Annotated in this window: 48 protein-coding genes and 3 pseudogenes (2 of these 51 running past the window's edge); 23 read left to right on the top strand and 28 right to left on the bottom strand. The window is 63.7% G+C overall.

The features are described from left to right. The 6 genes from IX761_RS07090 to IX761_RS07065 form a co-directional block, all read right to left on the bottom strand. Positions 1-2, bottom strand: a 2-nt sliver of a protein-coding gene (locus tag IX761_RS07090) for a flavin reductase family protein (protein WP_194788896.1). 484 nt of this gene lie to the left of the window's left edge; a 2-nt sliver of its 486-nt coding sequence is all that appears in the window; the start codon is cut by the window's left edge — 2 of its three bases fall inside, at positions 1-2; its stop codon lies beyond the left edge, outside the window. A gap of 12 nt (positions 3-14) precedes the next feature. Next, the gene (locus tag IX761_RS07085) at positions 15-1496 is read right to left on the bottom strand and encodes an aldehyde dehydrogenase (RefSeq protein WP_194788895.1); all 1482 of its coding nucleotides are present in this window, start codon (positions 1494-1496) and stop codon (positions 15-17) included. Continuing rightward, positions 1493-2326 (bottom strand): alpha/beta fold hydrolase, encoded by an 834-nt coding sequence (locus IX761_RS07080; RefSeq protein WP_194788894.1) that lies wholly within the window; start codon positions 2324-2326, stop codon positions 1493-1495. Before IX761_RS07080 ends, IX761_RS07085 begins: the two co-directional genes overlap by 4 nt. A gap of 68 nt (positions 2327-2394) precedes the next feature. Continuing rightward, positions 2395-2991, bottom strand: coding sequence for an amino acid synthesis family protein (locus IX761_RS07075; RefSeq protein ID WP_003256068.1), 597 nt, complete (start codon positions 2989-2991; stop codon positions 2395-2397). Between the two features lie 319 nt (positions 2992-3310). Continuing rightward, entirely contained in the window at positions 3311-4351 is a 1041-nt protein-coding gene (locus IX761_RS07070) for an LLM class flavin-dependent oxidoreductase (RefSeq protein WP_194788893.1), read from the bottom strand. Positions 4352-4494: 143 nt separating this feature from the next. Further along, positions 4495-4980, bottom strand: a complete 486-nt coding sequence (locus IX761_RS07065) for a flavin reductase family protein (RefSeq protein ID WP_194788892.1) — start codon at positions 4978-4980, stop codon at positions 4495-4497. Positions 4981-5297: 317 nt separating this feature from the next. Between IX761_RS07065 and IX761_RS07060 the strand changes: the two genes are divergently transcribed. After that, positions 5298-6701, top strand: a complete 1404-nt coding sequence (locus IX761_RS07060; RefSeq protein ID WP_194788891.1) for a purine-cytosine permease family protein — start codon at positions 5298-5300, stop codon at positions 6699-6701. Between the two features lie 119 nt (positions 6702-6820). Here the strand turns inward: IX761_RS07060 and IX761_RS27520 are convergent. Next, positions 6821-7828: pseudogene (locus tag IX761_RS27520) on the bottom strand (methyl-accepting chemotaxis protein); the annotation flags it as partial. Positions 7829-7957: 129 nt separating this feature from the next. Beyond that, positions 7958-8386 (bottom strand): annotated as a pseudogene (locus IX761_RS27515) (MCP four helix bundle domain-containing protein); the annotation flags it as partial. A 475-nt stretch (positions 8387-8861) separates the two neighbouring features. Here IX761_RS27515 and IX761_RS07050 point away from each other — a divergent pair. Further along, a complete protein-coding gene (locus tag IX761_RS07050) occupies positions 8862-9167 on the top strand; it encodes a hypothetical protein (protein WP_194788889.1) in 306 nt (101 codons plus the stop codon). Here IX761_RS07050 and IX761_RS07045 read toward each other — a convergent pair. From IX761_RS07045 to ampC, 4 genes are all read right to left on the bottom strand, one after another. Continuing rightward, entirely contained in the window at positions 9158-9580 is a 423-nt protein-coding gene (locus IX761_RS07045; RefSeq protein WP_194788888.1) for a group II truncated hemoglobin, read from the bottom strand. The two genes, IX761_RS07050 and IX761_RS07045, sit on opposite strands and share 10 nt — an antisense overlap. A gap of 242 nt (positions 9581-9822) precedes the next feature. Beyond that, positions 9823-10155, bottom strand: a complete 333-nt coding sequence (locus tag IX761_RS07040) for a hypothetical protein (protein ID WP_194788887.1) — start codon at positions 10153-10155, stop codon at positions 9823-9825. A gap of 309 nt (positions 10156-10464) precedes the next feature. Further along, entirely contained in the window at positions 10465-11088 is a 624-nt protein-coding gene (locus IX761_RS07035) for a glutathione S-transferase family protein (RefSeq protein WP_194788886.1), read from the bottom strand. Between the two features lie 2 nt (positions 11089-11090). After that, positions 11091-12230: a class C beta-lactamase gene (gene ampC / locus IX761_RS07030; RefSeq protein WP_194788885.1), complete on the bottom strand. Its 1140-nt coding sequence runs from the start codon at positions 12228-12230 to the stop codon at positions 11091-11093. A gap of 131 nt (positions 12231-12361) precedes the next feature. On the opposite strand from ampC, the gene IX761_RS07025 reads away from it, so the two are divergent. Then, positions 12362-13351: a bile acid:sodium symporter family protein gene (locus tag IX761_RS07025; RefSeq protein WP_194788884.1), complete on the top strand. Its 990-nt coding sequence runs from the start codon at positions 12362-12364 to the stop codon at positions 13349-13351. 43 nt (positions 13352-13394) lie between these two features. Here IX761_RS07025 and IX761_RS07020 read toward each other — a convergent pair whose 3' ends face one another. The 4 genes from IX761_RS07020 to IX761_RS07005 form a co-directional block, all read right to left on the bottom strand. Then, on the bottom strand, positions 13395-16271 hold the full coding sequence (locus IX761_RS07020; RefSeq protein ID WP_194788883.1) for a KAP family P-loop NTPase fold protein: 2877 nt from the start codon (positions 16269-16271) through the stop codon (positions 13395-13397). 375 nt (positions 16272-16646) lie between these two features. Beyond that, a complete protein-coding gene (locus tag IX761_RS07015) occupies positions 16647-17234 on the bottom strand; it encodes a TetR/AcrR family transcriptional regulator (RefSeq protein ID WP_194788882.1) in 588 nt (195 codons plus the stop codon). Positions 17235-17244: 10 nt separating this feature from the next. Beyond that, a complete protein-coding gene (locus IX761_RS07010) occupies positions 17245-18093 on the bottom strand; it encodes a 3-hydroxybutyryl-CoA dehydrogenase (RefSeq protein WP_194788881.1) in 849 nt (282 codons plus the stop codon). 12 nt (positions 18094-18105) lie between these two features. Continuing rightward, complete coding sequence (locus tag IX761_RS07005) at positions 18106-19290, bottom strand: acetyl-CoA C-acyltransferase family protein (protein WP_194788880.1); 1185 nt, start codon at positions 19288-19290, stop codon at positions 18106-18108. A gap of 309 nt (positions 19291-19599) precedes the next feature. On the opposite strand from IX761_RS07005, the gene IX761_RS07000 reads away from it, so the two are divergent. The 7 genes from IX761_RS07000 (at position 19600) to IX761_RS06970 (ending at position 23598) form a co-directional block, all read left to right on the top strand. Then, complete coding sequence (locus IX761_RS07000; protein WP_194788879.1) at positions 19600-20631, top strand: AraC family transcriptional regulator; 1032 nt, start codon at positions 19600-19602, stop codon at positions 20629-20631. A gap of 147 nt (positions 20632-20778) precedes the next feature. Next, entirely contained in the window at positions 20779-21264 is a 486-nt protein-coding gene (locus IX761_RS06995; protein ID WP_194788878.1) for an Hcp family type VI secretion system effector, read from the top strand. Next, positions 21261-21974 carry a DUF4225 domain-containing protein gene (locus tag IX761_RS06990; RefSeq protein WP_194788877.1) on the top strand — a complete coding sequence of 238 codons (714 nt, stop codon included), beginning with the start codon at positions 21261-21263 and terminating at the stop codon, positions 21972-21974. Before IX761_RS06995 ends, IX761_RS06990 begins: the two co-directional genes overlap by 4 nt. Then, the gene (locus IX761_RS06985) at positions 21971-22249 is read left to right on the top strand and encodes a hypothetical protein (RefSeq protein ID WP_194788876.1); all 279 of its coding nucleotides are present in this window, start codon (positions 21971-21973) and stop codon (positions 22247-22249) included. Before IX761_RS06990 ends, IX761_RS06985 begins: the two co-directional genes overlap by 4 nt. Further along, on the top strand, positions 22228-22689 hold the full coding sequence (locus IX761_RS06980) for a DUF4225 domain-containing protein (RefSeq protein ID WP_323744561.1): 462 nt from the start codon (positions 22228-22230) through the stop codon (positions 22687-22689). The genes IX761_RS06985 and IX761_RS06980 overlap by 22 nt, the downstream gene beginning before the upstream one ends. Beyond that, positions 22686-22973 carry a hypothetical protein gene (locus tag IX761_RS06975; protein WP_323744560.1) on the top strand — a complete coding sequence of 96 codons (288 nt, stop codon included), beginning with the start codon at positions 22686-22688 and terminating at the stop codon, positions 22971-22973. Before IX761_RS06980 ends, IX761_RS06975 begins: the two co-directional genes overlap by 4 nt. 334 nt (positions 22974-23307) lie before the next feature. Then, positions 23308-23598 carry a hypothetical protein gene (locus tag IX761_RS06970; RefSeq protein ID WP_323744559.1) on the top strand — a complete coding sequence of 97 codons (291 nt, stop codon included), beginning with the start codon at positions 23308-23310 and terminating at the stop codon, positions 23596-23598. Positions 23599-23728: 130 nt separating this feature from the next. Here IX761_RS06970 and IX761_RS06965 read toward each other — a convergent pair whose 3' ends face one another. From IX761_RS06965 to IX761_RS06935, 7 genes are all read right to left on the bottom strand, one after another. After that, positions 23729-25174, bottom strand: a complete 1446-nt coding sequence (locus IX761_RS06965) for a curlin (RefSeq protein ID WP_194788875.1) — start codon at positions 25172-25174, stop codon at positions 23729-23731. A gap of 28 nt (positions 25175-25202) precedes the next feature. Next, positions 25203-25673, bottom strand: a complete 471-nt coding sequence (locus IX761_RS06960; protein ID WP_194788874.1) for a curlin — start codon at positions 25671-25673, stop codon at positions 25203-25205. 15 nt (positions 25674-25688) lie between these two features. Beyond that, positions 25689-27929 (bottom strand): Ig-like domain-containing protein, encoded by a 2241-nt coding sequence (locus IX761_RS06955; RefSeq protein WP_194788873.1) that lies wholly within the window; start codon positions 27927-27929, stop codon positions 25689-25691. Positions 27930-27949: 20 nt separating this feature from the next. Further along, the gene (locus IX761_RS06950) at positions 27950-29299 is read right to left on the bottom strand and encodes a hypothetical protein (protein ID WP_194788872.1); all 1350 of its coding nucleotides are present in this window, start codon (positions 29297-29299) and stop codon (positions 27950-27952) included. A gap of 378 nt (positions 29300-29677) precedes the next feature. Continuing rightward, positions 29678-30871, bottom strand: coding sequence for a hypothetical protein (locus IX761_RS06945; RefSeq protein WP_194788871.1), 1194 nt, complete (start codon positions 30869-30871; stop codon positions 29678-29680). 87 nt (positions 30872-30958) lie between these two features. Further along, positions 30959-31426, bottom strand: coding sequence for a VOC family protein (locus IX761_RS06940; RefSeq protein WP_194788870.1), 468 nt, complete (start codon positions 31424-31426; stop codon positions 30959-30961). Between the two features lie 130 nt (positions 31427-31556). Next, positions 31557-33176 carry an NADP-dependent glyceraldehyde-3-phosphate dehydrogenase gene (locus tag IX761_RS06935; RefSeq protein ID WP_194788869.1) on the bottom strand — a complete coding sequence of 540 codons (1620 nt, stop codon included), beginning with the start codon at positions 33174-33176 and terminating at the stop codon, positions 31557-31559. A gap of 139 nt (positions 33177-33315) precedes the next feature. Here IX761_RS06935 and IX761_RS06930 point away from each other — a divergent pair, with 139 nt between their 5' ends. Then, positions 33316-35559 carry a putative bifunctional diguanylate cyclase/phosphodiesterase gene (locus IX761_RS06930; protein ID WP_194788868.1) on the top strand — a complete coding sequence of 748 codons (2244 nt, stop codon included), beginning with the start codon at positions 33316-33318 and terminating at the stop codon, positions 35557-35559. Between the two features lie 6 nt (positions 35560-35565). Here IX761_RS06930 and IX761_RS06925 read toward each other — a convergent pair whose 3' ends face one another. Further along, entirely contained in the window at positions 35566-39393 is a 3828-nt protein-coding gene (locus IX761_RS06925) for a dermonecrotic toxin domain-containing protein (RefSeq protein WP_194788867.1), read from the bottom strand. A 321-nt stretch (positions 39394-39714) separates the two neighbouring features. On the opposite strand from IX761_RS06925, the gene IX761_RS06920 reads away from it, so the two are divergent. The 3 genes from IX761_RS06920 to eppA all read left to right on the top strand — a co-directional run bounded on the left by IX761_RS06920 (position 39715) and on the right by eppA (position 42607). Then, positions 39715-40869 carry a hypothetical protein gene (locus tag IX761_RS06920; protein ID WP_194788866.1) on the top strand — a complete coding sequence of 385 codons (1155 nt, stop codon included), beginning with the start codon at positions 39715-39717 and terminating at the stop codon, positions 40867-40869. 63 nt (positions 40870-40932) lie between these two features. Then, the gene (locus IX761_RS06915; RefSeq protein ID WP_194788865.1) at positions 40933-42045 is read left to right on the top strand and encodes a glycosyltransferase 61 family protein; all 1113 of its coding nucleotides are present in this window, start codon (positions 40933-40935) and stop codon (positions 42043-42045) included. Positions 42046-42430: 385 nt separating this feature from the next. Next, entirely contained in the window at positions 42431-42607 is a 177-nt protein-coding gene (gene eppA / locus IX761_RS06910) for an EPS-associated small membrane protein EppA (RefSeq protein ID WP_194788864.1), read from the top strand. Positions 42608-42632: 25 nt separating this feature from the next. Here the strand turns inward: eppA and IX761_RS06905 are convergent, their stop codons facing one another. Further along, entirely contained in the window at positions 42633-42890 is a 258-nt protein-coding gene (locus IX761_RS06905) for a hypothetical protein (protein WP_194788863.1), read from the bottom strand. A 41-nt stretch (positions 42891-42931) separates the two neighbouring features. Here IX761_RS06905 and IX761_RS06900 point away from each other — a divergent pair, with 41 nt between their 5' ends. The 4 genes from IX761_RS06900 to IX761_RS06885 all read left to right on the top strand — a co-directional run bounded on the left by IX761_RS06900 (position 42932) and on the right by IX761_RS06885 (position 47016). After that, positions 42932-43477 (top strand): polysaccharide biosynthesis/export family protein, encoded by a 546-nt coding sequence (locus IX761_RS06900; protein WP_194788862.1) that lies wholly within the window; start codon positions 42932-42934, stop codon positions 43475-43477. A gap of 74 nt (positions 43478-43551) precedes the next feature. After that, positions 43552-44622, top strand: a complete 1071-nt coding sequence (locus tag IX761_RS06895; protein WP_228533318.1) for a hypothetical protein — start codon at positions 43552-43554, stop codon at positions 44620-44622. A 22-nt stretch (positions 44623-44644) separates the two neighbouring features. After that, positions 44645-46207, top strand: a complete 1563-nt coding sequence (locus IX761_RS06890) for a GumC family protein (RefSeq protein WP_194788860.1) — start codon at positions 44645-44647, stop codon at positions 46205-46207. 11 nt (positions 46208-46218) lie between these two features. Further along, entirely contained in the window at positions 46219-47016 is a 798-nt protein-coding gene (locus IX761_RS06885; RefSeq protein WP_194788859.1) for a CpsD/CapB family tyrosine-protein kinase, read from the top strand. A 27-nt stretch (positions 47017-47043) separates the two neighbouring features. Here the strand turns inward: IX761_RS06885 and galE are convergent, their stop codons facing one another. The 3 genes from galE to IX761_RS06870 all read right to left on the bottom strand — a co-directional run bounded on the left by galE (position 47044) and on the right by IX761_RS06870 (position 52201). After that, positions 47044-48006, bottom strand: coding sequence for a UDP-glucose 4-epimerase GalE (galE, locus tag IX761_RS06880; RefSeq protein WP_194788858.1), 963 nt, complete (start codon positions 48004-48006; stop codon positions 47044-47046). A gap of 76 nt (positions 48007-48082) precedes the next feature. Further along, positions 48083-50668 carry a cellulase family glycosylhydrolase gene (locus IX761_RS06875; protein WP_194788857.1) on the bottom strand — a complete coding sequence of 862 codons (2586 nt, stop codon included), beginning with the start codon at positions 50666-50668 and terminating at the stop codon, positions 48083-48085. Positions 50669-50674: 6 nt separating this feature from the next. Beyond that, positions 50675-52201 carry an O-antigen ligase family protein gene (locus IX761_RS06870; protein WP_194788856.1) on the bottom strand — a complete coding sequence of 509 codons (1527 nt, stop codon included), beginning with the start codon at positions 52199-52201 and terminating at the stop codon, positions 50675-50677. Between the two features lie 257 nt (positions 52202-52458). Between IX761_RS06870 and IX761_RS06865 the strand changes: the two are divergent. The 5 genes and pseudogenes from IX761_RS06865 to IX761_RS06845 all read left to right on the top strand — a co-directional run. Further along, positions 52459-53781, top strand: a pseudogene (locus IX761_RS06865) (oligosaccharide flippase family protein); the annotation flags it as partial. 91 nt (positions 53782-53872) lie between these two features. Continuing rightward, on the top strand, positions 53873-54022 hold the full coding sequence (locus IX761_RS06860; RefSeq protein WP_228533297.1) for a hypothetical protein: 150 nt from the start codon (positions 53873-53875) through the stop codon (positions 54020-54022). Beyond that, positions 54019-55485 (top strand): FAD-dependent oxidoreductase, encoded by a 1467-nt coding sequence (locus IX761_RS06855; RefSeq protein WP_194788853.1) that lies wholly within the window; start codon positions 54019-54021, stop codon positions 55483-55485. Before IX761_RS06860 ends, IX761_RS06855 begins: the two co-directional genes overlap by 4 nt. Before the next feature lie 117 nt (positions 55486-55602). Beyond that, a complete protein-coding gene (locus IX761_RS06850; RefSeq protein ID WP_194788852.1) occupies positions 55603-56217 on the top strand; it encodes an acyltransferase in 615 nt (204 codons plus the stop codon). After that, a protein-coding gene (locus IX761_RS06845; protein WP_194788851.1) for a glycosyltransferase family 2 protein crosses the window boundary here: on the top strand, positions 56210-56498 show its beginning. It continues 668 nt past the right edge of the window; 289 of the gene's 957 nt are visible here — the first part of the coding sequence; its start codon is at positions 56210-56212; the stop codon falls past the right edge of the window. The genes IX761_RS06850 and IX761_RS06845 overlap by 8 nt, the downstream gene beginning before the upstream one ends.

The following is a 56498-nucleotide window of genomic DNA, read 5'->3' as shown; positions in this document are numbered from 1 at the left end:
ATCTCGTGTTCCTCCTAGCGCATCACGAACGGGTCGGGCATGGGCGCGGTGGAGAGGTTGATCCACACCGTCTTCAGCTCGGTATAGGCGAGCACCGAATCGATGCCGCTCTCGCGGCCGTAGCCGCTGTTCTTGAAACCGCCGATGGGGGCCATGGCCGATACGGCGCGGTAGGTGTTGACCCAGATGATCCCCGAACGCACGTCACGGGCCAGGCGGTGGGCACGGCCAAGGTCACGGGTCCAGATGCCGGCGGCCAGGCCGAACTGCGAGTCGTTGGCCATCGCCAGGGCTTCTTCCTCGGTCTTGAAGCGGATCACCGCGGCAACCGGGCCGAACACTTCTTCCTGCATGATGGTCATCGAATTGCTGTCGCATTCGAACAGGGTCGGTTCGTAGAACCAGCCGTCACCTTCGACCTCGGCGCGCTTGCCGCCCATGCGCAGGGTGGCGCCTTCGGCCTTGGCCGCGGCCACCAGGCCTTCGATCACGGCCAACTGCTGGGCGGTGGCGATCGGGCCCATCTCGCTGCTGTCGTCCTGCGGGTTGCCGATGCGGATGCTCTTGGCGCGGGCGATCAGGCGCTCGACGAATTCGTCGAAGATCTCGTCCTGCACCAGCAGGCGCGAACCTGCCACGCAGCTCTGCCCGGAGGCGGCATAGATGCCGGCGACGGCGCCGTTGATGGCGCTGTCCAGGTCGGCGTCGGCGAAGATGATGTTCGGCGACTTACCGCCCAGCTCCAGCGACAGCTTGGCGAAGTTCTCGGCGCTGCTGCGCACCACGTGGCGAGCGGTGGCGGCGCCGCCGGTGAAGGCGATCTTGCGCACCAGCGGGTGGCGGGTGAGGGCGGCGCCGGTGCTTGGACCGAAGCCTGTGACCACGTTCACCACGCCCGCCGGGAAGCCCGCTTCGAGCGCCAGGCGGGCCAGTTCGAGCAGGGTTGCCGAGGCATGCTCGGACGGTTTGAGCACGATGGTGTTACCCGCGGCCAGGGCCGGGGCCAGCTTGATCGCGGTGAGGTACAGCGGGCTGTTCCACGGGATGATCCCGGCCACCACGCCGATCGGTTCGTGCACGGTGTAGGCGAACAGGTCGGGCTTGTCCAACGGCAGGGTGCCGCCTTCGAGCTTGTCGGCCAGGCCTGCGGTGTAGTGGAAGAACTCCGGCAGGTAGCCGACCTGGCCGCGGGTCTCGCGGATCAGCTTGCCGTTGTCGCGGCTCTCCAGCTGGGCCAGGTGCTCTTTGTTCTCGGCGATCAGGTCACCCAGGCGGCGCAGCAGCTTGCCTCGGGCGGTGGCGGTGAGGCCACGCCACGCCTTGCTTTCGAAGGCGCGCTGGGCTGCCTGCACGGCCAGCTCCACATCGGCTTCATCGGCGTCGGGCAGTTGCGCCCAGGCCTTGGCGGTGGCCGGGTCGAGGCTGTCGAAGGTCTTGCCGCTCTGGGCATCGCGCCACTGGCCGTCGATGCACATCTGGAAACGAACGAGGGTCATGCAACTATCCCCTTGGCGGATTCGGTGAGGGTGCGGGCCTGCCTGAGGAAGTCCAGCAGCATCTTGTTGACTTCGCGCGGTGCTTCCACCGGCATCATGTGCCGTTGATCGGCCAGCACCACGCTCTGCGCGCCGGGAATACGCGCGGCGAGCTGGCGGGTCATGGCCGGGGTGGAGCCGGCATCGAGTTCGCCGGTGGCGACCAGGGTGGGTACCTGGATGCTGCCCAGGTCAGCCTCGCGGTACATGTCCTGGGTGGCGAACAGTGCGTAAGTGGTGTGATAGCCCTGCGGGTCGTTGCTCGCCAGGATCTGGCGGATGGCGGCGACCTGCGCTGGGTTGGCGGCCTTGTATTCGCGGCTGAACCAGCGGTCGAGGGCGGCGTCGACGTTGGCGTCGGGGCCTTGTTCGAAGGCTTGCGCGGCACGGGCGATGACCCCGGCGCTTTGCTCGGGGGTGCGGTTGAACACGCTGTTGAGCACCACCAGCGCGGCCAGGCGCTGTGGGTAGTTGAGCGCGAAGGCGCGGGCCACCAGGCCACCCATGGAGAAGCCGATCACGGTGGCTTGAGGTATCTGCAGGTGGTCGAGCAGCTCGTTCAGTTGTTCGGCGTAGCCTTCCAGCGGGGTATTGGCGGCGGGCACGCGGCTCTGGCCATGGCCGAGCATGTCGTAGGTGATGACGCGGTAGTCGTTGGCCAGGCCCACGATCTGCCCGCCCCACATTTCCTTGTTCAGGCCCACGCCGTGGATCAGCACCACGGGTTGGCCCTGGCCTTGGACCAGGTAGCTGGTGCCGGCCGGTGTACGTTCAGCGACAGGCTGAATCATGGAGGGCGCTCCTTGAAGGTCGGGCGTGGCGGGTATGCTCGCCACGCCCAGGCCCGTCTTGGTTGTTGTTATTGAGCGTTGGCTTTTTCGGCAGCCAGTTCTTCCAGGTCGATGTAGCGGTTGCCGATGCGCGGGTGCAGGCGGCCGCCGTCGGCGGCGCCGAGTACCACGACGATCTCGTCGGCGCGGGGGGCGTCTTCGATCTGCATTTCCAGGGTGATGTAGTGCGAACGCAGGCCTTCGTCGTCCTTTTGCATCATCGGGATCTGGATCGAGGTGCCTGGGCCACCGCGCTTGTTGGTGAAGCTCAGGTAGCTCTTGGCCTGTACGGCTTCGCGGTAATGGTTGCCGAAGCGCAGGGTGTGGATGACGGCCGAGGCGTGCTCGATCTCGCCATCGGCACCGACCACGGCCGCTTTGCCGTAGGCCTCGATCTTGTCGGCACCGCCGATGGCGGCAGTCAGGCGCTCGACCATCAACGCGCCCAGCTCGGAGCAGTTGGCGCGGATTTCCGGCTTGAGGTCTTCAACGAAACCGCGACCGGCCCATGGGTTCTTGATCACCACGGCCAGGCCGACCATGGTCACCGGTTTGTCGGTGGCCTTGCCGCCTTCGATGCGGGTCTCTTCGGAGTAGGTGACGATCTTGCGGATTTCGAAACTCATGGGGGGCTCCTGGTTAGGGTTATCAGCTCTTGTTGTCTGATGGTATACCATAATATTTGATGTGCAAGAGGCGGCTTGAAATTTCTCTTGTGAGGGGACGAAAGGTGGCTTGATGCCTTGAGTTTTCTGGTGTCTATACTGGCCTCTTCGCGGGCAAGCCCGCTCCCACAGGTACGGCGCAGGCCTGAAGGCCATAGGGTCCTGTGGGAGCGGGCTTGCCCGCGAAGAGGCCGGTACAGGCTCAAAAAAAGCCCGCTCGCGCGGGCCGCTTGGGTCCACGGGAGCGGGCTGTTCCCGCAATCAATCAGGCAAAGGGAATTCAGGCGAAGGCCGGCACCACTTCGTTGATGAACAGCTCCAGCGACTTCTTTTTCTCTGCGTGGGGCAGGCTGTTGTCGCACCAGAAGCTGAACTCGTCGACACCCAGTTCCTGGTAGTACTTGATCCGCGCAATGATCTCTTCAGGGGTGCCGATCATGGTGTTCTTGCGGATGTTCTCCAGCTGGAAGGCCGGTACTTCGGCGAACTTCGACTCCGGGCTGGGCTCGAGGAAGCCGTTGACCGGGGTGGTCTTGTTGCCGAACCAGGCGTCGAAGGTGCGGTAGAAGCGCGAGATGGCCTGGGCGCCGACTTTCCAGCCCTCGGGCTCGGCCGGGCTGTGCACATGGGTGTGGCGCAGCACCATCAGTTGCGGGCGCGGCACGCCGGGGTTGTTGTCCAGGGCGGCCTGGAACTTGTTCTTCAGGTCCAACACTTCTTCATCACCCTTCATCAGCGGGGTGACCATCACGTTGCAGCCATTGGCCACGGCGAAGTTGTGCGAGTCCGGGTCGCGGGCGGCGATCCACATCGGCGGGGTGGCGTTGAACGGCTTCGGCACGCTGGTGGAGGTGGGGAACTTGTAGACCTCGCCTTCATGGGCGTAGTCGCCTTCCCACAGCTTGCGCACCACCGGCACCATCTCGCGCAGGGCCTTGCCGCCGTCGGTGGCCGGCATGCCATTGGCCATGCGGTCGAATTCGAACTGGTAGGCGCCGCGGGCCAGGCCCACTTCCATGCGGCCGTTGCTGATCACGTCGAGCAGGGCGCATTCGCCGGCCACTCGGATCGGGTTCCAGAACGGCGCGATGATGGTGCCGGCGCCCAGGCGGATCTTCTCGGTGCGCGCGGCGAGGTAGGCCAACAGCGGCATCGGGCTCGGCGAGATGGTGTACTCCATGGCGTGGTGTTCGCCGATCCACACGGTGCTGAACCCGCCGTCTTCGGCCATCAGGGTCAGCTCGGTCAGGTCTTCGAACAGCTGGCGGTGGCTGACCTGTTCATCCCAACGTTCCATGTGCACGAACAACGAAAATTTCATGGGGTTTTTCCTCGGAGCTTGTTGTTGTCGATGTGGGAGCGGGCTTGCCCCGCGATGCAGGCCGCGCGCTTGATGGCGCCGGCAACGATCGTTGATCGCGGGGCAAGCCCGCTCCCACAGGGTCTTGCGTCAGACTGTAGCTTTCAGGCAAACGCCGGCAGGCTGGCCATCTTGCCGCGGCAGTAGACCATCGGGCGGGGTGCCTCTTGCGGCACGATCAGGTTGTGCACCTTGCCGACCATGATCGCGTGGTCGCCACCTTCGTATTCGCGCCACAGTTCGCACTCGATGACGGCGGTGGCGCCGGCCAGGATCGGGTTGCCCAGTTCGCTCAAGGTCCACTCGATACCGGCGGCCTTGTCCTTGCCTTTCTTGGCGAAGGCATACGCCTCGGCCTGCTGCTCACCGGAGAGCAGGTGAATGGCGAAGCGCTTGTTGTTGATCAGTACGGGGTAGGAGTCGGAGCTGTAGTTGGGGCAGAACAGCACCAGCGGCGGGTCCATGGACAGGGAGGAGAAGGCGCTGGCGGTGAGGCCGACGATCGAGCCGTCGTCGTCCAGGGTGGTGATGACGGTAACGCCGGACGGGAAGGAGCCCAGGACGTGCTTGTAGACAGTTGCGTCGATCATCTCGTGTACCTCGGAAGGGCTGCGGTGGTCCGCGGTTTTTATCGTTGATGTGTCTGATGGTATACCGTAATACCTATTTTGCAAGCGGAATTTTCCGGCGCAGGCAGAACGCGATGAACGGTTAAAACCCCGTATTCATTGGGTTCCGCGCCAAACAGCGTGCGCCAGGGTGGGGCGTCAAGCAGCTCAGATGCGCCGAAAAAGCGCGGTGCAGTGTTGTCAAAAGTTTGGAATACCATAATATGGTCCGCAGCTGAGAGGCCGCCCCGAGCGGTTTCCATACAAAGATAAAAAACGACCTTTCGAGCTGAAAACCTATGTCCCAACCGTCGTCGCAACACCAGTTTGTCGAGAATCACACGGTCGATTACGTTCCACCTGCCGAGCGCCATGGGAAGGCGCGCGACCTGTTCACCCTCTGGTTCAGTACCAACATCGCGCCACTGCCCATCGTCACCGGGGCGATGGTGGTGCAGGTGTTCCACCTGAACCTGCTGTGGGGCCTGGTTGCCATCGTGCTGGGGCATCTGCTGGGGGGCGTGGTGATCGCCCTGGCCTCTGCGCAGGGACCGCAGCTGGGCATCCCGCAGATGGTGCAGAGCCGTGGCCAGTTCGGCCGCTACGGCGCGCTGCTGATCGTGTTCTTCACCGCGTTGATCTACGTCGGCTTCTTCATCTCCAACATCGTCCTGGCCGGCAAGTCGATCCACGGCATCGCCCCCAGCGTGCCGATGCCCAGCGCCATCGTCATCGGCGCCTTGAGCGCCACCGCCATCGGTGTGATCGGCTACCGCTTCATCCATACCCTGAACCGCATCGGCACCTGGGTGATGGGCTCTGCGTTGTTGGCCGGTTTCATCATGATGTTCGTCCAGGAGCTGCCGGCCGACTTCTACAGCCGTGGCGCGTTCAACCTGTCGGGCTTTGTCGCCACCGTGTCGCTGGGCACCATCTGGCAGATCAGCTTCTCGCCGTACACCTCCGACTACTCGCGCTACCTGCCCCGTGAAATCGGCATCGCCAAGCCGTTCTGGGCCACCTACTTCGGCGCTACCCTCGGCACCATCCTGTGCTTCAGCTTCGGTGCGGTGGCGGTGCTGTGCGTGCCGGAGGGCACCGACGCCATGGCTGCGGTCAAGCAGGCCACGGGCTGGCTGGGGCCGATCCTGATGGTGCTGTTCCTGCTCAACATCATCAGCCACAACGCCCTCAACCTGTACGGCGCGGTGCTGTCGATCGTCACCGCGATCCAGACCTTCGCCGCCCAGTGGACCCCCAGCATCAAGGTGCGCGTGGTGCTGGCCTCGATCATCCTGGTGGCGTGCGGCATGGTCGCGCTCAACGCCTCGGCCGACTTCATCGGCGAGTTCATCGGGTTGATCCTGGCGTTGCTGCTGGTGCTGGTGCCGTGGGCCTCGATCAACCTGGTGGACTTCTACCTGATCAAGAAGGGCGAGTACGACATCGCGTCGATCTTCAGCGCCGATGGCGGTATCTATGGGCGCTTCAACCACCACGCGATCATTGCTTACGCCTGCGGCATCCTGGTGCAGCTGCCATTTGCCAACACCTCGCTGTATGTCGGGCCGTACTCGAACATCGTCGAAGGGGCAGACCTGTCGTGGCTGTTCGGGCTGCTGGTGACCGTGCCGCTGTATTACTGCCTGGCGACGCGCAGCAAGCCGGTGAAGGCGGGGCGGGTGGTTGGGGTGAATGACTGACCTTTAGCCTTTACTCCAGCTGAAACCATCGCGGGGCAAGCCCGCTCCCACGCCCTTGAGTTCAGGTACGTGGGAGCGGGCTTGCCCCGCGATGCTTTTGCCAACGATCAGGCTTCAGATCAAACCTTGAACTGCGCCACCATGCCGTTCAGTTCCACCGCCAGGCGCGACAGGTCCTGGGCCGCCGCGCTGGTCTGGTTGGCGCCGGCGGACGTCTGCATCGCCAGGTCGCGGATGTTCACCAGGTTGCGGTCCACCTCGCGCGCCACCTGCGCCTGCTGTTCGGAGGCGCTGGCGATCACCAGGTTGCGCTGGTTGATCGACGCGATGGCCTCGGCAATCAGCTCCAGCGCCTGGCCGGCCGACTGGGCCACCTCGAGCGTACCGCTGGCGCGCCCCTGGCTGCTGTGCATGGCGCTGACGGCGCGCTCGGTGCCGGTCTGGATGCCGCCGATCATCTGCTCGATCTCGGCGGTGGACTGCTGGGTGCGGTGGGCCAGGGCGCGCACTTCGTCGGCGACCACGGCGAAACCACGGCCGGCCTCGCCGGCACGCGCCGCCTCGATGGCGGCGTTGAGTGCCAGCAGGTTGGTCTGCCCGGCGATCGCGCCGATCACGTCGAGCACCCGGCTGATTTCGTTGGCGTTGCTGGCCAGTTGTTCGATCTCTTGCGAAGTACCGGTGACATCGTCCACCAGGTGCTGGATCGAGTTGAGCGCCTGGTTGACCTGGTCGCGACCATCGCGGGTGGTCTGGTCGGCGCCCTTCGATGCATCGGCGGTGCTCACCGCGTTGTTGGCCACCTCTTCGACGGCAGCGGTCATCTGGTTGACCGCGGTGGCTGCCTGGTCGATTTCGGCGCTCTGCTGGTGCAGGCCACGGCTGGTGTCCTCGGTGACGGTGTGCAGCTCCTCGGACGCCGACGCCAGCTGGTCGGACGCCGCGGCGATCCGGCGCAATGTGTCACGCAGGCTCTGTTGCATGTCGGCCAGGGCACGCAACAGCTGGGCGGGCTCGTCACGGCCGCTGACCACGATGTCGCGGGTCAGGTCGCCGGTGGCGACGCGCTCGGCCACGGCCACGGCATCGGCCAGCGGCACGACGATGCTGCGGGTGAGCAGGGTGGCGATGGCGATCAGGGCGAGGAGGATGATCAACAGTGAGGCGATGATGACGCTGAAGGCTTCGTCGGCCACGTCGCTGCTGCGTTGCGAGGCGTCTTCGGCGCCTTTGCCGTTGTAGGCGATCAACGCACCCATGCCTTTCATCATGGTGTCGGCGTGTTGGGCGAGGGGGCCGGTGATCTGCTGCCTGGCTTCGTTGTCGCGGCCACCAGCGATGTCCCGCAGCACTTGCTGCTGCAGGTCGTGATAGTGCTGGTAGGCGCTGGTGAAGGTGGTGAACAGGGCACGGTCGTCGGCGGCGATGATGGTTGCCTCGTAGTCCTGCAACCCTTGCTGCAGCTCGGTGTTGATGCCCTTGAGCAAGGTGATGTTGCGTTCACGTTCGCCGCTGTCAGCGTCCAGGGTGGCGCGCAGGGTGATCGCGCGGACGCGGCCGAGGTTGGTGCTGATGTCGTTGAGGGCGATGACGGCTGGCATCCAGGTGATGCGGATTTCGTCGGTGGCGCGGTCCATCTGGCGGGTTTCGTAGAGCGCGAGCAGGCCCATGGCCAGGACCAGCATGCCCAGCAGCGCAAACACGCTGGCTGCGCGCAGGCCGATCTTCATATTCCGTAATTGCATCGAATGCTCCTTGACTGAGGCGTGCAGGCGTCAAGGGCATGGTCGGGAGGGCCGGTTCGGCGGTATCGCCAGGCTCTTGATGCGCTGCGGGTTAGTGTGTTCCTCACCTTCTCGATGTATTTTTGGCACCAATGATGTCACATGGCCATTATCATTGACCAGTCATTCAATGTAACGACATATGCTGTCAGTCCGTCATTATCTGACTAAATTGCCAGGTTTTGCTTGTTTGGCGGGGCATGGTCTCCACTAAACGCCGGGGCATTCAGTGCTCATTGGTTTATCTGCACTGCACCCGAACCCATTTCTCAGCATTCCTTGACCCTACGCATGGCATTGAAGAATCGCGCTCGCCGCTCGCCAGCAACTGTGCTTCCCTTGCGCGCACATTCCACTCAATGGAGCACCGCCCTCAATGCGTATCAGGGAAGAAACCTACTGGCAGTGGGCCGACGCACAATTGCACAGCCGCAGCCACGAAGAAGCGCTGAGCGACGGCACCCACTTCGACGTGCAGGTGCGCCTGTCGCGTCTTGGCGCGACGCAGCTGTTCCTCGGCCTGTATGCCCGCGATGGCCAGGCGCTGCTGGAGGAGTACTACCCCGCGCGCCCCGGCGAAACCATGACCCGCGCGCTGGTCTGGGGCGTGGACCGGGCCCGTGCCCTGGCCACCGGCGCCTTGCCGTTGCCAAGCCAGGCGCCGCAGCGGCTTCAGGCTTGAGGGTGACGGTTGCGGCTGGCCTGCACGATACGTTCGGCGGGCACTCGCAACTGGCGCAGCAGGTAGTCGGCAAAGTCCGCAGGCCAGGGTTGCAAGGCAATGGCCGCAGCCATGCAACCCAGCCATAGGGCGCTGTGGCTGTCATCAATCGGCCACTGTGCATGGAACGACGGGATGGCGATCGAACCGTAGCGCTCGCTGTACAGGCGTGGCCCACCCAACCAACCACTGAGAAAGCACGCCAGCTTGTCCCGTGACCCGCTCAGGTCGTCCGGGTGCATGCGCCGCAGGCTGGCAGCGGCGGGCGTCTCGTCCATCAGGCGGTAGAAGTCGTCGACCAGCCGGCGCAGGCCGTCGATGCCACCGGCGGCCTGGTAAGAGGCGTCGCCGGTGCCGTAGGTGGGGGCGTTCATCAGCTGCTCCAGGATCGAGGGGCGGGCATTCTAGTGTCCTGTTTCGGAAATACGTTCTCTTTTGGCGAGTGGCTTGGGAGTTCGGCCAAGGCGCCGCGACGAGTCATAGCAGGGCAACGCCGGCCGGGCGCCCAAGACGCCGCCAAAAGTGAACAGCTTATTTCCGAGACAGGACACTAGCTGGCATGAAAAAGCCCGGCCTTTGCGGGCCGGGCTGAACAAAGAGTAGATCGGCTGCCGTATCAGTTCAGCGTGTCGATCACCTTGATTGCCTGACGCTCGCGGGCGCCGGGCCATTCTTGTTGCAGGGTCTGCAGTACGCGGCCGACAAAACCGGTGTCGGCGGCGGCCTTCTTGCCAACGTAGCCCTGGCCACGGCGGTAGACCTTGAAGCGGGCGCGCATGCTGGGCATGTGCGATTCGAATTCATCTTCGACCGTGTTCGGCGGCAGGCGGTCCAGGCGGACCTCGCCGGACTGGCTGACCCACAGCAGGTGGTCGTCAAGGCTGTCCTTGCGCGCGGCGAACAGCTGGGCCAGTTGGTCGATGGTTGGATTGTTGTTCAAGTTCATCATAAAGCCCCCATTACTCTTATTCGTTGGTGAAGTTCGTTGTGAAGTTCACATTCGGCGCCACCAGATGTAGCGCACTAACCAAAGCTGCTACAGCAGCATCGCAACAGGGGCTTTCTCACGCTGCCTTCTGGGCAGTTTCCCTCTCCACGGACGGCCTGCGTTACCGCGCAGACCGTCTGGAACACCCTTGCCACCGCTCCCGATCGGGGAGACGGCCTCATCATGCCCAAGGCTTGGGAAGGGCGTCAATACATTTGTAGTGAAAATTTTTTAGCACTACATCTTGTCGGACAATCTTGCTTTAGATCGTCAGGCGATGCCGTTATCGCCGTGCGCCAGGAAGCCCGGCCGTAGGCTCAGGCGCGCGTGGTAGGCGTCCAGGGCCGGCATCGACGGGTGCTCCAGTGGTGTACGACGCCAGCGGTTGAGCGACAGGCCGATGACCACGTCGGCCAAGCTGAAAGCGCTACCTGCGACGAAAGCGCCGGTGCTTTGCAGGCGCTGTTCCAGCAGGCCCATCCTGGCGGTCCACAGCGCGCTGCTGGCGGCCAGCAGCGCCGGGTCCTGATGGGCAGGCGACTGGCGTACCAGCGACATGAACGGGTAGCGCCAGGCGTCGTTGAGGTCGGTGGCCTGCCAGTCCAGCCACTGGTCCACGGCGGCGCGGGCGCGGGGTGCCGCGGGGTAGAGGTGGCCGCCGTCGTACTGGTTGACCAGGTAGCGCAGGATGCTGTTGGACTCCCACAGCACGAAGTCGCCATCGACGATCACCGGGACCATGGCGTTGGGGTTCAAGGCCAGGAATGCGGGAGCGTCGGTGGCCTGGAAACCACTGCCCCAGTCCTCGCGCTGGTAGGGCAGGTTGAGTTCGGCACAGGTCCACAGCACCTTGCGCACATTGATCGACGAGGCCTTGCCGAGAATCTTCAACATGTTCACTGCTCCAGGCTGGAGAGGATGCGCTGCGCGGCGCGCACGCGTTCCTCGTTGGGGTAGTTGCGGTTGGCCAGTAGGACGATGCCCAGTTGCTGGGAGGGCACGAAGGCGACGTAGGCGCCAAAGCCACTGGTGGCGCCGGTCTTGTTGTACCAGGCGGCAGGCTGGGCGGGCAGCGCCGGCACCAGGGCGCGAGTGGCCTGGGGTTCGCGGATCATCTTGGCGCCGTTGCCGGCCAGCAAGGTGTCCAGGGTAGCCGGGTAAGGGTAGCGCTCCCAGCCCAGGCCCTGGGTCATCGCGCCCACCTGGAAGTAGCCGGACTGGGTAATGGCGATGGCCTCGCGCAGGGTGGGGTCCAGCTTGGCGGGTTGCACCTGCAACTGCACGAAGCGCAGCAAGTCACTGGCGCTGGTCTTGATGCCGTAGGCTTCATCGGCATAGGGGCCCGGGCTGACCCGCACGGGTTTGTCGGCGGCATCGTAGCCTTGGGCGTAAAGCCCGCGCGCCTTGGCAGGAACGTCCAGGTAGGTGTGCGTGAGGCCCATGCGCGGCAGCAGCTCCTGGGTCATCAGCTCGGCGAACGGGCGCTGCTGCGCGCGGGCGGCGAGGTCGCCGAACAGGCCCAGGCTCGGGTTCGAATAGCAGCGTTGCGTGCCATGCTCGGTGCGGCGTTGCCAGTGCTTGAACCAGGCCAGGGTCTGTTCGGGCGTTTGCACCTCATCTGGGAACTGCAAAGGCAGGCAATCGCCGCTGTAGGCCCCAAGCTCCAGCACGCTGGCGCTGCCGATCGAGGTGTTGGCCAGGGCCGGCTGGTAGCGGCTGGCGGGGGCATGCAGGTCGAGCTTGCCTTCGGCGCTGGCCAGGGCGGCGAGGGTGGCGGTGAAGGTCTTGCTCACCGAGCCGACCTCGAACAGGGTGTCGGGGGTGACGGCCTGACCGTTGGCCTTGTCCGCCACGCCATAGCTGAAGTAGTGCGACTGGCCATTGGCGTACACCGCCACGGCCATGCCGGGGATAGCGTGTTCGTGCATCAGCGGCTGGATGATGTCATCGACACGGGTTTGCAGGTCGTCGGCCAGCAGCGGCGGGGCCACGACTGCCAGGGTGGCGGCCAGCAGCAAGGGGTTGGGGCGAGTCATCGTGGGGGCATTCCTTGTCAGGGGCGGGAGGCGGTGTCCGTTGCGCGACACCGGGAGGGTTTCCAGCGTTAGCATCGCAAGGTTCGAGACCTTATCGTTCGGTCTTGCACAATGACAAGGCGAATTCCGTAATGAAGTATTTGCGCATGCTGTTCGACAACTTCACCCTGGCATTGCTGGCCGTGGTGTTCATTGCCACCGTGCTGCCGTGCTCCGGCGAGGGCGCCGTGCTGTTCGGCTGGCTGACCAACCTTGCCATCGGCCTGTTGTTCTTCTTGCATGGCGCCAAGCTGTCGCGCGAGGCGATCATCGCCGGTGCCGGGCACTGGCGCCTGCACCTGCTGGTGTTTTCCTGCACCTTCGTGCTGTTCCCGCTGCTGGGCATGGCGTTCAAGCCGCTGTTCGTGCCGCTGGTGGGCAACGAGCTGTACCTGGGCGTGCTGTACCTGTGCGCCTTGCCGGCCACCGTGCAGTCGGCCATCGCCTTCACCTCGCTGGCCCGTGGCAATGTGCCGGCTGCCATCTGCAGTGCGGCGGCGTCGAGCCTGCTGGGGATCTTCCTTACGCCGTTGCTAGTGATGATGCTGCTGGGCGCTTCCGGTGACACCGGTTCGGGGCTGGACGCGGTGTTGAAGATCACCCTGCAACTGCTGGTGCCGTTCGTGGCCGGGCAGGTTGCGCGTCGCTGGATCGGCGCCTGGGTCAAGCGCAATGCCCGTTGGTTGAAGCTGGTCGACCAGGGCTCGATTTTGCTGGTGGTGTATACCGCGTTCAGCGAGGCGGTGGTCACCGGGCTGTGGCACACCGTGTCGCCCCAGCACCTGGCCGGGTTGTTCGCCGTGTGTGGGATTTTGCTGGCGGTGGTGCTGTTGGGCACTCGGCTGCTCGGGCGGGTGCTGGGGTTCAGCGTGGAGGACCGCATCACCATCCTGTTCGCCGGCTCGAAGAAGAGCCTGGCCACCGGTGTGCCGATGGCCCAGGTGCTGTTCGTGGGCAGCGGTATCGGGGCGATGATCCTGCCGCTGATGCTGTTCCACCAGATCCAGCTGATGGTCTGCGCGGTGCTGGCGCAGCGCTTCGCGGCGCGGGATCGCGTAGCCGAGGTGGTGGCCGAGGGCTAGGCGGCTAAGCTGGCTTGCTTTTTGTGGGGGTGATGGGGCGAACCTACCAGAAGCCGCGGGATGCGGCATCTGAGAGGCGTTTGCCTTTATCCAGCTGTGCTTCGGCCTTGAAAAATTCGAATAGCTTGGGATCAAATCCCCAACTGCTGTCCGACTCAACCGTGATACCAAGGTCCAGGCTCAAGGCCTGCCGCCATGTCGCTGCAGTATTGAACTTGGCGGCATTGTTCTCCAGGGCGCGCAATCTGCGAACAACCAGCGCAGTACCAAGCTCCGCAGGGGGCCAATGCGCCTCATCCGCCCCCCATTGCAGCCAGCGAAGCATATCGGGCCATCGCAACGTCAATGCGACCCAGCGCGCATATTGCTCCTGACCTGGCGAGCGCCAGGCAGGGTCGCTTTTGCGTCGTGCGGTGCGCAATGACAGATAGAAGCGGACGAGGTTGACCATGCGTTTCATTTCCCGCGGGTTCCCTACAGCGTAAGCGGCAGTCAAGCGCACTATTGCGCCCACCTCACGGCTTTCAATGAATTCGATATTGGCCTTTGAACTCGCGGGTTCAGTCTTTACAGAAGCAACGGGTTGTTTTTCATTGCGGTTACTGGTGAGCGGGGCTTGCTCGCTTGGCGTAGATGTGGCGGACGCGTCACGGTTTACTGTAACGGCAGGCTCGGACGGCAAGGGGGTCATGAGATGCCCAATGTAACCATCAAATTGCCGGACCTCACAGGGAGGGATGGTGAACGGCAACTGGATGAATTTATCCATGAAGCGCCAGCCTAGTGGAACGGCACGTTCATACCTGGGTAGTTTCAGTCTCACGTCTTCGTGGGCCTTTTCCAGCGCTGCAGCAACCATTTGAGGGTCCATGCCAATGACGAACATACAGCGGTAGGTCTCACTGGCCAGCAACATACTGACGCCCTCGACGACACTGGCCACCTTATTCGGAGAGCAGCGGTCCAAATCGTCAATGAAGATCACCAGCGGCGAATGCTCTGTGTCGCTTTTCAGCTTGGGGACTATATTCAGCACGCGCTTGAGATCAGCATGAACCTGGTGTATATCACCGACGGACTTGGCATAGTCGGGTATCTGTATGTATTCAGCAAGACTGAATGTTGCAGGCTCGTTCAGTGTTTTTGATCGGCTGGTGAAATAGTTGGCAATCAGGTAAACACCGAGAAGAATCTGCGTGACCCCGGCTGCAGTATTGCCGAACTGACTTATCGCGTCCTGGAGCGGCTTGGGTAAAACGGGCGCCACTGCCTCGCTACCATAAAGAGAAAGAATCGCTGCAACGCCCGCCATTGTCCAGCCACGTACTTTGACCCACCACGCATTGATAACTCTGTCATAAAGGCGTTTTCGCACGATGCCATCGTCGATGCGCGCCATTTGCAGCCTAAACAGAAATTTCTCGCGTTCGATCAGCGGTAAACGCTCGGCCACCTGCGAAACGATCGCATCCACCAGCCCCGCCCAAACTTGCTCGGTAGTATCGTATTTCCACGCGTTGAACCAAATGGTCCATAAGCGTGTCGGTCCTTTGCCTCGCACCTGCGAATCTGGTGTGATCGTGAAATTATCTTTCTGCTCAAGGAATTGTAGGACATTACGAATGATCAACCTCGTAGCAGCTGTCGCGCCTGCTACAGAGGGGTTGGGTTGCTCTCTGTTGAGCCGTGGATCAAGTGCTTCACGTACCAACTGCATGAGCGAAGATTTGCCCCCACCCCAAGGTGCCTGAATGCTGATACTCAAGGGGGCTGGGGTCTTGGCGTTAGTTAGAAAATCGGCGATCGCAGAAGCGTAGGTCTGATATCCCAGCCGATCGGTATCAGCGGCAACATCATTGGTGAACCGGGTGTCCACTGTGCCTCGTCGTGCATCATTGAACTCTTTCAGCACGTTCAATGGCTCAATCGACATGGCTTCCAGGATTTTCAGCAGATTACCTTTTTTGCTGTGCAGGAGCGCGTGGACAAGATGACTGATCTGGACGGTGCCCTGTGTCATACCTTTAGCCAGACGGTGCGCTTCATCCAGAACAGCCTTTGCGTTGGCAGTGGCTTCGAGCTGTGCTGGGGGTTGACTGGAAACAGCAACACGCTGCGACGAACCGAAGTAGGCGGACCTTTGACTGGCATAGGAATCACCCGCCAACAGCTGCACGGCGGCGCTGAAAAGTTCGGCATCCATGTCCGCACGGAGCGCAGCTGGCGCTTCCTCGGATTGGCTCTCGGTGAGGGCAAAGAAGATCAACGTTGTAGAGAGTCGCTCCCTTGGCTTGACGGGGACGCGTGCCAACGCCATTGCATAGGCCAAAAGCTCGGTAACTGAGGTTGAGGTTGCTGCAGATTCATCAACTGGAACATAGAGTGAGGCGTGTGCCTGCACAGGTTTGCTGAGCTCACCTATTGCATCAGCGAGGGCGCCCTGTTGAGATTGCGGGATGTCAAGCGGGATGCTGATTACCGCGTTCAACGCGCCAGAGAGGCCAAGGTGACTCGACCTCAAGCAATCCACAGTGATACTCAGGCACATGGCAAGCGAGAGTCCAGCGTCAGCTGTCCACAGCAGTGGCAGCCAAAGCGAGCGCGCGCCTGCCAAGGTGCTATCGGCCAGCGCGTTGGTCAAATTGGCATTTAGTGTCGCCTCTGGACGGAGGCTCGACGCCGTTACAAGAAAACAAAGCAGGCATTGAGCTTCCATCTGAAAATGGTACCCCGACCTCAGCTCATGGGCGCGGGGGGGCTTGATTTGCAGATTGAGCCTGTCAAGGACGAGCTGGCTAAGCGGACTTTGATGGCCGTCACTGCTGATAGGGAGAAACACGACATCCGCTTCAGGAGGCGCCTCTATCTGCACCGAAATAGAGGGGTCGAGCGCGAAACTTTGCCACGTGTTCACCGGCATCTGCCTTCCCCCTGCCTCAGGCCAACTCAATCACTTTCGCACAGGCAGAAGCTTAGCCAGGTTTCTGTGGTTGGCTCACCGCGGGTGGCGGCCTTAAACAACGGCTTCAGGAAGGAGATGACTGTTGGATAAGTGCGATCAAGCTGCAGGTCCACGTATCCGTCAAAGCCTATCGGGTGGCATAAATGGCTGCTCGCTGATTTGAGACAACTTCTAGTGTCCTGTCTCGGAAATACGTTCTCTTTTGGCGAGTGGCTTGGGAGTTCGGCCAAGGCGCCGCGACGAGTCATAGCAGGGCTATGGCGAGGAGTGGCAACGCCGGCCGGGCGCCCAAGACGCCGCCAAAAGTGAACAGCTTATTTCCGAGACAGGGCACTAGCCCAAGGTGCGCTCGATCCCACCCTGCACCAGGCTCTCCATCAATGCCAGCCCCTGGGCTTCGTCTAGCTGGCGCGCGCGCAACAAGCCGGGCAGCTGGTTGAGCAGGGTCGCCAGCACATGCCCGGTGGCCGCCAATGCCGCACCCGCCAGCCGTGCCTGCGGCGCCACCAGGCGCAGCAGGCCAGCCTCATAGCGTTCGCGCAGCAGCGCCAGGCGCGCCTGCTGGGTGTCGCTCAGGCAGCACAGGTCACGCTCGGCCAGGCGGAACTGCAACGGCCGCTCGCCGTGCAACTGCCAATGCGCGGCGATCAGGCAGGCCAGTACCGGCTTGCCCTTGGCCAACGCCCTGCGGCCTTGGTCGAGGGTGGCCTGGAGTTCTTCGTAGAGCTCTTCGATCAGGTCGTAGAGCAAATCCTGCTTGCTCGGAAAGTGGTGGTACAGCGAGCCTGCGGTCAGGCCCACGTGCGCCGCCAACTCGCGCATGCTGACCTGGCCGAAGCCCTTTTCGGCGAACAGCGCCATGGCCCTGTCACGCCGCTCTTCGAAGTTGGCACAGCGCATTGCGGCATTGACCGGGGGCATGGCGCGCTCCTTAGTAAGTGAAGAAGCCGCGGCCGCTCTTGCGCCCCAGGTAGCCGGCGGCAACCATCTCCTTGAGCAGCGGGGCAGGGCGGTACTTGCTGTCGTTGAAGCCCTCGTGGAAGGCCTCCATGATCGCCAGCAGGGTGTCCAGGCCCACCAGGTCGGCCAGGGCCAGCGGGCCGATCGGCTGGTTGCAGCCCAGGCGCATGCCGGTGTCGATGTCCTCGGCGCTGGCCAGGCCTTCCTGGAGCACGAAGATCGCTTCGTTGATCATCGGCACCAGGATGCGGTTGACCACGAAGCCTGGGCGGTTGCCGGCGGTGATCGGGGTCTTGCCGAGTTTTTCGGTGACCAGCAGCGCCTGGGCGTAGGTGTCGTCGCTGGTTTGCAGGCCGCGGATGATCTCGACCAGGGCCATCATCGGCACCGGGTTGAAGAAGTGCACGCCGATGAAGCGCTCCGGGTGCTCGATGCTGGCGGCCAGCTGCGTGACCGACAGCGACGAGGTGTTGGTGGCGATCAGGCAGTCGGCGGCGACATTGCCGGCTACCTGCTGCAGGATGCGTTGCTTGAGCTGCAGGTTCTCGGTGGCGGCCTCGATCACCAGCTGCGCGCTGGCCAGCTGGGCGTAGTCGGTGCTGGTGCGAATACGCGCCTTCGCCCCCTCGGCCTTGTCCGTGTCGAGGGTGCCCTTGCTGACCTGGCGCTCGAGGTTCTTGGTCAGTGTCGCCACGCCGCGCTCCAGCGCGGCATCGGAGACATCCACCAGCAGCACCTGGTAGCCGGCCACCGCGCAAGCCTGCGCGATGCCGTTGCCCATGGTGCCGGCGCCGATCACGGCGATCTGTTCGATAGTCATGCGGGTACGTCCTTACACGCGTTCGAAGACGATGGCGATGCCTTGGCCGCCGCCAATGCACATGGTGGCCAGGGCGTAGCGGCCCTGCACACGTTGCAGCTCATGGATGGCCTTGGTGGCGATGATCGCGCCGGTGGCGCCGACCGGGTGGCCAAGGGAAATGCCCGAGCCGTTGGGGTTGACCTTCTCCGGGTCGAAGCCCAGGGCGCGGGACACGGCGCAGGCCTGGGAGGCAAAGGCTTCGTTGGACTCGATCACGTCCAGGTCGCTGACTGCAAGGCCGGCTTTTTCCAGCACTTTCTGCGTGGCCGGGATCGGGCCCAGGCCCATCAGCGCCGGCTCCACGCCTGCGTGGGCGTAGGCCACCAGGCGCGCCAACGGCTTGAGGCCCAGGCGGCGCACTGCGTCACCGGTAGCCAGCACCAGGCCGGCGGCGCCGTCGTTGATGCTGCTGGCGTTGCCGGCGGTGACGGTGCCGTCCTTCTTGAACACCGGCTTCATGGCCGCCAATTGTTCGGCGCTGACGTCGCCGCGCACGTTCTCGTCGACCGCGAACTGCACGACGCCTTTGCGGGTCTTGATCTCGATCGGCACGATCTGGTTGTCGAAACGGCCTTCGGCGATGGCGCGGGCGGCGCGGCGCTGGCTGGTCAGGGCCACTTCATCCTGCATCTCGCGGCTGATGCCGCGCTCGGCGGCGACGTTCTCGGCGGTGATGCCCATGTGGAAGTGCTCGAAGGGGTCCTGCAGCACGCCGACCATGTAGTCGACACCTTGCAGATCGCCCATGCGCGCGCCCCAACGGGCTTGCGGCAGCAGGTACGGGCTGCGGCTCATGGCCTCGGCGCCGACGGCCAGGGCGATGTCGCTGTCGCCCAGCAGCAGGCCCTGGGTGGCCGAGACGATGGCCTGCAGGCCCGAGCCACACAGGCGGTTGACGTTGAAGGCGGGGACTTCTTTCGGTACGCCGGCGTTCATCGAGGCGACCCGGCCCAGGTAGGCGTCGCGGGGTTCGGTGGGGATCACGGTGCCCATCACCACGTGGCCGATCTGCTCGGCGCTCACGCCCGCGCGCTCGATGGCGGCGCGGCTCACCTGGGTGGCCAGGTCGGCCAGCGGCAAGTCCTTGAGCGAACCACCAAAGCTGCCGATGGCCGAACGCACTGCGCTGACGACGTAGATTTCTGTGCTGCTCATAAAGGCTCCGTTTGCAAAGACATGGCGGGGCGGGGGCAGGCTCTGCGAGAATGGCCCGCCTCAGGGTTTGTACGAAAAGTCGCCGAGCGGCGACCAGGCAAGGCGAAAACAGGCGAGGAAGCGGAGTTGACTGGTTGTCAATGAGCATTCCGAGCCTGTTTTCAACGCAGCATGATCGTCGCGCAGGCACTTTTCGTATAAACCCTAGGGTGGATCGAGTCTAGGCAAAGGCTTACAAGCGGCCTATGCCGGATCTGTTCAGTCAACCTGGCATTTTTTGCCACTCAGCATAGACAGCGAACCCTAGCCATGCGCGATAGCGATACGGTCGCGGTGTACTTCCTCAACGCCATGCTCCACGCCCTGCGTGAACGCCCGCAGGCGCGCGACGCCCACCTGCGCGCGGTGGGCATCGACCCGGCATTGCTGGCCCAGCCCCAGGCGCGGGTGCCGGCCAAGGCTTTCGCCCAGCTGTGGCTGGCGCTGATTGCCGAGCTCGACGACGAGTTCTTCCACCTCGACAGCCACGGCATGCCGCTGGGCAGTTTCGCCCTGATCTGCCGTGGCCTGATCCAGGAGCCCAACCTGGAAAAGGCCCTGCGCCAATGCCTGGGCAGTTTCGCCCTGTTCCTGCGCGATCTGCGCGGCAGCGTCACCGTGCGTGGTGCGCGGGCGGTGGTCAGCGTGCAGTCGAGCATCGAAGACCCACTGACCCGGGTCTACGCCGAGGAAACCTTCCTGGTGCTGGTGATCGGCCTGCTGTGCTGGCTGGCCGGTCGGCGCATCGCCATCGACCGCACCGAGATCGCATTGCCGCGCCCGGCCCAGGAGGACGATGCCCTGCTGTGGGGGCCGGACCTGCGCCTGGGCAGCGGCCGCACCGAGGTGGAATTCGACAGTGCCTGGCTGCGCCTGCCAGTGATGCAGGACCTGGCGGCACTGAAGACCTTCCTGCGCAGCGCACCGCAGGGGCTGGTGATCCGTTTTCGCAACCAGAACGGCCTGGTGGCCGAGGTCTACCGCCACCTGCGCGCGCGGCATTACGGGCAATGGCCGACGCTTGACGCCATGGCCGAGCGCCAGGGCCTCAGTGCCAGCAGCTTCCGTCGCCAGCTGGAGCGCGAAGGGCGCTCGTACCAGCAGATCAAGGACGAAGTGCGCCGGGCGATGGCCTTTGAACTATTGCGTGAGGGCTGCCTGAGCATCGCCGAGATCGCCGAACAGACCGGCTTCCAGGAACCCAGCGCGTTCCACCGGGCGTTCAAGAAATGGACCGGGCACAGCCCCGGCAGCTACCGGTCCAGGCTAGCGGGGGCACTGCGCCAACGAGAAGGTCTGTAACGGGCCGGGCTGGCTGATTTTTGTCGCGTGCCCGGCAGCTGATTAAACATTGCGTTTTTTTCCCCGGCAATTATTTCGGACGCGTCCGGCATACACGCCGAGTGAGTTTTCGTAGGCTGCGACCCTTGTCTACAAGGAGTTCAGCCCATGGCTTTCAACGGATACATGAGCATCAACGGCAACCGGCAAGGTTTGATTTCGTCGGGCTGCAACACTCAAGCGTCCATCGGCAACCGGTGCCAGGTCGCGCACCAGGACGAGATCATGGTGTTGTCGTTCAGCCACGGTATTTCCAACCCGGACAACACCCAGCGTGGTACCCACCAGCCCGTCGTGGTCACCAAGCTCATCGACAAGGCCACCCCTCTGCTGGCCCAGGCCGTGGACAGCCGGGAAGTGGTCGATTGCGATATCCGGCTATACCGCGTTCATCCGGCTGGCCACCGGGAAAAGTACTTCTCCGTAAGGCTGGAGGGGGCGGTGATCGTCGCCCAGGACCTGGAAGTACCCCACGCCGTGCTGATGATCGACCAGGAGGCGCAAGAGCGCCTGTGCATCAGCTACCGCGCCATTAGCTGGATTCACCACGCGGCGGGCACCACGGGCTACGCGACGTGGGGAGAAATGCCATGAGCCAGAAGGAAGAATATGGCGAACGGCTGGATCATGAGTTCTGGGAGGTCAATGCGGCAGCCTCCCGGTTGATCGGCTACGGCTGCGGGGTCAGCGCGCGGCATTTGCAGGATCGGCGGTTGCGGATGCAGTTCAACCGGGAGCTGGCGTATTACGCGCGGCGGGTTGTAGATGATGTGTATGAGCGAAAGATCAGTGCAGAAGATGGGCTGACAGCGTTGCATGAAGAGAAGCAGAGCCTGAAGTCACAATCATCCCGAATCTTTACTCAGTCATTAGGTGTCATTGGCGGCGCAGGGCAGGTTATTACTGGCGTTGGCATATGCTACGGATCACTGGGCTTATTGTGTGCGATCGCGGGGGGGCCATTGATCGCACATGGCGGAAATAACCTATATGAAAATTCACTAGGGCTCTATGAGGGGCGTAGCGATGTGGAGGGCCCGGTAAGGGAGCTTTATCAAGGGGCCTCAAAAAAACTGGGTTACACGGAGCGCGAAGGGAATCTGGCCTACCTGGCTAGTGATGTATTGTTGTCAGTGGGGGCGTTGGGACGGCCTGTAATAAAGCCTGACGCCTGGAGGCTCTATAAATATTATCGATTTGATAAAGAGATGGCTGTGCGTCAGATGGGTAAAGGTGCACTCGTTGTAGAGACGGTTGTCAATGCCAATACGAGTCACCAGTTTTATGAAGAGCTAAAGAAATGACACTCTGGCAGTTTCTTCTGGTTGTCTTTGTTGATGTGGTTGTCACTCGCTGGCTGAGGAGAACTTGGTTTTCTGGAGTTGGGGGTGTTCAGCAGTTATGTAGTTATTTGTTTGCTTCTGTTGCGGGCGGCTTTTATCTGATAATTATAAATGAAGGTACAAGTATTTATGTCGAGCTTGATTATGGAGATTACTTCTTGCGCGACCTGATGACGCTGCAAGGCGTCTGCTTGGCTATGATTCTGTTTCACGTGTGGGCCACGCGATTACGCTGAATTTATCAGGTGTCTCTGGGCGGGGTAAGGAAAGTATCGTTGGAGCAAGGGTTTGCTATGGGGCACTTGGTTTGTTATGTGCTGCTGTCGGCGCACCATTGATCGTCCATGGAGGGAATAACCTGTATGAGAATGCAAGAGGGTTATATGAAGGGAGGCGTGACGTGGAAGGCCCGGTCAGAAAGGGTTACCAGATGGCCTCGGAGCGTTTGGGTTACAGCGAACGTGAAGGTAATTTAGCCTACTTGGCAAGTGATGTAGCACTTTCGATAGGTGTTTTGTTCCGGCCGGTACCGCGGGCGGACGCATGGAAACTCTTCAGGTATTACAAGTTCGACAAGGAGATGGCGATACGTCAGCTGAGTGCATTAGGCCTATCTGTTGAAGGCACTACAAGTGGGTCAACTGCCTATCAGTTTTACGAAGAGTATAAAAAGTGAGTGTGTTTGTTTTTGTTGTTGTCATTGTTATAGATTTTTCGAGCACATTAGTACTCAGGCGCTATCTTCTGCTTGGAGCGGGGGGTGTGCTTCGGGAAATGGTGGCCTATCTGCATGCGGTCTTGTCGGGAGGGTTTTACGTGACGCTGCTAAAGGATAGTGATCTGTTTTTTGTAGAAATTGATTATGGCGATAATTTCTATCGGGATTTGGTTGTTCTCAATGGTGGGTCGCTGTTCATGATTTTATTTCACGGTTGGTCAGTGTCGGTTCGGCCCAGATGATCTGCGTATGGAGTACAGGGAGTGACTATGCCGGGGTTGTTGCTGTTTATTGCGGCTGATGTATTGTTTACGCTCTGCTTTGCTAGGGTCGTACTCCGCTGGAGAGCGTTGGCGGTAGTGATGACACTGTTCAGTATAGTAATGATGGCTATTTATCTTAAGTTGCATGGGGGCGGGTTTCGTTAACTATTCATTTGATTATGGTGACGGGTTTAGGCGGGAGCTCCATGTTGTAGTGGCCTTGAGCGTTGTTATGATTTTGTTTCATGCCTGGTTTGTCTAGAGGTTCGACAAACGGTGCGACTACTTGCCAGCTTAATAAGGAGCAGAAAAAGTGAGTGTAGTGGAATTTGTTCTCCTTGTTTTGGTAGACGTGCCGGTGACTCTTTTTCTGGTGCGTCATTTGCTTTCCGAAACAAGTGGCGTATTCCGCGTTTCATTAGCTTATCTGCATGGCATTCTGATGGGCGGTTTTTACACGCTTCTTCTGAAGGATGATAAGGGTTTTTTTGTGGAGATCGACTATGGAAGTAACTTTTATCGAGATCTGGTAGTCGTGCATGGTGGGGTCGTGATCATGGTGCTCTTTCACGCGTGGTCGATTTCGCGAAGACGTAGGCGATAGGTACGTTAAAGGCTTGTTTCACATCTGGGCTTTGAACGCCCGCCGTGATTACTGAACACGTGCCTCACCAAGAGCAAAAAGGAACCGCGGCGCCAGGGAGAGCGAACACCGCGGTTCAAGGGGGAGCCGGTCAGTGCTGGTTGACGGTGGCCAGGTTGGCGTTGCCGTACTGGCTGATGGTGGCGGTCTGGCTGGCGCCGCTCTGGTCGACGAAGGCCTGGTTGGTGTTGCCGCCTTGGGTTACGTAGGCAACGTTGGCCACATCGGCCTGCTTGATGGTGGCCTGGTTGCCGCTGCCGTACAGCTGGTAGGTGTAGCTCTGGTTGCCGCTGCCGGACTGGTCGAGGGTGATGGTGCCGCCGTTGCCGGAGGCCACGCCCTCGGCGTAGTTGGCGGTGCCGCGCTGGTCGGCGATCAGCAGGTTGTCGCTGCCGTTCTGCTCGAAGTACAGCTCGTTGTTGGTGTCGGCCTGCTTGGTCTCCATGCGGTTGCGGTTGCCGTTCTGGTTCAGCACGGCGAGTTGGCCGACCCCCTCCTGAGTGAGGTTGACGCTGTTCTGGTTGCCGTTCTGGTTGATCTCGGCGCGCTGGTCGCTGCCGAACTGCCCACCGGGTTTCTCGCCCTTCCAGTTGCTGGCCATGATCTTGTTGCCATTGCCCTGGGTGCTGATGCTCAGGCTGTGGTTGTCGCCGGTCTGGTAGGTGAAGTGCAGGTTGTTGTTGCCCACCTGGGAAATGCTGGTGACCGACTGGTTGGTCTCGAACTGGTCCGACCAACTGGCGTTGGCGCGGCCGGTCTGGCTGAGGCTGGCGCTGTTGCTTTCGCCAAAGCTCTGGTCGATGTACGCCTCGTTGAGCTGGCCGTTCTGGTAGACGCTGGCCTGGCTGTCGGTCTGGTTGTCCTGCCAGACTTCCACCGAACCACCGGTGCCGTACTGGTCGATACCAATGGTGCCCCCGTAGCCTTCGCGCTGGTCGCCGTAGGCCCAGTTCTGCTTGCCCTGCTGGTAGATGGCGATGTCGCCGTCCTGGTGGGTGAGGTGCTCGGCGGCGGCCTGGTTGTCGCTGCCGGCCTGGTTGATCAGGCTCTTGTTGTTGCTGCCGCTGAACAGTTGCTCGATGGTGGCATCGTTGCGCTGGCCCGACTGCTGGGTGGTGGCCTGGCTGCCCAGCTGGGTGTCCTGCCAGATCACCGAGCGGTTGCCGGTGCCATCCTGCACCTGCAACGCCTGGTTGCTCTCGCCCACCGACTGGCTGGCGAAGGCGTCGTTCAGCGTGCCACCGGACAGCTGGGTGATCTGGCTGCCGTTCTCGAACAGCTGCTCGGCGTAGCCGGCGTTGAACGAGCCGGTGGCGCTCTGCAGCACGTCGCTGGTGCTGTTGTCCTGCACCGCCATGTGGTTGTGGTCGTGGCCGGTCTGTTGCTGGGTGACCGAGGCGAACGACGCCGCGGTCTGTTTGACCTCGGCGATGTTCTTGTTGCCCTGCTGGGTCTGGTTCGAGCTGCTGTCGTCGGCCATGGCCTGGCCGGCGAAAGCCAGGACAATGGCGGCGCTCAGAGGGGCGAGCTTGTACATGGTGGAGCCTCCTGGTCTTGCGGTGCCGTTATCGGTATTGGGTGATGTGCACGTGCTGGCCATTGCCGGCCTGGGTCACGGCGCTGTTCAGCCCCGTGCCGCTCTGCTCGATGGTGGCGTTGTTGTGGTTGCCGATCTGTTCGATGGCGGCGCTGTTGCCGCTACCGTTCTGGCGGATCGAGGCGTTGTTGCCGTAGCCCTGCTGGTTGATCGAGGCCATCAGGTCGCTACCCTGCTGCAGGATGTACGCCTCCTGCGCGCTCCCGGCCTGGACGATCTGGCCCAGCAGGGCCTGGCCGCTCTGGTCGAGGGTGGCGCGGTTGCCGTTACCCTGCTGCTCGATCACCGCTTGCTGGCCGGCACCGGCCGGCAGCAGGCGGATGATCAGCGGCTCGCCGAGGTCGCTGCCGGCCGCAAGGTCGGCGTTGTCCATCAGGTCGTCGGCATGGGCCTGGCCGGCGAGGGCCAGGCACAGCAGCAGCGGGTACAGGCTTCTCATGGCGTTCTCCCTGGCCTACTGCACGGTCACGTTGACGGTGCGGGTGGTGCCCTGGCTGCTGGTTACCGTCGCCGTCGGGCTGGCGGTCGGTACCGCAGTGGTGCTGTTGCTCACTGCAAGGCGCCAGCGGCCGGTCACCGGTACGGTGGTGGTACCCAACGTTTGCACGCCGGTGGTGGTGGTCACCCGCACGGTGATGGTGTTGCCGGTGGTCACCGAGGACGTACCGCTGATGTCCCAGTTGAAGCGGTTGTTGGAGCGTGCGGTGACGGTTGCCGCGGTGACCGCGAAGGTCTCCTGGGCCGGCCGTGGCGACACCTGCACGGTGACGGTGCCGGGCGTCGACAGGGCGCCGACCGAATCACGCACGATGTAGGTGAAGGTGGTGCTGAACGCCGTGGTGACCGTGGCCGGTGGCGTGTAGGTGATGGTGTTGCCGTCGGTGCTCACCGTGCCGCGTCCGGTCGGGGTTGGCTGGGTGACGCTGGCGATGCTCAGCGGCAGGTTGTTTTCCGGGTCGGTGTCGTTGGCCAGCGCGTTGATGGTCAGCGGTACGCCCAGGGTGCTGACGCTGTCGGCCACCGCGGTAGGGGCGCGGTTGGGCGCGATGTTGACGGTCACCGTGGCCGGCTCCGACTTCAGGCCCTTGGCGTCCACGGCGCGGTAGGTGAAGGTGGCCACCTGCGGCGTGGTGGCCCCGGCCGGTGGGGTGTAGGTGACGGCGGTGGTGCCGCTCATCACCACACCGCCCAGGCCGGTGCCCGGTTGGGTGAGGTCGCTGATGGTCAGTGGCAGGTTGCCGTCCGGGTCGCTGTCGTTGGTCAGCAGGTTGAGGGTGATCGGCACCCCGACACTGGTGCTGGCGCTGTCGGCCTGGGCCACGGGCGGCTGGTTGCCGGCGTCGACCGGCGCGTTGCCGACCACCACCACCGGCTCCACGTCGCTGCCGCCATGGGCGGACTTGACGGTGATGCTGGCGGGCGGCTGGGCCAGGTCGTTGATGGTCAGGTTCTGTTGCACGCCGGACTTGGACATGCGCCCGTACCCCTGCACCAGCAGGTCGGGGATCACCACTTCGTCGCTGGAGCGCGCTTCGACCACCAGGCGCTTGTTGGTCCAGTCATAGCGCGCGGTGCTGACCTTGACCACGTCGCTGAGCTTGCTCGACAGCGCGGTTGGCCGGGTGGTGCCGGCCGGGCTGCTGGCGGTGACCACCACCACTGGTGGTGGCGCGGCCTGGCTCAGCTGCTGGCTGAAGAACAGCCCGCTGTTGTCGGTCAGCAGGCTGAACTGGCAGGGCGAGGGCGGCGAGCCTACCAGCGCCAGGCCGTTACGCAGGCACAGGCTGGCGCTGTTCGGCGCCTTGGCGAAGACTTCCACGCGGGTGCCGGCACCGTTGCGCGAGTAGGTGGCGCGTTCCAGCGTGACCGGCGTCTGGGCACGCTGGTCGAGCACCTTGCCGGAGACGGTGAAGGCGTTGGTCTGGATGGTCCCGGCAGGGCCGGCGATACGCACGAAGTTGGTGTTGTTGGGGCTGCCGGTCACCGCTTCGGTGATGTTCGGGTCGCCGACGAAGGTTTCGGTGGCGCCGGTGTCCGGGTTGACCTCAGTGTAGGGGGCACCTGCGCCACGCAGGAACGGCCCGATGTTGCCGTTGAGCACGCCGCTGAAGTTACCCTGGGCGCCGATGCCGATGTCGCGGGTGATGTTGACTGCGCGGCGGCCCACCTGGTTGGCGGCGATGGTCACGGTTTCCACACCGTAGGGGTGGGTGATGGTGTAGGTGCCCGCCTGCGGTATCGAGGCGCGGATGCGGATGCGGGCAAAGCTCTGCTGGTCGCCGTCGACCGGGTTCTCGGAGGCGAATGCCGCCTCGATGCCCGCCACATAGACTTCCAGCTCGTAGCCACTGTTGCCGACCGCCGGGATCGAGGTCTCGGCGAGGAACCAGAACATCTCCGGCGGCCAGTTGTCGGGGAACACCAGCGGCAGTGCATCGTCATACACGCCTGGCTCTGGCAGCAGGGTGCACATGTAGGCCGGTGCGCCCGGCGCACCCGGGTTGCGCGAGCTGGTGGCGCGCGACTGGCACAGCTCCAGCGCCAGGTTGTTGGCGTCCTTGTACCACATGGGGTAGCCCCCGGTGGCGAAGGTGTAGGGGCCAGGGTCGACCTCGGACAGCGCGGCCCAGGCCGCACTGGTCACGGTAAGGGTGAAACCGGCGGCGCATAGCGCCCGGCGTGGCCACGTATTCATGCTGCCTCCTGGAAGTCTGTTCATGGCACCAGCACCACGTCTTCGCTGTCGCTGCCGCCATGGGCGCTGGTGACCTGCACCTTGGCCGGCGGGATCGGCGACAAGCCGGTGCTCAGGGTCTTCACTGCGCCGTTGCCGCTCAGGTTGCCGATCAGCGCGCCGTTGCCGGTACGTGCGGTCAGGGCCGGCGGGCTGGTCTCGTCGCTGCTGCTGGCCACCAGGGTCAGCTGGCCGCTGGCCAGGCTGTATTCGGCGCGGCTGATCACCACCAGGTCGGTCAGCGCCATGGGGGTGGTGGTGGGGCTGCTGGTAGGGATCGCCAGGCTGTTGTCGGCGGTCACCTGCAGGGTCACCGGCAGGGTCGGGTTGAGTGGCGACTGGGCGTACCAGGCTCCGGTGCTGTTGGCTTCGCTGAAGGCCAGGGCCGGGTTCTGGCTGGTGAGGCTGACGGTGGCAGGCGCCGGTGGGGCCATGACGAACACATCCTGCTGGGCGCGCAGGTCACCGTTCTCGGTATGCCGCGAGTAGGTGCTGCGTTGCGGGATCAGCGGGGTTGGTCGGTCGACCGTGGACAGCTTGCCGGACACGGCGAACAGCTCGGTGCGGATGTCCAGGCCGTTGGGGCCTTCGATGCGCACGTAGTTGGTGTTGAACGGGCTGCCGGTCACGCGCTCGTTGAGGTTGGGGTCGCCGATGAAGCGTTCGCTGGCGCCGGTCGAGGGGTTGGTCTCGGTGTAGGGGCCGTTGACGCTGCGCAGGAACGGCCCGAGGTCGCCCTTGAGCGCGCCACTGAAGTCGCCAGCACCGGCAATGCCGATGTCGCGGGTCATGTTGATCGCGCGGCGGCCTGCGGCAGGCACGTCGAACACGTCCACGCCATAGGGGTGGGTGATGGTGTAGGTGCCGGCCGCCGGGACATCCACACGGATCCGCACCCGGGCGAAGCTGACCTGGTCGCCCTCGACCGGCTCTTCGGCGGCGAAGGCCGCTTCGATGGCCGATACATAGGTCAGGTCGATGCCGCGGGCGGCGTCCACCAGGGACGTTTCACCGGTGAACCAGAACGCTTCGTCAGGGAAGTTGGTCGGGAACACGATGGGTTGGGTGTCATCGAACACGCCGGGTGTGGGCAGCAGCGTGCACATGTACGAAGGTGCTCCGGGGGCGCCGGCGACCCGGGAACTCACGGCCTTGGTCAGACACAGGTCGAGGGTGCGGCCGTGGCTGTCCTGGTACCAGGCGGGGAAGCCGCCATTGGGGGCTATTGGGTAGGGACCGGGGTCGACCGCGAACAACGCAGCCTGTGCCGGTAGCTGGAGCAGGCCGGCGACGATCGCGATGGCCAGCGGACGGGGTGTCGGTCGGTGCATGAGTCGATTCCTCCTGCAAACGGGCCCATGGGTTGGGGCGTCTGAGGAGGGATCGGCAAGTGTTGTGCCAGGTTTTGTCGGATGCTATGCAGGCCTTGTGTGGCAAGGGTTGCAGCGTTTTGTGCTACGTGTTCGCCGATGCGTGCGGGTGGGCGGGTGGACCCAGGATTGGGGAATCGGGCCGAGGCGTGGTTTCGCGTCGCCGGTAACCTAAGTCCGTGGCGATTGGTATGCCCGCTGTAGGAGCGGCCTTGTGTCGCGAAAGGGCCGTGAAGCGGCCCCAGCAGTCTTGAGGTGTACTTGAAATCCTGGGGCCGCTACGCAGCCCTTTCGCGGCACAAGGCCGCTCCTACAGGGGGTTGCGGTGAGGCTTGCTCACTACCGCTCGCGCATGAAGAACCCCGCCACGTACTTGCGGAAGGTTTCCAGGCTCTTGAAGTCGGCGTAGCGCTTGAAGTGCTCGGTGTCCGGCTCCGGGCCGACGGGTTGCGCCAACAGCGACACCGACAGCACCCGGTCCTGGTCCGAGCTGAGCAGCAGTTCGTCCATCACCTGGCCGCCGATCACCGGGCGGCGCATCAGTACCTTCACACCTTTGCCGGCCATCCAGTCGATCAGCGACACCAGCGCCTTGAGCGGTTCGCGCTCTTCTTCGCGGTACACCGGGAACAGGTGGGCGCGCGACAGCACCGGTACGCTGGCAACATGGATCATTTCGTAGAAATGGCTGCCGGCGGTGGCCGGCGAGTACAGCGCCAGGGCCAGCAACGGCCCGCTGGTGCGGCTGCCACCCCAGTATTGGTGATGGCCCTGGAAGTCGAAGCCGTCTTCGCTGCGCGCGTTGATCACCTTGCGCCCCTTGACCTGGTCCACGCAGTCGAGCAGCAGGCCGTGGCGGCGGTGGTTACCGAACACCGTGGCCTCGCGCAGGCGGGCCTTGAGCATCATCATGTGCTTCATGTCCAGGCGGGTTTCCAGGTAGTTGCTGGCCGGCACCCGCTCCAGCAGCGGATAGCGGCTGGCCACGCCGCGCAGTTCGGCGAACTGCGCGGTGAGGTCCTTCTTCAGGTGAGTGGCGTAGACGTTCAGGCCGCTGGTTTCGATCCAGGTCAGCAGCAGCGACAGCAGGCGTTGCTGTTCGCGGCGTTCGGCGGGCGTGCGGGTGGCGCCGGTGGTGTCACTGTCTCTGGCCTGGGGGTAGTCACCCAGCAGCCGCAGGGGCGTGTCCGGCGCCAGCCAGGCGGCCGGTTGGCTGGCCTCCTCGCCACGCTCGGCCGTGTCGCGTTCATCCTTGCTGAACGGGCAGCCTGGGGCGTGCTCGGGGGTGTCGGGGTTGTTGCGCAAAAACAGCGTGCCGGTGTTGCCGTTCAGCGACACGTTGAGCACCGGCAGGGCGTCCTTGCGGCAGTCGCAGGCCAGCCACTGGTTGGCGCCGCGCAGCTTCATCAGCCATTGGTTGGCTTGCAGCAGGCGAGGGCCGGCGAGGGTGCCGTTGACGAAGCCGACCAGCAACTCTTCCTCGGCAGGGGTGAGGCTGCGCACCGGCGCGGCGGTTTTTTCGATGATACGCATTGAGGGGCAGCTCCAAGCTACGAGCTGCAAGCTTCAAGCAAAGCCGCGTGGCTTTCAACTTGAAGCTTGCTGCTTGAAGCTGGCCGCTCAACTGCCGCCGAACATTTTCGCCGCGCGGGCGCGAATTTCCTCGACGCTCAGGTCCTCTTTGTGGGTAGAGATGAACCACATGTTGTTGAACGGATCTTTCAATGTGCCGCTGCGGTCGCCGTAGAACTGGTCCTTCACTTCGCTCAACGGCTTGGCGCCAGCGGCGATTGCCTGAGCGTAGACCTTGTCGCAGTCCTCGACATACAAATGCAGGCCGACGGCCGGGTGTTCGATGGTCTGGCTCGGCTTGAGGGTGTTCGGCATGTCGCAGGGGTCGCCGAGCATCAGCGAGGAATCGCCGATTTTCAGTTCAGCATGGCCGACGCGGCCTTGTGGGTCTTCGAGGCGGAACATCTCGACGGCGCCGAAAGCCTTCTTGTAGAACTCGATGGCCTTGGCGGCGTCCTTGATGCCCAGGTACGGGGTGAGGCTGTGCTGGCCTTCGGGGATGGGGCGGACTGCCATGTGCGTAATCTCCTTTCACGTGGGTTGGGTGCAACACCTTGGTGATTAGAGTCGTTTACGCGTATGGAAGATCGACAAGCGAGTTAGATCGATTGCCTATAAAAACAGGGGCGCAGCAGCGCCCCGGCGATCAGAAGATGTAATCGGTGGTCAGGAAACTCGACTGCCGATTGCGGATGATCTCGCTGATCAGTTCTTTGTTCGCCGCCTGGAACTTGGTCGCCACCAGCGTGCGAATGGAGAACACCCGCAACGCATCATGCACCGACAACGTCCCCTCGGCGCTGTTCTTGCGGCCGTTGAACGGGTAGGTGTCCGGCCCACGCTGGCACTGGGCATTGATATTGATGCGGCCCACCTGGTTGGCAAAGGTGTCGACCAGCGCGCCGATGGTCTCAGGGTCGTTGCCGAACAGGCTCAGTTGCTGGCCGTAGTCCGAATCGAGCACGTAGTCGATCACGGTGTGCAGGTCGCGGTACGGCACCACCGGCACCAGCGGGCCGAACTGTTCTTCGTGGTACACGCGCATGGCTGGCGTCACCGGGTAGAGCAGGGCAGGGTAGAAGAACGAGCCACGGCTCAGGCCGCCACCTTCGTTGAGTACCTGTGCCCCCTTGCCCGTGGCATCGGCCACCAGGCCGTCGAGGTAGTCGACCTTGCCCGGTTCCGGCAACGGCGTCAGCGCCACCCCCGGCTCCCACGGCATGCCCGGCTTGAGCGCGGCGAGCTTGCGCTGGAACTTGTCGAGGAATGGCGCGACCACGTCCTCATGCACGAAGAGGATCTTCAGCGCGGTGCAGCGCTGGCCGTTGAACGACAGGGCGCCGGTGACCGCTTCTTCGACGGCGTTGTCCAAGTCGACCTGGGGCAGCACGATGCCGGGGTTCTTGGCGTCCAGCCCCAGCGCGGCGCGCAGGCGGTGCGGGCGTGGGTGCAACTTTTTCAGGTCGGCGGCGGCCTTGTGGGTGCCGATGAAGGCGAACACGTCGACCTTGCCACTGGCCATCAACGCGCTGACGGTCTCGCGGCCGCGGCCGTAGATGACGTTGATCACGCCGGCCGGGAAGCTGTCACGGAATGCTTCGAGCAGCGGGCGAATCAGCAGCACGCCGAACTTGGCCGGCTTGAACACCACGGTGTTGCCCATGATCAGAGCGGGGATCAGCGTGGTGAAGGTCTCGTTCAGCGGGTAGTTGTAGGGGCCCATGCACAACGCCACGCCCAGCGGCGCACGGCGGATCTGACCGAGGGTGCCCTGTTCCAGCTCGAAGCGGCTGGAGCGACGGTCGAGGTCCTTGAGGGCGTTGATGGTGTCGACGATGTAGTCGCAGGTGCGGTCGAATTCTTTCTCCGAATCCTTGAGGTTCTTGCCGATCTCCCACATCAGCAACTTGACCACCGCCGTGCGTTGTTCGCGCATGCGCGCCAGAAACGTTTCGACGTGCTGGATGCGTTCGGCCACGCGCATCGTCGGCCAGGCGCCACGGCCCTTGTCGTAGGCCTGCACGGCGGCGTCCAGGGCGGTGAGGGCGGTGTCGGCGTCGAGCAGCGGCGCGCTGCCGAGGATCACCTGGCGCTCGCTGTTGCCGTCCTGCAACCACACCGGGCTGCGTACCGTGGCCAATGGGCCGTCCCAGCGCCGCAGCTCACCGGCCACCAGGTAATCGCGTTGTTCCAGGGGCTCGCCCAGGCGCCATTGCGCAGGGATATCCTCGGGGGCGGGAAACAGCGAGTCGAGCAGACGGTCCATGGGTACTGCACCTCTTGTGTTTGGCTGGGTGAAACGTTTCAGTATCGGAGCATGCACCCAGCGCCAGAAAAGCACCAGTCTGGCTCAACATTGCCCTGGGTGCGCCGATACAGCATGAATCGCTCCCGATTCCAGGCCTATGACCAGTCGCAACCACTCCGCTTTCGATGACCCGCTGCCCGAGCCGGGCAGCGTGCGCCGCACCTTGAACCACCTGTTGCCGGTGGGCTTCGCCGTGATCGGTATCAGCCTGTCGATGGTGCTTGGCCACCTCGACGCCCAGCGCGAGCAGAACGAACAGGTGGCCAACCTCGCCGCGCGCCTCTCGGGTGTGCGCGGGGCGCTTGAAGCGCAACTGCGCTCGGCGTTCAGTGAGGCCGAGGGTATCGCCCAGCTGATCAGTGCCGACGGTACCATCAGCGACGAGCACTTTCGCGGCATGGCCCGCGATGCCCTGGCTTCGGTGCCGTACATGCGCCATATCGCCCTGGCCCCGGACGATGTGATACGTCAGGTCTACCCCTTGGAGGGCAACCAGCGAATCCTCGGCCTGGACTACCGTCGGCTGCCTGAACAGTTGCCCCTGGTAGCCTCGGCGCGGGAGCGTCACACGCCAGTGCTGGCCGGCCCGCTGCAGCTGTACCAGGGTGGGCGGGCGCTGATCTACCGGCGGCCGGTGTTCGTCAACGGCAAGCGTGGGGTGAGCTTCTACTGGGGCAGCGTTTCGGTGGTCGCCGACATCGACCGCCTGCTGCTGGCCGCCGGTCTGCGCCCGGAAGCCGGTTTCGAGCTGGCGGTGCGCGGCAGCGATGGCAAGGGCGCGGAAGGTGAGCTGATCTGGGGGAGTGCCGAGCTGTTCGATTACCCCCAGGTGAAGGTCAATGTGGAGGTGCCGGGCGGGGTCTGGGAGATGGTGGCGGCGCCGCGAGGCGGCTGGTCGGCACTGAACCTGTTCAGCTCGCCGTTGTTCCTGTTCGCCCTGAGCTGCACCGGGTTGTTCAGCCTGTTCGTCGCCCAGCTCAACCGCAAGCAGCGGCTGCTCGAGCTGCGCAACCGCGAGCTGCGCCAGTACCAGGCCCAGTTGGAGCGCCTGGCCCACTACGACACCATCACCGGCCTGCCCAACCGCGTGTTGTTTCAACAGCAACTGAGCACGGCTATTCGCCAGGGCCATGGCCTGGCGGTGCTGATGCTGGATATCGACGGTTTCAAGCAGGTCAACGACAGCCTCGGCCATCCGATGGGCGACTTGCTGTTGCAGCAGGCCACCGCGCGCTTCTTGCAGGAACTGGACACCCAGGATCGGGTGTGCCGCCTGGGCGGCGACGAGTTCGTGTTCATGCTGCAGGGGGCTCAGGGCCAGGTGAATCACCAGATCCGCGCCCTGCTGCGTTGCCTGCAACGGCCGTTCGACCTCAACGGCAATGCCAGCCTGGTCACCGGCAGCATCGGCCTGGCCTGGTGCCCGCAGCATGGCGAGGATGCCGACAGCCTGCTGCGCCATGCCGATACGGCCATGTACGCGGCCAAGGAAAGCGGGCGCAATGCCTGGCGCCCGTACCTGCCGGACATGACCGAGCGCCTGCAGCAGCGCCTTGAGCTCGAACGCAACCTGCGCCGGGCACTTGAACGCAACGAGTTCGAGCTGTGGTACCAACCCAAGCTGGACCTGTTCAGCGGCCGCCTGGAAGGGGTGGAGGCGCTGTTGCGCTGGCGCGACCCGGACCATGGCCTGGTGTCGCCCGCCGAATTCATCCCCCTGGCCGAACGCACCGGCCTGATCATCCCGCTGGGTGAACGGGTACTGGAGTTGGCCTGCGTGCAACTCGCCGCCTGGCGTGCCAGCAACAGCCTGCCCGGGCCGCTGGCGATCAACGTCGCGGCGTTGCAGATCGAACGCAGCGACTACGTCACCAGCCTGGCCTCGGCGCTGGAGCGTCATGGCTTGCCGGCCAACCTGCTGGAAGTGGAAATCACCGAGAGCCTGCTGATGGAGAGCCAGCAGCAGGCCTGCGCGGTGCTCGCGCAGTTGCAGGCCATGGGCGTGGCCACCGCGGTGGACGACTTCGGCACCGGTTATTCGTCGCTGGCCTACCTGCGCGCACTGCCCATCGACCACCTGAAGATCGACCGGGCCTTCATCAAGGACTTGCCCGGCGACGACGACGCGGTGGCCATCGCCCGGGCGATCATCGACCTGGGCCACGCCCTGGGCTTTCGCATCACCGCCGAGGGCATCGAGACCCAGGCGCAGTACGACTTCCTGCGCAACGCCGGCTGCGACCAGGGCCAGGGCTTCCTGCTCGGCCGGCCGATGCCGGCCGAGGCGTTGCAGCAGTGGCTGACCGACAACCAGGCGCTGCGCCGTTTGCCCGCCAGCTAGCAAGGATCAAGGGATGTCCAGTGCAAGCAGGTCGGCAGCCGGCCAGCTCAGGGCATAGCGACGCAGGTCCGGGTCTTCGTCGATGCGTTGCAGGCGGCGCCAGATCTCGTCGTGCATCCCTTCCGGGTCACTGAGGTAGGTGTCGTCGACCAGGATGGCGCGCAACTTCCGGCGATAGTTCAGGGGCAGCCTCTGCCACAGCTGGCGCTGCTCAGGGGTAGTGCCTTCGAGCAGTTCTTCGTATTGATAGTCGGCCACCAGCAGGTCGATGCCGTGCTGTTGATGGTAGGCATCGATCTGCTCCCTGAGGTCATCCGTCAACCAGTTGCTTTCCAGTTCCAGCGCGCGGCCTACAGGCTCTGGCAAAACCAGCCCCGCAGGGAGCGAGGTGAACTGGTTGTCGGAAAGGTCGAGCACCTCCGCGCGCCCCAACGCCGCCAGGCCCGTGGGTAGTTGCGTCAGGCTGGCGCTGTTCAGGTGCACCGTTTGCAGTTGGACCAGGTTGCCCAGGGCTGGGGCACGCAGCAGCGGATTGTCGGAGATGTCCAGCTTGATGAGGTTGGCCGAGCGTTCGAGTTGTCGCTGGGCCAGGTCGTCCCAGGTGATGCGGTTGCCCTGCAGGTCGAGCGACAACAGGCGCAGTGGCCGTGCCAGCATCGGCAACCTGGCCAGGCGGTTGTTGCGCAGGTAGAGGCGCTCGAGCCGCGGGAACCGTTCGAGGAATTCGGGGTGCAACTCGCTCAACGGGCCGTTGTCGCTCAGCTCGAGCTCCTGGATGTGCTTGAAGTCGTCCGGCAGCGCGAGGCTGGCGATCGCCTCGTTGTCCAGTGCCAGGCCCCGCAGGTCGAGGGTATGCACGGGCTCGCCGTGCTCGAGCGTGGTGATCGAGTCACGGCGCCAGGCACGCACGAGCGGTGCGATGGCGCGCTGGCGGCCGGCAGAGGCACCGGCCCATGCCGCCAGTTCGTCGCGCAGGTTTTGCAGGCGCTCGTGTAACCGATCCAGTTCGATTTCCACCGGCCTACCCGCGCGCAGCCAGCGCAGGCGTTGATTATGAAACGACGTGACGCTGGCGCTCGGGTAGACACGCCGGTAGCGGCCGAGCTGGCTGCCGCGCAGGGACAGTTGTGGATAGACGCTGGTGGTATCACCGCCGGCAAGTGCGCCGCCCTGCCAGCGTTGCTGGGTGTTGCCCCAAAGCCGCCAGGTGGTGCCCTGGCGGTCGGCATTGACCTGGGCGAACACGCTTTTGCGCAGCTTGTCGGCATCCTCTCCGGCCAGGCCCAGCGCATGGCGGCGCACCTTGCGCAGCGCCGCGAGCACAGCGCGGCACAGGTCGTGATCCTGCAGGCCAGGGGCGGGGAGGTCGCCGCGGTAGGCTTCGTAGCCGCTGCTGGCCTTGATCACGATGCCATGCTCGGCGGCCTCGCTGGCACCGATGGCGCGCAGCACGGGGCCTTGTGCGCTGCCGGCGCGAAGTTCCAGGCGCACCTTGTCCGACCAACCCGGCAGGCGCTCGAGGCAGGACAGCAGCAGACGCTCGCTGTCGGCAGTGGCCAGCCGCCCCAACCACAGGCCTTCCAGCGCGCGGGCCAAGGGCAGGTCACTGGCGACCTGTTCAGCTGCCTGGGTGAGCCAGGCGGGCAGTTGGCCACTCGCGGCCGCCGTGGTGCGTTCACCGGGCGTCAGCCGCGTGAGCAGGCGCCTGGCCAAGGGGCGGGTCAGGCGCGAGTGGGCTTGCAACAGACGTTGCGACAGTGGATCGGGCGGGGTGATGGGGTCGTAGAGATTGTGGAACAGCGCGCTGTGATCGAGCGCCGGATCACGCGCCATCTGCGCCAGGGCCTGCTGTTCGGCACGCAGGCGTGCCAGCGTATCCGGCAGCAGCGCCGGTACGGGCCGGCCTTGCAGGTGCACCTGGCGCAGGGCGTCTTCGGACAACCCGCACACCTGTGCCGCACGATGCAACTCGGTGTCGGTGAAACCGTCGAAGTCCGGCCCCAACCGCCGCAGCAGATAGATCAGCGACCAGTCCTGGGGTTGCTCGTGTTCGGCGCGCCAGGCGCCTTCGTCGTTGTGCTCGAGCAACGGCTGGTAGGCCTGGTCGTCTTCCGGGTGGACGATGCGCCAGCGCTTGAGCCGCAGGTCCAGGCGTTGTTCATGCAGATGCCCGTCGATCCGGATGAAGGAGCGGCCTTGCATCTCGAACTGGCCTTGGGCATTGGCCTGCAAACCTTCTGGCAGTACCACCGGGCTGCGGTACGGTGCCAGGTCTGGCTGCCACAGGCGGCGCTGGCCATCGGCGCTGTTGACCGGGTCGAGGTTTTCCATCAATGGGCTGTTGAACAGTTTGGGCAACACCTTGCCAGCCACATGCAGGCCACCCAGTACCGCCAGGTTCAGGCCGACCGCTTCGAGGTGCTGCAGGGCCAGGTGGCGATCGCCGACACTCCACGCCTCGTAGCCTTCATAGGCTTCCCCCAGCAACTGGCAGGCCGTCACCGCCAGCAGCAAGGTGCCCACGCCGGGGACGAAGAAACCGGCCACCGTCAGCATATCCAGGCCCAGGCTCTGCCATTGTTCGAGCCGGCGCTTGCGCGCCTGTTCGTCCGCATCGGCGGTGGGCACCGCGAGCAGGCGCGCCTCGGCTTTGATGCGCGCCACGTGGCGATCCTGCATGAAGCCGAACAGCTCGCTGTCGATGGTTTTCCAAGTCAGGTGGAGGTTGGCCTGGCGGGCACGGACCCAGGTCTGGTCGCTGGCACCCTGGCCGCTGGCGTCGAGGTTCTGCGCCAGTACATCGAGAAACTGCGCGCGCAGGTCCAGGGGCAGGTAGTCGCAAAAGCGTTGGCGGGCAGCGGGTTCGAGCAACAGCTCGGCCAGGGCGTCCGCCACCGCCGGGCGGTCCTTGCAGTGGCGCAGTGCCGGGCTGTGCCCGGGCAGGTAGAGCAGGTGGCCCGACGTGCCGTTATCGATCACCAGCACCTCGTGCACGGCAAGGCCGAACAGCTCGAGGGTCCGGCAGGGCGGGGCGCTGCCGTCCAGCAAGCGCTGCACCAGGGCGTGATCAACAGCATCGAGGGTGTGGTTCAGGTAGCCAAGGTCAGCTGCCAGGCGCAGGCGGTCGCGCAGTACGGTAATGGCCAACGCCCGACGCTGGACATTGGCCTTGCCGTCAAACATCCCTTGCAGGTGCTCCTGGTAGCGCTGGCCCAGATCAAGCTCGCGGCACAGGTCGGCGAAGGCCTGGGGCCCCAAGGGCAGTGCCTTGACCTGGTAGGCCTGCGACGGCAACGGGAAGTTGGCGCCAGGTGTGTCGTAACTGCCCGGCGCAGTGCCTTCGATGGTGATGTCGCGCACATGGATGTCGTCGGGCGCCGCCAGGGCACTGTGGTTGTCGAAGGTTTCGTCGACGGCGAAATTCAGCAATGCCGCCTGCAGCAGGCTGTGCCGTTCGCTGCTGTACTGGAACACGCTGCCAAGCCAGGACCAGGTGCGCTGTACGCGCAGCAGCTCGGTGCCGCGCACGGGTGCGACGCTACCGTGTTGCGCCAGGCGAGCCTGTAACAGGGGCTCGCAAAACTCGGTGATCTGCCGCAACCCCTTGAGTGACCGTGCCAGCGCCTGCTGCGAGTGCGCCAGGCGGGCCTGGCTGGCGAGCACAGCTTCACGCAGGTCACGGGCGGCGTTGGCGAACCAGGTGGCTTCGCGGTCGGGTAGATCCTGGGCGGGCTTGAGTGCTTCGCGCAGGGTCTGCCACTGGTCAGTGGTGGCATGGTGGGTCCAGCGTGGCAGACGCTGTTCAAGCAGTAATTGATGGGGATTTTCGTTCATCGCAGGGCTCCTGTTCGATAAGGCGAACAGCAGGCGCCGAAAATGCTGAGGTGGTGCGGTAGTTAATTGATCGCTGGCGATAGTTTTTGGTGCAGGTGCAGGTGCGCATCGATATAAATTTGACGCCATGCAATAGCGAGTGGCGATAGCACTTTGCCGCTTGCAAAGTGTTTTTCCTCCACCTTTAATTGTTTCTGAATGTGAGTGCGATGGTTGAATGGCAAAACGTGCAATATCAATGTGTTAACTCGAAGTGTTGAATGATTACGCTCTACTTTTAGGTTTATCTATCAATAAACAGAAAAGGGATGTCGGCGCACGATGAAACAGTCAATGGCGGCTATTGCCCGAAAATTCATTTCGCCCTCCATGCGGTATGAGCTCAGGAACCTGTCGAGCAAGGGGCGTGACCTGCTGGGGCGCGCCTGCTTCTGGCGCTGGGAAGTGGCGCGGTTTCGCCTGCAGCAGCAAAGCCCTTACGAGATTCTCTATATCGGCCGCCGGCAACAGCGAGAGATGGCCAAGCTGCTGATCGGCGGCAAGGCCCAGGCGGCGGTGGCCGAAGAGGTCCAGCCAGGCCAGTCGGCCGCCGCCGGCCACGTGGTGGTGGTGAGTGAGATGCCATCGACGGGCGCTTTGAGCGTGCCGCACTACCTCAGTGCCGTGGTGCCGCTGGGGCGCCCGCTGGAGGAAATCACCGCGCGCTACGACGGTGAACTGCGCCGCAGCATCCGCAAGAACCGCCCGCACTACCAGATGCGCCAGACCCTTGACGATGGCGAGATCGGCATGGCCGACCAGACGCTGCTGCGCCCCTATGCTTCGGCACGCCAGGGGATCCATGCGGCGCAGTTCCCCACCGACGAAGTGTTCCGCCTGGCCAAAGGGGTGGGGCGCCTCGACCTGATTACCCTGGACGGTGAGGTGGTGGCCTGTCACCTGGGGTGCGAGATCACCCGTGGCGGCAAGCGCTACTGGAGCACCTTGCGCTTCGGTTACTGCGAGGCGGTGTTCAGCGACGCCAAGCGGCTGCGCGAAGTCAACTCGATCACCACCTTCATGGCCCTCGAGTGGGCCTTGGAGCATGGCTACGACTACTACGACATCGGCCTGTGCGTGGCACGCCCGGATGACGGCCTGCTCAAATGGAAGAGAAGGCGTGGCGGCGACATCGATGGCCTGAACAACCATGCCTACCTGTTCGTGCGCCTGCCCCGGGCCGGCGTGGCCCGGTTTCTCTGGGATACGCCGTTGTTCGCGGTGGAAGGCAACAAGTTGACCCTGCACCTGGGCGTGCCGGATGGCCCCAGCGACGAGGAAGTGGCCAGCCGTTACCACGAGATGGTCTTCGGCGGCTTGCACAAGATCTACCTGTACGGCGCCAAGGGGGCGGGCGAGCAGTTTCTGCAAACCTTGCACGACCGTTACGCCACCTTGCAGTCACCGCCAACGATGGAACGCATCGTTTCCGGTTGAACCGTTCGCAGCGTTGCAAGCATACGGCGCGGCGCGCCAGGCCATCAGTGGGGAGGACATGCCATGGCAAGCGGTATTTCGAATTTCAGCGCACCGCCCGTGCGGCACAACACCTGGACCCTCGCCGCATACCGGCACATGGCCCGCAAACGCCTTGCGCACCAGCCGGATGTCGATATCAAGCTCATCGCCGATAAAAGCTGGGATATCGCCCCTGGCGAGCGGACCGTCTCGCCACCCGCTTTCTACCTGCCCAACCAGCTGGAGCGTGTGACAGGTTGGGAGGCACGTTTCTATCCCTACGTACATCCGGCGCGCACCATGGAAGGGGGCGTCACGGTGGAGCAGGGGCCCACCCGCGGTTACTTGCTCAAGGATGTCTGGCTGATCGACGGCGCGTTGTACAAGGGCGCTGCCAGCCACTGGCTGTCGCACAAGCCCAGTACCTTTCCACGCATCAGTGTCGACCACGAGATCGAGCGTGGTGCGGTGTATTGCACGCAGAACGGTAACTCCTGGTTTGGTACCTGGTTGATGGAAGACTGCGTCACCTACGCACTGGCCTGCGATGAGGGGGTGCCGGTGACGACCGCACCCTCGGCGAGGTTTCCATTGTTCACCCAGGCGCCGGCCTATGAAGACTGGCTGGGCATGCGCCCGTTGCGCCTGCGCAGCGCGTTCTTCCGCGAGCTGGTGCTGTTCGATGATCAGAGCAACAACCGCAGCCGGCATGCCCGCTACCGGGCCATGGGTCAGAAGTTACTGGCCCATGTGAACCCTGAACCGCACCCGGGGGTATTCCTTCTGCGCGGTGGTGATGGCGACCTGCGTCTGCTGCGCAACGAACTGGAGGTTGCCGAGCATCTGCGCAAGACCCGGGGCTTTCGCGTCGTCGACCCGCTGAAGGCCGATGTGCCGAGCATCGTCGCTGCCTGCGCTGGCGCACGGGTGGTGATCGGTGTCGAAGGCAGCCAGCTGGTGCATGGCGTCAATGTGCTGCAGCCAGGGGGAGCGGTGCTGGCGTTGCAGCCGCCAAACCGGTTTGTCAGCTACTACAAGTACCTGACCGACCGCGACCACCAGCATTTCGGCTTTGTAGTGGGGCTGCCCGAGGGTAATGGCTTCCGCATCGACATCAGCGAAGTGGAACGCACGCTGGACCTGTTCCCCGCCTGAACCCATCAGGACAGGGCTGCCAGCCTAAGCCTGTGCTGGCTGGAGTTTTGACGCTAAGCACAATCATTGGCATTTGGCTTCTCAGCCATGAAACAGCTGAAGGGGCGGTCGAGCAGCAAGGGCAAGGTGGGTACTTGCTGTATCTGCCCTGCGAGGATCTTCGAAGATCGGCGCTGTTTCCAGCTATCCGCCACCGTTCCCGTTGACCGAGCCATTGCATAATTCATTTGGCGGAAAATTGACGATGAGGGTGGGCTCCGATTGAGATTTATTATGGTGTCGGATCGTTGACGTAGTGTCATTGTGCCCATAAGCTCAAATTCACCAGCGATTCATTTCTCCCGCGCCAAACAACAATAACTTTCCTCTTGCCCAGGAGGGCATCATGCGCTCGACTCTTTTCATCAAGTCCATCTTCTTGTTGGTATTGTTGAGTGGTGCTGCTCGGGCGGCCGACTCATATATGAGCCACGCCAGCGTCATTCCAATGGCGACAGCGGGTTGGCTCTTTGCATTTGCCGTGATTGGTTTTGTCGTCGTCGCCAATAGAAGAAAAATCTGAAGCACATCAAGTTGTTGCATAACTACTAAAAAATGACGCCAGTTAAAGTTGCACTTTTCTTGTTCAGGGAGCCCGTATATTGACAGGTCAACGTTGTTGCTGGAGGCCCCGCCCGCAACCACGGCTTGTCAATTTTCCAGCCATTGCTATATTCCAGTAGCCAGCCCGCGCGGTACAGCCCTTGACGGACCGTCGCAGGTGGTGTGGCTTCCAGGATGATCGGGGCCATCGCAGCAGGATTCTTGGCTGCGGCGTGGAGCGAGAAGTAGTGCGTTGTTCTCAATCAGTGCTCTTTGCAGGCCATCCGGCCGGAGGGACCCTCTCATGGTACGTCTACTGTCTGCTGCGTTGTGCGTGCTGCCGCTGTGGTCCGGGGTCAGCTTCGCGGATACGCTTCCCTCATCCTACCTGCTCAACCCGGGTGACAAGGTGTCCATCTCGGTATGGCAGGAGGACACCCTCAAGCAAGAAGCTGTCGTGCTGCCGGATGGCAGCATCACCTTCCCATTGGCTGGCCGCATCGAAGTGGCCGGGCTGAACGCCACGGCCGTTGCCGAGAAGGTGAAAACCGCGCTCAAGCCTTACCTCGCCGAGCCGAACGTCAGCGCCGTGATCACCAGCACGGCCGGTAACCAAGTCTACGTGCAAGGCAAGGTGATCAAGCCCGGTGCCGTGCCCATGGCCGGCCCCACCGACGTGTTGCAGGCCTTGAGCATGTCAGGCGGCATGGACAAATTCGCCGACGAAAGCGCCATCAAGGTGGTCCGCGGTCAAAAGGTCATGCCGGTGCGTTACAAGGACCTGATCTCCGGGCGAGACATGTCCACCAACTTCCAACTCCAGGCGGGCGACACGCTGGTCGTTCCATGATCTGTCTGACTCAATATTAAGAACGCATAGTGCCAATTATTCGAACAACAAGCGTTGCAACGGCAATCATGATGATGCCGTTTTCCGGCCTGGTTCAGGCCGCCAACTGGCAGTCTTCCGTCGTGGTGCCCACTACGGTCGAATACGACAGCAACCCGCTGTTGCTGACGTCAGACGAGAAGGGTGTTATGCGCACACTCATCGAGCCCACCTACAACCTTGTCGGCACCTACGGCCGTGACCAGGTGAACCTGGGCCTCGGTGTGCATGTGCTGCGCTCGTCCGACACCAGCGTGATGGACGACCGTGAAGACCCCGACGTCAATCTCGGCTGGACGCGCGACACCGAGCACGGGCGCTTCGGGCTGAAGGCGCAATATGTCGAAAGCTCGACACTGTCTGGCAGCGTGCTGGACACCGGTGTGGTGACCACCGACGGCACGCAGAAGATGACCCTGTTGACCGGCACCTGGACCCACGCGCTCACCGCGCGCACCACGCTGGACAACCAGACCACCTACTCGCATGCCCGCTACGACATCGCCAGCCTGACCGGCTACGACGAGTATGCCAACGCGACCACCCTGACCTACGCCTTCAATGAACGCACCGATGTGTTCACCGGCCTGCTGGTGCGCCGCTATGAGCCCGAGCAGACCGACAGCGCGCGGGCATCGAACAGCTACACACCGACAGTGGGGGTCAAGTACCAGCTGACCGACCGCCTCGAAGGTACCGTGCACGCGGGCGTCAACAAGGTGTCGGGCTCCGGCGGCGGCCACAGAGGCGAGGGCGGCGTGGTGCTCAGCTACAAGGGCGAGCGGTCCGACGCCAGCTTCAGTGCCGAACGCAGCACCGTGGCCAGCGCCGAGGGCGGCTTCGCCGAACTGGATATGGTGCGCGGGATGTGGAGCTATGCGCTCGGCGAGACCAACCGGGTGGGCCTGGAGGCTTCCTGGCAGGACGCCAAGGGCCAGACCCCGAACACCCTGCAAACCTACAGCGCCTGGGCCAGCCATGAGTTTTCGCCATTCTGGGACCTGCGCCTGTCGGCGATGTACAAAGAGCGCCAGCAGGATGACGTTCCGGATGCAACAGCGACGATCGTTGGCCTGACCTTGACCTACAGGTTCCCCGACCTCTGACCCTTCAGCGTGGTGCCCGTCCATGAAGACTGAATACGAGATGTCCGTCAAAGATTACCTCGCCATCATCAAGGACCGGGCACTGCTGCTGGGGGTGAGCATCGTGGTCATCCTGGCGGCGACGGTAGCCGTGGCCGTCAGCGTGCCGCCCATCTACCAGGCCACCGGCACCATCCTGGTGGAGTCGCAACAGATCTCGCCCGAGCTGGTCTCGGCGAACAACAACAGCTTCGCCGACGAGCGCATCGAGGTCATCCGCCAGCGCGTGATGACCCGCGAGAACCTGCTGCGGATCATGGACAAGTACGGCCTGTTCGCCGATCGGGGCCGGCAGCTCAGCGAGACGGACAAGATCGACCAGATGCGTAACGCGATCGTGGTCAGCACCGTCAGCACCTTCGTCAAGGGGCGTGGCGAGACCACCGTGGCGTTCAATGTGTCGTTCGAGCACAAGCGCCCGGAAGTCGCCAAGGAAGTCGCCAGCGAGCTGGTCACGTTGTTCCTCAACGAGAACATGAAGCAGCGCACCGAACGGGCCAGCGAGACCACCGAGTTCCTCACCCAGGAAGCGAACAAGCTGGGCGCGGAACTGGCCACCCTGGAAAACCAGCTGGCGGACTTCAAGCAAGCCCATGCCAACGCCTTGCCCGAGAACCAGGCCCTGCGCATGAGCATGCTGTCGCGCTCGGAGCTTGAGTTCCGCGAAGTCGACCGCGATTACAAGAGCGCCCAGGAAGAACTGCGCTATCTGGAGGTGGAGCTGTCGGCAGCCAATGCCGGCCTGGCCGCCAAGACCGACGGCGCACGCCCGGGTGCGAGTGATCCGCAGGACCTGCCCAGCCTCAAGGCCGAGTACGCCCGGCTGCTGACCCGCTACACCCCGGCACACCCGGACGTGCAGGCGGTCAAGCGCAAGATCGACGCGTTCCAGGCCACGGGCAGCAAGGACAGCGGCGCTTCCAGTGTCAGCCTCGATGTGTCCCGGGCCCGCACCAAACTGGTGGCCGCCCAGGACCGCATTGCCTCGCTGGCGGAGCAGAAGCGTCAGCTCAGCAAGAAAATCGAGGGGTACGAGGCGGATATTCTTGAAGCACCGCAAGTCGAGCGCGGCCTGGTGACGCTGCTGCGCGACCACGACAACGCGCGCAAGAAGTACGAAGAAATCCGCGCCAAGGAAATGGGCGCGAAGATCACCGAAAGCCTGGAGCAGGAAAACAAGGCCGAGCGCTTCGTGTTGCTGGAGCCGCCGTTGATGCCGGAGAAACCGGTCAAGCCCAACCGCAAGAAGATCGTCGCCCTGGGCCTGGTACTGGCACCGGCGGGTGGCGCTGCGCTGGTGATGCTGCTGGAGATGCTCAACCAGCGCGTGCGCGGTGTCGGCGCCCTGGAAAGCGTGCTGGGCCAGCGGGTGCTGGTGGCCGTACCGTTCATCGCCACCCACGCCGAACAGGCCAGGCGCAAGAAGTTGCGCGTATGGGCGGTCATCGCCGCCCTGGTGATGGCGGCTATCCTGATGTTGCTGGTGCATGTGTTGTACATGCCACTGGATCTACTGCTGATTAAAACTATGGCGCGGTTTGGATAGGGAATGCAGCGATGGACAGGAATTCGTCGGCAACAGGCAAGAACATCCACCAGGTATCACCTGCCGAAAAACTGCCCGCACCCTTGGTGCCGCGCACCGAGGTGCTGGACCCGTTCGACTACGTGCAGACCCGCATCGTGCCACTGCGGGCAGACCATCTGGAGCGCCACCGGATCGTGGCCTACAACAAGAACTCGAACATGAAGTGGCCGTTCGACCTGCTGCGCACCCAAGTGCTGCAGGCCATGGAGGAGAACGGCTGGCGCACCCTGGCGATCACCTCGCCCACGCCCGCGGCCGGCAAGACGGTACTGGCGGTCAACCTGGCCATGAGTATTGCCCGCAACACCAACAAGACCGCGTTGCTGGTGGATTTCGACCTGCGTCGGCCGCGGGTGGGCAGCACCCTTGGGTTGTCGATGGAAAAGGCGCTCAACGAACTGCTCAGCGACAAGGCCAGGCTCGACGAGGTGCTGGTCAACCCGGAGCTGCCACGCTTCGTGGTGCTGCCGACCCGCGAGCCGATTGCGCTGTCCACCGAGATGCTGTCTTCACCGCGGGTGAGCAACCTGATCACCGACCTGCGTGAGCGTTACGACGAGCGCATCTGCATCTTCGACCTGCCGCCGTTGCTCAGCTCCGACGACGCGATCACCGTGCTGCCGAAGATCGATTGCGTGCTGCTGGTGGTGGCCAACGGGGTGAACAGCAAGAAGGATATCGAGGACTGCCTGTACCACCTGGGGTCGGCCAACCTGGTCGGGGCGGTGTTGAACAAGGCCGAAGCGGAAACCCGCGAGTACTATTGAGCGCGGCCTGAGCACATACCCCTGGCGTCAATGCCAGGGGTATTTTTGTTCCCAGTGCCAGGCGTGGCGCACGATTTCTTCCAGTGAGTCATGCACAGGTCGCCAGCCCAGTACTTCGCGGGCTTTGCCGGCATCGGCCACCAGCCGCGGCGGGTCTCCGGCGCGGCGTGGAGCGTCCACCACCTGGATGTCGCGGCCGGTCACCTCACGCGCCATGTCGATCACCTGCTGCACGGAAAAACCCTGGCCGTTGCCCAGGTTGAACGCCGTGCTCGCGCCGCCCTCAAGCAGATAAACCACCGCCAGTGCATGGGCCGAAGCCAGGTCGGCGATATGCACATAGTCGCGGATGCAGGTACCGTCCGGCGTGTCGTAGTCGCGGCCGAACACCGTGACCGCCTCGCGGCGGCCAGCGGCGGCCTGCAGGATCAACGGGATCAGGTGAGTTTCCGGTTCGTGGCATTCGCCGCCTTCGCCGTGCGGGTCGGCACCGGCGGCATTGAAGTAGCGCAGGCACACCGAGCGCAGGCCATAGGCGCGGTCGAAATCTTCGAGGATCTGTTCGACCATCCACTTGCTGCGCCCGTAGGGGTTGATCGCAAGCTTGGGGTGCTGTTCATCGATGGGGATGCGTTGCGGGTCGCCATACACGGCGGCGGTGGAGGAGAAGATCAGGCACATCACCTGGGCGCGGACCATGGCCTCCAGCAGCACCAGGGTTGCCGCCACGTTGTTCCGGTAGTACTTGCCCGGCTTGCTGACCGACTCACCGACCTGGATGTAGGAGGCGAAGTGGAAGACGGCATCGAACCTGTACAGGCTGAACAAGGTATCCAGGGCATCGGCGTCGGCGATGTCCAGGCCAACCCATTCGATGTCGTACCGCGGGCGGGTGGTATCCGCCACCACCACTTCATGGTTGGCCTGCAACAGGTGCCTGACCATTTGCGAGCCGATATAGCCTGCTCCACCGACCACCAAGAACCTCATGCGGACCTCCTGGAAGCTGTTGCCTGGGCAATTGTCCCTGCGCCCGCTGAAGCGGGCCTTTCCAGACTCTAGATGGCTATTTGAGGAACAGCCAATTGGCCATCTGCCGGCCGTCGAAGGCGATGACGTAGCGGCCGGCGTCGTAGCGGGCGGGGAGCTGGCTTTCCTGGCCGGCGGCGCTGCGCCGGTACAGTTTCAGGCCCGGCGCGGCCTTGATGCTCAGGGTGCCGGCCAGGGGCTCGACATGGAAGGGCGTCTTGTCGTCTGCCCGTGGTAGCGCCCGGGTGCCCAGCGAGATCAGCAGCGACCGCGACTGGCCGAACGGTTTGCCGTCCAGGCTTTGTACCGCGACGCTGGCGTAAGGGGTCTGCAAACGTATCTGGATGTCCGTCAGGTCGATCGACTGGTTGCCCAGCCAGCCGGTGGCGGCCTGGGTCAGTGGCGTGTCGATGGTGTACAGGCCCTGGCGCCAGTCGCGTTTCAGCTCGCCGGTGTCGGTGGTGGCGGAACTGGCATCGCTCGGTAGCACGGACTGGTCCGGATCGTTCAGCACCTGCGCACCGGCTGCGATCACCCCCGGCTTGAGCCACGGCAGCTGCGGCGTCGCAGGCATGGCGACCTGCAGCCGGCCCTTGGTCATGGCGGTGCGCAGCAGCACCGAGCTGTTGGGGGTGATGGCACGGTTGAACAGGGTGTCGGGCGTGGGCGCGAACACGTAGCGGGTCGTGGCCTTGCGCACATCGCCACGGCGGTAGAGCAGGGCGGCGGCGGGCAGGGTGGCGAGCATGGCCGGGTCGTTGTAGGCGTGCCAGTTGTCCGCCGTGCGCCAGCCCTCGATGAATTTCTGCTGGCTGTAGGCGTACTGCATCAGCCCATCCCAGCCCTGGTGGCTGGCGGTACCGGCGATGAACAGCGGCAACGAATGGCGATCGGGGGTAGGGAAGGGTTCGGCGTTCCACTCGGTGACGGTCATGGGCATGCCCGCTACCTGGGCCGAGGCGAGCCAGTCGACCAGGCCATCGCTGGTCAGCGGGTTCTTTTCCAGCTGGCCCCCGGCGCCGTAGCTGTGGGCATCGATCACATCGCCCGTGGTCAGCGCTGGCAGCGCGCTCAAGCCATTGCCGCCCCAGGTGCTGGTGGTGACGATCGGCACCTTCACCCCGAGCCCGCGCAGGTGCGCGATCATGTCGACGTCGAAGCGGTGTTCCAGGTCGTTGAGGAACAGCTTGGAGGGGCCATGCTCCCACGTGCGCCAGACCTGCTCGGCGGGCAGCTGCTGGCGCTGGGCGAAGGCCTTGGCCTCGTCCATGAACAGCCGGCTGTGCTTGGGCACGTTCTTGTCCGGCAGCAGGGCGTTGCCGAAGTGCTGGGTGATGTCGTTCTCGTTGGTGATCAATATCGCGGCGACGGCCGGGTCGTCCTTGTAGGCAAGGCCGGTGTAGCCGTTGACGTGGGTCAGGTACTGCTCGGCGAAGCGCTTCATGGCCTGTTGCAGGGTGACGTTGACATAGGCGTAGCCCTTGAGCCCTGCGGCACCATGGGTTTTGGGCAGTTCCTCGAAGGCATAGATGTCGTCGTCGCGGGTGACCGGGCGCTCCACATGCAGGTCCAGCCACACATAGATACCCTCGTCCTTCAGGCTCTTGATCCACAGGTCGAGCTTGCGCAGCGACTCGCTATTGAGCTGCCGGGTGTCGCGCAGGGTGGTCATGTCGCCAAAGATGTTCGGGCTGACCCAGGGTGAGTCGTGGTGATGCAGGCGCACCAGGTTGAACCCCAGTGCCGACAGGCGCCGGGCCTGCACCTTGATCTCCTCGTCCGGGGTGCCGAACAGCGCGTAGGCCGTCAGGTTGGTGCCCCAGAAGCGCGCCTGCGTGCCGTCGGCGAATTGCAGCTGCTCACCGACCGCCTTGACGAAACCACGTTTGCCGGCAGGCTTTTCTGCGGCGTTGAGAAACGCCAGGTCGACCGGCGAGGTGCGCCAGTCGAGCTGGTCGTCTGGCCAGCCCTCAGGGTCGGCCAGGCCGAAGCGTTCACTGGGCGTGGGTCCGATATCGACGCCGGCCCCCACCTGCAGCTCGGCCTTGATCTGTTGGCGGCCGGGCTGGATCGCGTCCTTGTAGAAGAACGCGCGCAGTTCGCTGGGGTTGCCGCGCTCGAAATACACCTTGGCCAGCGGCGGCTCGAAGCGCATTTGCAGGCGCTTGTCGCCCTTGCCCCAGGCCCAGCCGCGATTGTCGGGCAACAGCTCGGGGGCGCCCATCTCGCTGGCGATCAGTACCGGATCGAACTGGAACACGATGCCGCCGCCCATCACGTTGGCCTGCCGGCTGTGGGCGTTGAGGTCGAAATTCCAGGCGAGGGTGCGGGCCTCGGGCTTGTCGATCTGTGCCTTGAGGTCGAAGTCCAGGTCCTTGTTCAGGCCCTCCAACGTGTAGCGGTAGGGGCCCTCCACCTTGGTGCGCGTGTAGAAGCCGGTCCAGCTCCAGTCTGTGCCCCAAAAGTCGAACTTGGCGATCATCGCCGGCCCTCCGCCACGACTCAGGGTGGGCAGGCCGTTCTGCTCCTCGACCCTGACGCTCCAGTCGCCGGCATTGCCAGGCTGGGGCAGGAACAGCAGGGCGAGCAAGGGCAAGGCGCGCAGCAAGGCACGTGGCGTCATGACGATCTACCTGGGTTGGAGGCGGGTGGTGGCCAGGGCGGTGGTGCGGGCCGTGCGCATCCTGCGGACCATCTGCACATAGGCCACGCCAACCCCTGCCACCGACCAGTACACGGTCGGTATGACGGTGATGCTGCTGACGGTGAAGATGATCACCAGGATCCCCACCAGGGTCGCCAGCAAGGCCCTGCCCAGCTGGCGGTGCTCGTCATCCTTGTCGGGGAAAGCGAGCAGGGCCCGGCGGATGCCCAGCAGCACGCTGGCGAAGAACGCCACGAACAGTGCCAGGCCCACCAGGCCGACACGCAGGGCGAGGCTCACGTAGGTGTTGACGATATCGATGATGCCGTCGCCCTGGATCATCGACTGCATTTCCGGGGTGCTGCGAAAATCGAACGAACCGAACAGTGGGTTGCGCTGGATGACGATCCACGAGTTGTCGAGCAGGCGCTCGCGGTAGGTGATGTTTTCTTTCTCGAGGTTGCCGATGAACGGCAGCATGTCGAGCACCTTCTCACCGCCAGGCACCACCGTGAGCAAGGGCAGTGCCAGCACCCCGGCAACGGCCAGCAGGGTGAGGCGCTTGACCGCGCCCTTGCCGGTGGCGATGAACACGCCGACGATGATCGCAGCGCCAATCCATGGGCCGCGCGACAGCGGTGCCACCAGCCCGGCGGCCAGCAGCAACGCCCCCAGCAACCGTTGCAGGTTGCTGCGCACATAACCCTGAACGAACAGGAACAAGCCGATGGCCACGCTCATCACGTAGCCCAGGGCGATGGCCTGGCCAGTGGTGACGCTGGCGCGCAGCGAGCCGCCGCGGCTCAGGTAGCTGGCCATGCTCCATTGCACGCCCATGGCTTCGAGCAGGGCGTTGTACAGCAACCAGTGGCGCACGGTCTCGGCCACGCCGATCAGCGCCAGCAGGAAGGCGGCGAGCACGAACGCCAGCAAGGCGTCCTTGAAATCGCTGACCTGGCGCAGCGAGCGACTGGCGACGTAGTACGGCAGAAACACGTCGAGGTACAGGTACAGCGCCTGGCGCAAGGTGTCGGTGATCGTCGTTTCGCGCAGGTAGAGCACGCCCATGAGGACGATACTGGCGGCCAGCAGCCGATCGGGCCACAGGCGCCCGAAGCCGGGTGTCTCAGGTTGGCGGCGCAAGGTCAGGGCAGCGGGCAGCAGCACACAGATGGACAACAGGCGCAGGTGGTTGAGGTCGATCAGGTAGTTGACCACGCCAAAGCCTGGGATTTGCACCGCTGCCGAAGGGATCGCGAACAGCAGGATGAAGAACAACGCCATGACGTTGCGCTCGCGGCGCCCGGCCAGGTACATGATCAGCGCCGCCGCCGCGGCATACACCCAGTAACTGTGGGAGAAGAACGCCACCAGGGTCACGGCGAACCACAGATTGCGCCGACGCTTGAAATCGCTGAGGGGAATCAGGTCGGTGGCGGCCCGGCGAGCGAGCACGAAGACCACCGTGGCGAGGAACAGAATGACGATCAGTGCACGAAAATGTTCAGGCATTGGCAACGGCACCTATCCGCTGGTGGTGAACGGCGAGTGTCCTGTCTCGGGAATACGTTCTCTTTTGGCGAGTGGCTTGGGTGTTTGGCCAAGGCGCTGCGACGAGTCATGGCCGGGCTATGGCGAGGAGTGGCAACGCCGGCCGGGCGCTCAAGACGCCGCCAAAAGTGAACAGCTTATTCCCGAGACAGGACACTAGCATCATGGCTAATTGAAACTATAGTGACTTCTAGCCATTTCAGTCAGGGATCGAAGCCATGCCGTCGATTGATGTGTCTGCATCCAGGAGCCTTCGTCGGCGCGCCATGGGGGCGGGGGCCTGGAACCTGTTGTCGCTGGTCGCCTCGCAGGTCATGCGCCTGGGCGGCAACCTGATCATCGCCCGCCTGTTGCTCCCGGAAATGTTCGGGGTGATGGCCATCGCCACCACCGTTTCGGTGCTGTTGCACCTTCTGTCGGATGTCGGCCTGCGGCAGAACATCATCCAGAGCCATCGCGGTGACGACCCGCTGTTTCTCAACACTGCCTGGACCGTGCAGATCGTGCGCGGCTTCGTGCTGTTCGCCCTGACCCTGCTGCTGGCCCTGGCCTCCTGGCTTACGCAACTGGGCAACCTGTGGCCGGCCGATTCCACCTATGCCGCGCCCGAGCTGCCCATGGTGCTGGCGGTAACCGGCATTTCGGCGCTGATCTACGGCCTGCAATCGACCAAGATAGACGTCGCCGTGCGCACTTTCCAACAAAAGCGCGTGGTGCTGGTGGAGCTGGGCTCGCAACTGGTGGGGTTGATCGTGATGCTGGTGCTCGGCTACCTCACCCGCTCCATCTGGGCGTTGGTGCTGGCCGGCCTGGCCGGAGCGCTGACCGGCACGGTGCTGGGTCACGTGGCACTGCAAGGGCCGCGCAACCGCCTGCAGTGGGACCGCAGCGCACTGAACGAACTGGTGGTGTTCGGCCGCTGGATCCTGCTGTCGTCGATGGTGGGTGTGCTGGCCATGTACGGCGACCGCATGTGGTTCGGCGCCAGCATGAGCGCGGCGGAGCTGGGTGTTTACTCGATCGCCGTGCTGATTCTCGGCTCGCTGCAGACCGGGCTGCTCAAGCTGGTCGGCTCGGTGGCGCTGCCCGCGTTCAGCGAGGCTGCCCGAGAGGGGGACACCGAGCGCCTCAAGGCGCTGTACTACCGTTCGCGGCTGATGGTCGACCTGGTGATGCTGTTCGCCTGTGGTGGGTTCCTCACCGCCAGCCCCTTGCTGATCGGCTGGATGTACGACGAGCGCTATGCCGAGGCAGGCACTATGCTCAGCATTCTGTCGCTGTCGTTCTTCACCTTGCGCTACACCCTGGCGCACCAGATCTGGATTGCCCAGGGGCTGACCAAGTACCAGGCGATGGACAACATCATCCGGCTCGTTGCGCTGTGGGTAGGGTTGCCGCTGCTGTTGGCGATTGGCGGCACGAAGTATGCGATCTGGGGGGTCGCCTTGCATACGTTCCCGACACTGGTGCTGATCGTGTACGTCAACCGCAAGCTGGGGATCTTCAGCCTGCGGCGCGAACTGATGGTACTGCCGATGTTGCGGAGGCAATCCGGGGGGGCGGGGGGGGGGGGGGGGCATGGGCAAGCTACAGTTGTGTACTCAAGGGCGCAGGGGCTTCCTGCGCGGCTGCGTGGTGCTGGGCATCGGCGCGGCGTTGATCGGCAGTGATCAGGCGCAACCGCCCGCCAAGGCAACCCGTGAAGCCTCGGCCAGCGGTGGTTTCGTGGTGATCAACGGCTGGGTGCTGCCGTCGCAGTATTTCCGGGACGGGCAGGCATGATCCGCGACTACCAGACGCAGAAAACCCTGCGCGAGGATTACGACGTCTGCATCATCGGCGCCGGCCCTGCGGGCATCACCCTGGCCCTGCACCTGGCCAAGGCCGGCTGGCGCGTGTTGCTCGCCGAAGCCGGTGGGCACGAGTACTCGCCGCGCTCGCAAGCGTTCTACCACTGCACCTCCACAGGGCTTGAGATGTACCCCCAGGAGACCCGCTTGCGCTACCTGGGCGGCACCTCCAACCACTGGGCGGGCCGTTGCCGCCCGTTCACCCCGTCCGACTTCGCCGTGGCCCCACCCGGCAACCTGCCGGGCTGGCCGATCCCCTACAGCGATATCGAACCCTACCTGGCGCCCGCCATGGCCATCGTCGACCTGCCCGAGGGCGCCGACTTCCAGCCCTTGAACACCGCCCTGGCGGGCGGTGACTTCGACCCCGACCGGTTCCTGCTCAGCCCGCCGACACGCTTCGCCCAGAAATACGCCTCGGCGCTTGCCGACACCGCGGGGCTCGACGTGTTCATCAACTGCAACTGCGTGGACCTGGAGTTCGACCCGGCTTCGGGGCGCCTGGCGGCGGTGGTGCTGTCCGACTACGAGCGCCAGCGTCAGCGCCTGGTGGCCAGGCACTTCATCCTGGCCACGGGCGCCATCGAGAACGCTCGGCAACTGCTCAACAGCCAGTCGCTGCGCGCGGCAGGCGTGGTGGCACAGGATGGGCTGGTCGGGCACTGCCTGATGGAGCACCTGAACGTCGACATGGGCACCTTCATCCTCAAGGATGGGCAGAATGGCGAGCCGCGCGAGTACTACACCACCGACGCATTCGTTGCCGAGTACCAGGCCGGCAAGGGCAATGTCGCGGCCACCGTGCTGTCGGAGGTGCGCACCTATGGGCGCACCGCCGAGGTCAAGCACTTCCTCGAAAGCCTCATGTGCGACATGGGCTGGGCCAGCAAGATCGACTTCATCGCCAAGTTCAGCTGCCCGGGCGATGGCGTGCTCAGCACCATGATCGAGCAGTACCCCAACACCCAGAGCCGTATTTCGCTGCTCGACGAGAAGGATGACCTGGGCATGTATCGGGTCAACGTCAACTGGGCACTGAGCGCTGGCGATCGCCACACCATCCAGTGCATCGGCGGCGAACTGGCCAAGCAGTTCGCCGAGACCGGCCTTGGTTTCATCAAGCTCAACGATTATGTCTACGACACCGCGCTGCCGCTGAAGCTGTCGCCCCATGCCCACCACATGGGCACCACGCGCATGGCCGCCGCGAAGGAGTTCGGTGTGGTCGACAGCGATTGCAAGGTGTTCGGCACCGACAACCTGTACGTCGCCGGCAGCAGCATCTTCGCCACCGGTGGCGCCTCCAACCCGACCATGCCGCTGTTGCAGTTCGCCCTGCGGCTGGCCGATCACCTGGACAACAGGATGAAAGCGGCGCACGGCGCGCACGTCTGAGCAGTACGGCAACACGCAGTGCAACGGGTTGAGCGCGGTGCGGTCAGCATCAACAAGAACGAGACCGAATTCGCCTCAGGGACAGTCAAGGATCGCTACACGTGCGAGGCATACAGCATGTTTGGATGGATACGAAGGGCACTGGCGCACTACGCCAACTCGACCGGGCGCGGTGGCGCCTATAAAAAATTCTGCAACCCCAATGCCCGCGACTGGGGCATCTACATGACCCGCTGGGGCCGGTTCCATTCGGTGGGCAGCAACGTGCACATCAACCCCGGATGCAATGTCACCGACCCTGCGCTGGTGCGCCTGGGCAGCAATGTCGGCTTGTCGGACTGCACGCTGATCGGTCACGACGGCGTGGTCGCCCTGATCGAGATCTGCTACGACAAGCAGCTCGATTCGGTCGGCTGGATCGACATCCGCGACAACTGTTTCATCGGCCACGGCGCGATCGTCATGCCGCGGGTGACCATCGGCCCCGACTCGGTAGTTGCCGCCGGCGCCGTGGTCACCAAGGACGTGGCCCCGGGCACCGTGGTCGGCGGCAACCCGGCCAAATTCATCTGCACCACCGAGGCCCTGATCCAGCGGGTTGAGGAGCGTTGTGCGGCCTACCCGTGGATCGACCTGGTCAAGCAGCGCAAGGGCGCCTACGACCCGGCGCTGGAGCCCAAGCTGGCGGCGGTGCGCCGTGAGTACTTCTTCGGGGACGGCAACCATGGATAGCAAGCCGGTCGATGTGATGGTGGTCAACTTCAACACGGCCGGCTTGCTGCAGCCGATGTTCGACGCGCTGCGCCAGGCCGATGGCGACCGGCTGGCGAGCTACCTGGTGGTGGACAACGCCTCGGCCGACGACTCGCTGGCACGCATGGCCACGGTCTGCCCCGAGGCCACCTTGCTGAGCAACACCCGCAATGTCGGCTTCGGCCGTGCCAACAACCAGTTGCTGGCACACCTGAACGGCAAGTACGCGTTGCTCCTCAACACCGACGCGTTCGTTGCCA

Source organism: Pseudomonas sp. UFMG81 (genome assembly GCF_015354575.1).
Lineage (GTDB): Bacteria > Pseudomonadota > Gammaproteobacteria > Pseudomonadales > Pseudomonadaceae > Aquipseudomonas.
Note: the sequence above shows the minus strand (reverse complement) of the source record. Positions and strands in the feature narration are given on the sequence as shown.

Bases quoted from the DNA above. Each gene is read 5' to 3' on its own strand.
- IX761_RS07085 (WP_194788895.1), bottom strand. From the start codon at position 1,496: ATGACCCTCGTTCGTTTCCAGATGTGCATCGACGGCCAGTGGCGCGAT.
- IX761_RS07080 (WP_194788894.1), bottom strand. From the start codon at position 2,326: ATGATTCAGCCTGTCGCTGAACGTACACCGGCCGGCACCAGCTACCTG.
- IX761_RS07075 (WP_003256068.1), bottom strand. From the start codon at position 2,991: ATGAGTTTCGAAATCCGCAAGATCGTCACCTACTCCGAAGAGACCCGC.
- IX761_RS07070 (WP_194788893.1), bottom strand. From the start codon at position 4,351: ATGAAATTTTCGTTGTTCGTGCACATGGAACGTTGGGATGAACAGGTC.
- IX761_RS07065 (WP_194788892.1), bottom strand. From the start codon at position 4,980: ATGATCGACGCAACTGTCTACAAGCACGTCCTGGGCTCCTTCCCGTCC.
- IX761_RS07060 (WP_194788891.1), top strand. From the start codon at position 5,298: ATGTCCCAACCGTCGTCGCAACACCAGTTTGTCGAGAATCACACGGTC.
- IX761_RS07050 (WP_194788889.1), top strand. From the start codon at position 8,862: ATGCGTATCAGGGAAGAAACCTACTGGCAGTGGGCCGACGCACAATTG.
- IX761_RS07045 (WP_194788888.1), bottom strand. From the start codon at position 9,580: ATGAACGCCCCCACCTACGGCACCGGCGACGCCTCTTACCAGGCCGCC.
- IX761_RS07040 (WP_194788887.1), bottom strand. From the start codon at position 10,155: ATGATGAACTTGAACAACAATCCAACCATCGACCAACTGGCCCAGCTG.
- IX761_RS07035 (WP_194788886.1), bottom strand. From the start codon at position 11,088: ATGTTGAAGATTCTCGGCAAGGCCTCGTCGATCAATGTGCGCAAGGTG.
- ampC (WP_194788885.1), bottom strand. From the start codon at position 12,230: ATGACTCGCCCCAACCCCTTGCTGCTGGCCGCCACCCTGGCAGTCGTG.
- IX761_RS07025 (WP_194788884.1), top strand. From the start codon at position 12,362: ATGAAGTATTTGCGCATGCTGTTCGACAACTTCACCCTGGCATTGCTG.
- IX761_RS07020 (WP_194788883.1), bottom strand. From the start codon at position 16,271: ATGCCGGTGAACACGTGGCAAAGTTTCGCGCTCGACCCCTCTATTTCG.
- IX761_RS07015 (WP_194788882.1), bottom strand. From the start codon at position 17,234: ATGCCCCCGGTCAATGCCGCAATGCGCTGTGCCAACTTCGAAGAGCGG.
- IX761_RS07010 (WP_194788881.1), bottom strand. From the start codon at position 18,093: ATGACTATCGAACAGATCGCCGTGATCGGCGCCGGCACCATGGGCAAC.
- IX761_RS07005 (WP_194788880.1), bottom strand. From the start codon at position 19,290: ATGAGCAGCACAGAAATCTACGTCGTCAGCGCAGTGCGTTCGGCCATC.
- IX761_RS07000 (WP_194788879.1), top strand. From the start codon at position 19,600: ATGCGCGATAGCGATACGGTCGCGGTGTACTTCCTCAACGCCATGCTC.
- IX761_RS06995 (WP_194788878.1), top strand. From the start codon at position 20,779: ATGGCTTTCAACGGATACATGAGCATCAACGGCAACCGGCAAGGTTTG.
- IX761_RS06990 (WP_194788877.1), top strand. From the start codon at position 21,261: ATGAGCCAGAAGGAAGAATATGGCGAACGGCTGGATCATGAGTTCTGG.
- IX761_RS06985 (WP_194788876.1), top strand. From the start codon at position 21,971: ATGACACTCTGGCAGTTTCTTCTGGTTGTCTTTGTTGATGTGGTTGTC.
- IX761_RS06965 (WP_194788875.1), bottom strand. From the start codon at position 25,174: ATGTACAAGCTCGCCCCTCTGAGCGCCGCCATTGTCCTGGCTTTCGCC.
- IX761_RS06960 (WP_194788874.1), bottom strand. From the start codon at position 25,673: ATGAGAAGCCTGTACCCGCTGCTGCTGTGCCTGGCCCTCGCCGGCCAG.
- IX761_RS06955 (WP_194788873.1), bottom strand. From the start codon at position 27,929: ATGAATACGTGGCCACGCCGGGCGCTATGCGCCGCCGGTTTCACCCTT.
- IX761_RS06950 (WP_194788872.1), bottom strand. From the start codon at position 29,299: ATGCACCGACCGACACCCCGTCCGCTGGCCATCGCGATCGTCGCCGGC.
- IX761_RS06945 (WP_194788871.1), bottom strand. From the start codon at position 30,871: ATGCGTATCATCGAAAAAACCGCCGCGCCGGTGCGCAGCCTCACCCCT.
- IX761_RS06940 (WP_194788870.1), bottom strand. From the start codon at position 31,426: ATGGCAGTCCGCCCCATCCCCGAAGGCCAGCACAGCCTCACCCCGTAC.
- IX761_RS06935 (WP_194788869.1), bottom strand. From the start codon at position 33,176: ATGGACCGTCTGCTCGACTCGCTGTTTCCCGCCCCCGAGGATATCCCT.
- IX761_RS06930 (WP_194788868.1), top strand. From the start codon at position 33,316: ATGACCAGTCGCAACCACTCCGCTTTCGATGACCCGCTGCCCGAGCCG.
- IX761_RS06925 (WP_194788867.1), bottom strand. From the start codon at position 39,393: ATGAACGAAAATCCCCATCAATTACTGCTTGAACAGCGTCTGCCACGC.
- IX761_RS06920 (WP_194788866.1), top strand. From the start codon at position 39,715: ATGAAACAGTCAATGGCGGCTATTGCCCGAAAATTCATTTCGCCCTCC.
- IX761_RS06915 (WP_194788865.1), top strand. From the start codon at position 40,933: ATGGCAAGCGGTATTTCGAATTTCAGCGCACCGCCCGTGCGGCACAAC.
- eppA (WP_194788864.1), top strand. From the start codon at position 42,431: ATGCGCTCGACTCTTTTCATCAAGTCCATCTTCTTGTTGGTATTGTTG.
- IX761_RS06900 (WP_194788862.1), top strand. From the start codon at position 42,932: ATGGTACGTCTACTGTCTGCTGCGTTGTGCGTGCTGCCGCTGTGGTCC.
- IX761_RS06895 (WP_228533318.1), top strand. From the start codon at position 43,552: ATGCCGTTTTCCGGCCTGGTTCAGGCCGCCAACTGGCAGTCTTCCGTC.
- IX761_RS06890 (WP_194788860.1), top strand. From the start codon at position 44,645: ATGAAGACTGAATACGAGATGTCCGTCAAAGATTACCTCGCCATCATC.
- IX761_RS06885 (WP_194788859.1), top strand. From the start codon at position 46,219: ATGGACAGGAATTCGTCGGCAACAGGCAAGAACATCCACCAGGTATCA.
- galE (WP_194788858.1), bottom strand. From the start codon at position 48,006: ATGAGGTTCTTGGTGGTCGGTGGAGCAGGCTATATCGGCTCGCAAATG.
- IX761_RS06875 (WP_194788857.1), bottom strand. From the start codon at position 50,668: ATGACGCCACGTGCCTTGCTGCGCGCCTTGCCCTTGCTCGCCCTGCTG.
- IX761_RS06870 (WP_194788856.1), bottom strand. From the start codon at position 52,201: ATGCCTGAACATTTTCGTGCACTGATCGTCATTCTGTTCCTCGCCACG.
- IX761_RS06855 (WP_194788853.1), top strand. From the start codon at position 54,019: ATGATCCGCGACTACCAGACGCAGAAAACCCTGCGCGAGGATTACGAC.
- IX761_RS06850 (WP_194788852.1), top strand. From the start codon at position 55,603: ATGTTTGGATGGATACGAAGGGCACTGGCGCACTACGCCAACTCGACC.